52 protein-coding genes (1 of these 52 running past the window's edge) are annotated in these 57,176 nt (G+C 73.1%); 16 read left to right on the top strand and 36 right to left on the bottom strand.

Translation table 11 applies throughout. The features are described 5' to 3' along the window. From hpf to mtrA, 5 genes are all read right to left on the bottom strand, one after another. A protein-coding gene (gene hpf, locus BAW75_RS08395; protein WP_064447737.1) for a ribosome hibernation-promoting factor, HPF/YfiA family crosses the window boundary here: on the bottom strand, positions 1-150 show its start. Its footprint begins 495 nt before the window's first position; the window shows 150 of its 645 coding nt (coding positions 1-150); the start codon lies at positions 148-150; its stop codon lies off the left edge, out of view. A gap of 250 nt (positions 151-400) precedes the next feature. Further along, positions 401-1,105, bottom strand: coding sequence for a ComF family protein (locus BAW75_RS08390; RefSeq protein WP_043326388.1), 705 nt, complete (start codon positions 1,103-1,105; stop codon positions 401-403). Positions 1,106-1,111: 6 nt separating this feature from the next. Next, positions 1,112-2,911 (bottom strand): LpqB family beta-propeller domain-containing protein, encoded by a 1,800-nt coding sequence (locus BAW75_RS08385; protein WP_104113191.1) that lies wholly within the window; start codon positions 2,909-2,911, stop codon positions 1,112-1,114. After that, positions 2,908-4,659 carry an MtrAB system histidine kinase MtrB gene (gene mtrB, locus BAW75_RS08380; protein WP_420914993.1) on the bottom strand — a complete coding sequence of 584 codons (1,752 nt, stop codon included), beginning with the start codon at positions 4,657-4,659 and terminating at the stop codon, positions 2,908-2,910. The genes BAW75_RS08385 and mtrB overlap by 4 nt, the downstream gene beginning before the upstream one ends. Positions 4,660-4,675: 16 nt before the next feature. After that, on the bottom strand, positions 4,676-5,365 hold the full coding sequence (gene mtrA, locus BAW75_RS08375; RefSeq protein ID WP_030501405.1) for an MtrAB system response regulator MtrA: 690 nt from the start codon (positions 5,363-5,365) through the stop codon (positions 4,676-4,678). A 214-nt stretch (positions 5,366-5,579) separates the two neighbouring features. Between mtrA and BAW75_RS08370 the strand changes: the two genes are divergently transcribed. From BAW75_RS08370 to BAW75_RS08350, 5 genes are read left to right on the top strand one after another with little or no spacing between them, the layout of a single operon-like run. After that, a complete protein-coding gene (locus BAW75_RS08370; RefSeq protein ID WP_104113190.1) occupies positions 5,580-6,425 on the top strand; it encodes a hypothetical protein in 846 nt (281 codons plus the stop codon). Beyond that, a complete protein-coding gene (locus tag BAW75_RS08365; protein ID WP_104113189.1) occupies positions 6,422-7,021 on the top strand; it encodes a DUF4129 domain-containing protein in 600 nt (199 codons plus the stop codon). The genes BAW75_RS08370 and BAW75_RS08365 overlap by 4 nt, the downstream gene beginning before the upstream one ends. Beyond that, entirely contained in the window at positions 7,018-8,316 is a 1,299-nt protein-coding gene (locus tag BAW75_RS08360) for a DUF4350 domain-containing protein (protein ID WP_104113188.1), read from the top strand. The genes BAW75_RS08365 and BAW75_RS08360 overlap by 4 nt, the downstream gene beginning before the upstream one ends. Beyond that, entirely contained in the window at positions 8,313-9,290 is a 978-nt protein-coding gene (locus BAW75_RS08355; protein ID WP_064447732.1) for an AAA family ATPase, read from the top strand. Before BAW75_RS08360 ends, BAW75_RS08355 begins: the two co-directional genes overlap by 4 nt. After that, a complete protein-coding gene (locus BAW75_RS08350) occupies positions 9,287-10,597 on the top strand; it encodes a DUF58 domain-containing protein (RefSeq protein WP_104113187.1) in 1,311 nt (436 codons plus the stop codon). Before BAW75_RS08355 ends, BAW75_RS08350 begins: the two co-directional genes overlap by 4 nt. Here BAW75_RS08350 and BAW75_RS08345 read toward each other — a convergent pair. Then, positions 10,575-11,528, bottom strand: coding sequence for a stage II sporulation protein M (locus tag BAW75_RS08345; protein ID WP_104113186.1), 954 nt, complete (start codon positions 11,526-11,528; stop codon positions 10,575-10,577). The two genes, BAW75_RS08350 and BAW75_RS08345, sit on opposite strands and share 23 nt — an antisense overlap. A gap of 23 nt (positions 11,529-11,551) precedes the next feature. On the opposite strand from BAW75_RS08345, the gene BAW75_RS08340 reads away from it, so the two are divergent. Next, positions 11,552-12,544 carry an RDD family protein gene (locus BAW75_RS08340; protein ID WP_104113185.1) on the top strand — a complete coding sequence of 331 codons (993 nt, stop codon included), beginning with the start codon at positions 11,552-11,554 and terminating at the stop codon, positions 12,542-12,544. 26 nt (positions 12,545-12,570) lie between these two features. Here BAW75_RS08340 and efeB read toward each other — a convergent pair whose 3' ends face one another. From efeB to BAW75_RS08270, 14 genes are all read right to left on the bottom strand, one after another. Next, complete coding sequence (gene efeB, locus BAW75_RS08335) at positions 12,571-13,893, bottom strand: iron uptake transporter deferrochelatase/peroxidase subunit (RefSeq protein WP_104113184.1); 1,323 nt, start codon at positions 13,891-13,893, stop codon at positions 12,571-12,573. After that, on the bottom strand, positions 13,890-15,020 hold the full coding sequence (gene efeO / locus BAW75_RS08330) for an iron uptake system protein EfeO (RefSeq protein ID WP_104113183.1): 1,131 nt from the start codon (positions 15,018-15,020) through the stop codon (positions 13,890-13,892). Before efeO ends, efeB begins: the two co-directional genes overlap by 4 nt. 27 nt (positions 15,021-15,047) lie before the next feature. Further along, positions 15,048-15,935, bottom strand: coding sequence for an iron uptake transporter permease EfeU (efeU, locus tag BAW75_RS08325; protein WP_104113182.1), 888 nt, complete (start codon positions 15,933-15,935; stop codon positions 15,048-15,050). Positions 15,936-16,110: 175 nt separating this feature from the next. Further along, entirely contained in the window at positions 16,111-17,610 is a 1,500-nt protein-coding gene (ahcY, locus tag BAW75_RS08320) for an adenosylhomocysteinase (protein ID WP_043326405.1), read from the bottom strand. Between the two features lie 298 nt (positions 17,611-17,908). Continuing rightward, positions 17,909-19,069, bottom strand: coding sequence for a mannose-6-phosphate isomerase, class I (gene manA / locus BAW75_RS08315; RefSeq protein ID WP_104113181.1), 1,161 nt, complete (start codon positions 19,067-19,069; stop codon positions 17,909-17,911). 3 nt (positions 19,070-19,072) lie between these two features. Further along, a complete protein-coding gene (locus BAW75_RS08310; RefSeq protein WP_043326407.1) occupies positions 19,073-20,095 on the bottom strand; it encodes a cation diffusion facilitator family transporter in 1,023 nt (340 codons plus the stop codon). 28 nt (positions 20,096-20,123) lie between these two features. After that, a complete protein-coding gene (locus BAW75_RS08305) occupies positions 20,124-21,320 on the bottom strand; it encodes an SIS domain-containing protein (RefSeq protein WP_043326408.1) in 1,197 nt (398 codons plus the stop codon). After that, the gene (locus BAW75_RS08300; RefSeq protein WP_030501390.1) at positions 21,317-21,523 is read right to left on the bottom strand and encodes a Trm112 family protein; all 207 of its coding nucleotides are present in this window, start codon (positions 21,521-21,523) and stop codon (positions 21,317-21,319) included. Before BAW75_RS08300 ends, BAW75_RS08305 begins: the two co-directional genes overlap by 4 nt. A gap of 199 nt (positions 21,524-21,722) precedes the next feature. Beyond that, positions 21,723-22,694: a hypothetical protein gene (locus tag BAW75_RS08295; RefSeq protein WP_104113180.1), complete on the bottom strand. Its 972-nt coding sequence runs from the start codon at positions 22,692-22,694 to the stop codon at positions 21,723-21,725. Between the two features lie 105 nt (positions 22,695-22,799). Then, positions 22,800-23,519 carry a deoxyribonuclease V gene (nfi, locus tag BAW75_RS08290; protein WP_104113179.1) on the bottom strand — a complete coding sequence of 240 codons (720 nt, stop codon included), beginning with the start codon at positions 23,517-23,519 and terminating at the stop codon, positions 22,800-22,802. A 6-nt stretch (positions 23,520-23,525) separates the two neighbouring features. Next, entirely contained in the window at positions 23,526-23,969 is a 444-nt protein-coding gene (locus tag BAW75_RS08285) for a hypothetical protein (RefSeq protein WP_104113178.1), read from the bottom strand. Further along, positions 23,966-28,174, bottom strand: a complete 4,209-nt coding sequence (locus BAW75_RS08280; protein ID WP_244206044.1) for a toxin glutamine deamidase domain-containing protein — start codon at positions 28,172-28,174, stop codon at positions 23,966-23,968. Before BAW75_RS08280 ends, BAW75_RS08285 begins: the two co-directional genes overlap by 4 nt. 24 nt (positions 28,175-28,198) lie before the next feature. Beyond that, entirely contained in the window at positions 28,199-28,555 is a 357-nt protein-coding gene (locus BAW75_RS08275) for a hypothetical protein (protein ID WP_104113176.1), read from the bottom strand. Between the two features lie 3 nt (positions 28,556-28,558). Then, positions 28,559-28,972 carry a YbaB/EbfC family nucleoid-associated protein gene (locus BAW75_RS08270; RefSeq protein ID WP_043326418.1) on the bottom strand — a complete coding sequence of 138 codons (414 nt, stop codon included), beginning with the start codon at positions 28,970-28,972 and terminating at the stop codon, positions 28,559-28,561. Between the two features lie 78 nt (positions 28,973-29,050). Between BAW75_RS08270 and BAW75_RS08265 the strand changes: the two genes are divergently transcribed. Continuing rightward, a complete protein-coding gene (locus tag BAW75_RS08265; protein WP_104113175.1) occupies positions 29,051-30,286 on the top strand; it encodes an SUKH-3 domain-containing protein in 1,236 nt (411 codons plus the stop codon). A gap of 10 nt (positions 30,287-30,296) precedes the next feature. Here BAW75_RS08265 and BAW75_RS08260 read toward each other — a convergent pair whose 3' ends face one another. Further along, positions 30,297-31,736: an aldehyde dehydrogenase family protein gene (locus tag BAW75_RS08260; RefSeq protein ID WP_104113174.1), complete on the bottom strand. Its 1,440-nt coding sequence runs from the start codon at positions 31,734-31,736 to the stop codon at positions 30,297-30,299. A 142-nt stretch (positions 31,737-31,878) separates the two neighbouring features. On the opposite strand from BAW75_RS08260, the gene BAW75_RS08255 reads away from it, so the two are divergent. Further along, complete coding sequence (locus BAW75_RS08255; protein WP_104113173.1) at positions 31,879-33,315, top strand: gamma-aminobutyraldehyde dehydrogenase; 1,437 nt, start codon at positions 31,879-31,881, stop codon at positions 33,313-33,315. A gap of 5 nt (positions 33,316-33,320) precedes the next feature. Next, entirely contained in the window at positions 33,321-34,592 is a 1,272-nt protein-coding gene (gene gabT / locus BAW75_RS08250; RefSeq protein WP_064447722.1) for a 4-aminobutyrate--2-oxoglutarate transaminase, read from the top strand. Between the two features lie 67 nt (positions 34,593-34,659). Here gabT and BAW75_RS08245 read toward each other — a convergent pair whose 3' ends face one another. The 6 genes from BAW75_RS08245 to BAW75_RS08220 all read right to left on the bottom strand — a co-directional run bounded on the left by BAW75_RS08245 (position 34,660) and on the right by BAW75_RS08220 (position 41,090). Further along, on the bottom strand, positions 34,660-35,319 hold the full coding sequence (locus tag BAW75_RS08245; RefSeq protein WP_104113172.1) for an RlpA-like double-psi beta-barrel domain-containing protein: 660 nt from the start codon (positions 35,317-35,319) through the stop codon (positions 34,660-34,662). Between the two features lie 75 nt (positions 35,320-35,394). Continuing rightward, positions 35,395-36,030 (bottom strand): M15 family metallopeptidase, encoded by a 636-nt coding sequence (locus tag BAW75_RS08240; protein ID WP_104113171.1) that lies wholly within the window; start codon positions 36,028-36,030, stop codon positions 35,395-35,397. Continuing rightward, positions 36,027-37,160, bottom strand: a complete 1,134-nt coding sequence (locus BAW75_RS08235) for a D-alanine--D-alanine ligase family protein (protein ID WP_104113170.1) — start codon at positions 37,158-37,160, stop codon at positions 36,027-36,029. Before BAW75_RS08235 ends, BAW75_RS08240 begins: the two co-directional genes overlap by 4 nt. Then, positions 37,157-39,259 (bottom strand): pyridoxal-phosphate dependent enzyme, encoded by a 2,103-nt coding sequence (locus tag BAW75_RS08230; protein ID WP_104113169.1) that lies wholly within the window; start codon positions 39,257-39,259, stop codon positions 37,157-37,159. Before BAW75_RS08230 ends, BAW75_RS08235 begins: the two co-directional genes overlap by 4 nt. Positions 39,260-39,375: 116 nt before the next feature. After that, positions 39,376-40,428, bottom strand: a complete 1,053-nt coding sequence (locus tag BAW75_RS08225) for a sensor histidine kinase (protein WP_104113168.1) — start codon at positions 40,426-40,428, stop codon at positions 39,376-39,378. Continuing rightward, positions 40,425-41,090 (bottom strand): response regulator transcription factor, encoded by a 666-nt coding sequence (locus tag BAW75_RS08220; protein WP_104113167.1) that lies wholly within the window; start codon positions 41,088-41,090, stop codon positions 40,425-40,427. The genes BAW75_RS08225 and BAW75_RS08220 overlap by 4 nt, the downstream gene beginning before the upstream one ends. A gap of 235 nt (positions 41,091-41,325) precedes the next feature. On the opposite strand from BAW75_RS08220, the gene BAW75_RS08215 reads away from it, so the two are divergent. The 4 genes from BAW75_RS08215 to BAW75_RS08200 all read left to right on the top strand — a co-directional run bounded on the left by BAW75_RS08215 (position 41,326) and on the right by BAW75_RS08200 (position 45,049). Beyond that, the gene (locus tag BAW75_RS08215; RefSeq protein WP_104113209.1) at positions 41,326-42,609 is read left to right on the top strand and encodes a sigma-54-dependent transcriptional regulator family protein; all 1,284 of its coding nucleotides are present in this window, start codon (positions 41,326-41,328) and stop codon (positions 42,607-42,609) included. Positions 42,610-42,649: 40 nt separating this feature from the next. Then, entirely contained in the window at positions 42,650-44,155 is a 1,506-nt protein-coding gene (gene adh / locus BAW75_RS08210; RefSeq protein ID WP_104113166.1) for an aldehyde dehydrogenase, read from the top strand. Continuing rightward, complete coding sequence (locus tag BAW75_RS08205) at positions 44,155-44,502, top strand: DUF779 domain-containing protein (RefSeq protein WP_104113165.1); 348 nt, start codon at positions 44,155-44,157, stop codon at positions 44,500-44,502. Before adh ends, BAW75_RS08205 begins: the two co-directional genes overlap by 1 nt. A 97-nt stretch (positions 44,503-44,599) precedes the next feature. Further along, positions 44,600-45,049 (top strand): hypothetical protein, encoded by a 450-nt coding sequence (locus BAW75_RS08200; protein ID WP_104113164.1) that lies wholly within the window; start codon positions 44,600-44,602, stop codon positions 45,047-45,049. A 19-nt stretch (positions 45,050-45,068) separates the two neighbouring features. Here the strand turns inward: BAW75_RS08200 and BAW75_RS08195 are convergent, their stop codons facing one another. The 9 genes from BAW75_RS08195 to BAW75_RS08155 are packed head-to-tail and all read right to left on the bottom strand — an operon-like array spanning position 45,069 to position 53,539. Continuing rightward, positions 45,069-45,380: a helix-turn-helix domain-containing protein gene (locus BAW75_RS08195; protein ID WP_013284175.1), complete on the bottom strand. Its 312-nt coding sequence runs from the start codon at positions 45,378-45,380 to the stop codon at positions 45,069-45,071. Then, the gene (locus BAW75_RS08190; RefSeq protein WP_043326449.1) at positions 45,377-45,769 is read right to left on the bottom strand and encodes a type II toxin-antitoxin system RelE/ParE family toxin; all 393 of its coding nucleotides are present in this window, start codon (positions 45,767-45,769) and stop codon (positions 45,377-45,379) included. The genes BAW75_RS08195 and BAW75_RS08190 overlap by 4 nt, the downstream gene beginning before the upstream one ends. 40 nt (positions 45,770-45,809) lie before the next feature. Next, positions 45,810-46,823 carry an agmatinase gene (gene speB / locus BAW75_RS08185; RefSeq protein ID WP_104113163.1) on the bottom strand — a complete coding sequence of 338 codons (1,014 nt, stop codon included), beginning with the start codon at positions 46,821-46,823 and terminating at the stop codon, positions 45,810-45,812. Further along, on the bottom strand, positions 46,820-48,022 hold the full coding sequence (locus BAW75_RS08180; protein ID WP_104113162.1) for a saccharopine dehydrogenase family protein: 1,203 nt from the start codon (positions 48,020-48,022) through the stop codon (positions 46,820-46,822). The genes speB and BAW75_RS08180 overlap by 4 nt, the downstream gene beginning before the upstream one ends. Beyond that, entirely contained in the window at positions 48,022-49,443 is a 1,422-nt protein-coding gene (locus tag BAW75_RS08175; RefSeq protein WP_104113161.1) for an NAD(P)/FAD-dependent oxidoreductase, read from the bottom strand. Before BAW75_RS08175 ends, BAW75_RS08180 begins: the two co-directional genes overlap by 1 nt. After that, on the bottom strand, positions 49,440-50,273 hold the full coding sequence (locus BAW75_RS08170; protein WP_083296919.1) for an ABC transporter permease: 834 nt from the start codon (positions 50,271-50,273) through the stop codon (positions 49,440-49,442). The genes BAW75_RS08175 and BAW75_RS08170 overlap by 4 nt, the downstream gene beginning before the upstream one ends. Beyond that, positions 50,270-51,178: an ABC transporter permease gene (locus BAW75_RS08165; protein WP_104113160.1), complete on the bottom strand. Its 909-nt coding sequence runs from the start codon at positions 51,176-51,178 to the stop codon at positions 50,270-50,272. Before BAW75_RS08165 ends, BAW75_RS08170 begins: the two co-directional genes overlap by 4 nt. Before the next feature lie 22 nt (positions 51,179-51,200). Then, on the bottom strand, positions 51,201-52,358 hold the full coding sequence (locus tag BAW75_RS08160; protein WP_064447712.1) for an ABC transporter ATP-binding protein: 1,158 nt from the start codon (positions 52,356-52,358) through the stop codon (positions 51,201-51,203). Then, entirely contained in the window at positions 52,355-53,539 is a 1,185-nt protein-coding gene (locus BAW75_RS08155; protein WP_104113159.1) for a polyamine ABC transporter substrate-binding protein, read from the bottom strand. Before BAW75_RS08155 ends, BAW75_RS08160 begins: the two co-directional genes overlap by 4 nt. Positions 53,540-53,745: 206 nt before the next feature. Here BAW75_RS08155 and BAW75_RS08150 point away from each other — a divergent pair, with 206 nt between their 5' ends. The 3 genes from BAW75_RS08150 (at position 53,746) to BAW75_RS08140 (ending at position 57,138) form a co-directional block, all read left to right on the top strand. Continuing rightward, positions 53,746-54,258: an Lrp/AsnC family transcriptional regulator gene (locus BAW75_RS08150; protein WP_104113158.1), complete on the top strand. Its 513-nt coding sequence runs from the start codon at positions 53,746-53,748 to the stop codon at positions 54,256-54,258. Between the two features lie 148 nt (positions 54,259-54,406). Continuing rightward, positions 54,407-55,753 carry an aspartate aminotransferase family protein gene (locus BAW75_RS08145; protein WP_043326464.1) on the top strand — a complete coding sequence of 449 codons (1,347 nt, stop codon included), beginning with the start codon at positions 54,407-54,409 and terminating at the stop codon, positions 55,751-55,753. A 5-nt stretch (positions 55,754-55,758) separates the two neighbouring features. Further along, on the top strand, positions 55,759-57,138 hold the full coding sequence (locus BAW75_RS08140; protein WP_104113208.1) for an NAD(P)/FAD-dependent oxidoreductase: 1,380 nt from the start codon (positions 55,759-55,761) through the stop codon (positions 57,136-57,138). Positions 57,139-57,176 lie beyond the last annotated feature (38 nt).

Raw genomic sequence — 57,176 nt, 5'->3', positions numbered from 1 at the left:
CGCCTGGCGTGGATTGCGCTCGTGGAACAACTCGACGTCCACGCGAATGAGCTTCTGGTCGTAGCGTTCGATCTTCGCGAGCTTCTCGGCTACGTGCACCCGGTAATGGTCCGGCACTTCGACGTTACGGCCCTTGACCACGATGTCCACGTGACCTCCCTTGTTCGGACGGTCGTTCGGTCCGGAGAATCCGGTCGACCCGCCCGGGAGGGCCCCGCTCGGCGTCGACCGGTGGTGTTCGGCTACGCCTCCTTCCAGCGCCGGGGGAAGGTTGGCATCCTCTCTACCCCCGACACCGAAACGCTAACTCCTGTACCGCCAACCGTCACCCCTGGTTGCCGAAAGGGGTTGCGGAATTTAACACCTCATACACCATGGGGTGAAACGGATACACGAAGCGTCACCGAACGTGCCGCTTTTGCGTTGCGGCGAGCACGGCCGCGGCCTTTGGCGTCATTCCCGCGCGGTGCAACATCCGGCTCACCGCCGCGAGCGTCGCGCCGGTGGTGACGATGTCGTCCAGCAGCACCACGGTCCCGGCCGGGCGGTGTCCGGTCACGGGGCGGCGCAACCGGAACGCCGCCTCGGCCGCGGTGGCCCGTCCGGCGCTGTCCAGCGTCACCGAGTCGGGCCGGGACAGTGCCCGCAGCGGTCGCAGCACGCGTACCGGCCAGCCGGCCGCGCGCAGCCGGGACGCCGCCGGGCGGACCAGCCGGTCCAGGTGGTCGCCGTAGCGGGCCCGGGCGGCGCGGGCCGTGTCCGGCACCGCCACCAGCGTCACCGGGCCGGGCGGCCCCACCGCCTCGGCGACCACCTCCGCCAACAGCGCGCCGAGCGGCCGGGCCAGCCCGTGCCGGCCCCGTTCCTTGTACGCGAGCAGCGCCTCGCGCAGCGCCCCGCCGTACGGGCCGAGCGCGACACAGGGCGGCAGGCCGGGCGGGGCCGGATCGGGCCGGGTGGGCGCGGGGCGCAGCGACTCCAGTTCGCGTACGCAGCCGGGGCAGAAGCCCTGCCGCAGCCGCGCCGCGCCCCCGCCGCAGCCGGCGCACCCGGCGGGCAGCACCAGGTCGGTCAGGTCCGACCAGAGCCCGCCCAGGTCACGCACGGCGGCTCAGTAGAGGAAGAACGGGGCGGTCGGGTTGGTCGCCCGGCTGCTGGCCGGCACGTCGAGCACCTGCTCCCGCTTGACGAAGTCGAACGGGTTGTTCCGCCAGGCCGCCCCGTCCGTCTCGAACATGAACGAGAACGCGGCCAGGCCCCGGTCGCTGCCGCCCGGATACCCGGCGAGCTGGGTGACCGGGGCGCCGATCTCCACCGCCAGCGGGGTCTCCCACACGCCGTCGACGCTGAGCTGGTGGATCGCCGAACGCCGGTCCGCCTCGTTGCCGGCCAGCACGAGTTCGTTCTCCGCCACCCAGTCCACCACCGTCACGCCGGTGAGCAGGGTGGCCACCCGGCGCGGCTGTCCCAGGTTGACCACGCCGCCGTCGACGCTGACCGCGGCGACGTAGAGCGCGCCGCCGCTGACCAGTGCGACCCGGTGGCCTTCGAGGGAACCGGCGACCGCCGTCACCGGGCCGGACACGGACAGCGCGATCTCGCTCATCCGGCCCGACCCGTCGAACCGGTAGAGCTTGCCGTCTGCCGCCACCAGGCCACCCGGCCGGGCCTTGGTCAGCGACCGCAGCCAGGTCGGGCGGCTCATCGCGCGGAACGTGCGGTCGCTCGCGTTGAGCGTGGCCACCGGCTCCGCGCCGGAGCCCACCTTGAGCCGCTTGCGGTTGTCGGCGCCGGCGCCGCCGCGCGCGGCCAGCACCTGTTCCTCGGCACGGGCGAGCGCGGCGGAGACCACGTTGCGGTTCTCCTCCGGCGGCAGCGGCACGGCGGCCCGCGGCTCGTTGCCGAACGCCAGTGGGCGTACGGCACCGTCGTAGACGCCCAACCGCATCGGGTTCGCCCCGCGCGGGTACGCGACGACCGAGACGCGCTCCCGCCGGAGGTCGACGGTCAGCCGCTTCTGGTTCTGAATCTTGAGGTCGACCACGCCGTCCAGGTCCGACAGGGACCAGGCCAACTGGGTACCGAGCCGGTTCAGCCGCTGCTCGTTGGCCCCCGGCATGTTCAGGTTGATCTCCCAGTGCCCGTCCGTCCCGGTCGCGTTGTTGATCAGCTGGGTGCCGTCGGGCAACCCGGTCACGCCGGCGGCCAGCCAGTCCGAGGGGCGGTCCGCCAGCCACTTCACCACCTCGGTGATCCGCCGCTCGGTCGGCGCCGAGGAGAGCAGGTAGCGCTGGTCCGGCACCAGGCGGGTCTGGTCCGAGTTCCAGAAGTAGACGGTGCGGGGGCGGTAGTACTCACGCATCGCCGAGTCGCTGGCCAGCAGCACGTTCGGCGCCTCGGTGATCAGCAGCCCGGTCCCGGCCGGCTCGGCGCGGCGCAGCTCGAAGACGTACTGCGTGTCGCTGGCCACCGGCGGCCCGAGCGTGCCGTCCGCCCGCAGCACGCCGACCTGCTGCACCTTGAGCGTCACCGTGCTGGTGCCCTGGTTGTTCGGCGGCGTGCTCTCCGGCTTCTCCCGCAGCCGCACCACGGTCAGCTCGACCTCGCTGGTCTGCGGCTTGCCCGGGAGCAGGTCGCGGGACTCCTCGGCGAGGAACTTCCGGGCCCGGGCGTACGCCTGGTCGCGTTCCCCGGCCGCCGCCGCCCGCAGGTAGTTCTCGATGAACGGCACCGGCTCGCTGCTGTCGGCCGGTTCGGGCGGCCGGGCCGGACTGCCGTTGAGCGCCCCGCCCTGCGCGGCCGGCACCGAGCCGTCGATCTGGACGTCTGTCTCACCCGGGATGCCGCAGCCGACGAGCGCGGCCGGAAGCAGGGCGCCGGCCAGCAGCAGGGCCAGGGCGCGGCGGCTCACGGCCGGGCCTCCGCCCGGTCGCCGTCGGCGGCGGGCTCCACGGTCAGCGTTCCGGCGTCGGTGCCCGGGCCGATGGCGAGCAGGCCGCCGTCGCGGGGACCGCCGAACGGCACCGTGGCGTCGGCCGGCACCAGCCGCAGCGGGGAGGTGGTGAGCCGGTCCCCGGCCCGGGCCGGCAGCGTGAGCCGGAACTGGGCGCCCTGGCCGGGCGCGCCCCACGCCTCCAGCCAGCCGCCGTGCAGGCGGGCGTCCTCCAGGCTGATCGACAGGCCGAGCCCGGTGCCGCCGGTCTGCCGGGCCCGCGACGGGTCGGCCCGCCAGAAGCGGTTGAACACCAGCTTCTCCTCCCCCGGCTTGAGGCCGACGCCGTGGTCCCGCACGGTGATCGCCACCGCGCTGCGGTCCTGGCCCAGGGTGATCCGTACCGGTTTGGCCTCGCCGTGCTCGACCGCGTTGCCGACCAGGTTGCGCAGCACCCGCTCGACGCGGCGCGGGTCGACCTCGGCGATCACCGGAGTGTCCGGCAGGTCCAGCTCGATCGTGACCCCGACCCGCTCGGCCAGCCCGGCCAGCCGCTCGGTGACCCGGTGCACCACCGGCACCAGGTCGGTCGGCTCGCTGTCCAGCACCGCGAAGCCGGCGTCGAACCGGCTGATCTCCAGCAGGTCGGTGAGCAGCTCCTCGAACCGGTCCAGCTCGGCCTGGAGCAGCTCGGCGCTGCGGGCCACCGCCGGGTCGAACTCGTCCCGCTCGGCGAAGATCAGGTCGGCGGCCATCCGGACCGTGGTCAACGGCGTCCGCAGCTCGTGCGAGACGTCCGAGGTGAACCGGCGTTGCAGCCGGGACATCTCCTCCAGCCGGAGGATCTGCCGTTGCAGGTTCGTCGCCATCTGGTTGAACGAGGCGGCCAGCAGGGCGAGGTCGTCCTCGCCGTTCACCACCATGCGCTGGTCGAGCAGGCCGGCGGAGAGCCGCTGCGCGGTGCGCGCGGCCACCCGTACCGGCGTCACCACCAGGCGGGTGACCAGGGCGGCCAGCAGGCCGAGCAGGAGGACGAGCGCGACGCCGGTGGCGACCACCGTGGCCCGGGCGTCGGCCGCCGTCGCGTCCTGCCGGGCCAGGGGTACGAGGTAGTAGAGCTCGACCTGCCCGAACTTGGTGGGCACCGGGGAGCCGTAGACCAGGTATTTGGTGCGTTCGCCGCCGAGCGACCCGGTGCGGATCTGGTGGGCGACCTTGCCGGAGGCCACGGCGGCCCGCAGCTCGTCGCCGATCACCGTGCCCACCGGCACCTCGGGCGTGGTGCGCGGCTCGATGAACTCGGCGAAGTTGTCGGCGGTGATCGCCACCACGACGCCGCTGGTCTGCGTCGGGTCACCGCCGGCCAGGTAGTTCACCGTGCCGTCGATGGTGTTCTGGAGCTGCGCCTCCTGCGGCTGGCTGTAGAGGTTGAACTGCTTCGCCGCGTACTCGCTGCCGTTGCTCAGCCGCAGCCGCACGTCGGTCTCGGCGTTCTCCAGCAGGATGCTGGTGATCTTGTCGGCGATCAGGTAGGCGAAACCGCCCACCAGCAGACTCGACGCCACCAGCGTGATGGTGACCACACGCACCTGGAGCGACCGCCGCCAGGCCTGGTGCACCGCGGCGACCAGCCGGGCGACCCGGCCACTCAGGGCGAGCCAGAGCGCCCGCACGGCGTGGAGCCGGCGGGGCTCGGCGGTCGGCGTGTCCGGCAGCGGGGTGGTCACCACAGTGCTGACCAGGCTATCCGGTACCCGCCTTGTAACCCACGCCCCGCACGGTCAGGATGATTTCGGGTCGCTCCGGATCCGGCTCGATCTTGGCGCGCAGCCGCTGCACGTGCACGTTCACCAGGCGGGTGTCGGCGGCGTGGCGGTAGCCCCAGACCTGTTCCAGCAGCACCTCGCGGGTGAAGACCTGGCGCGGCTTGCGGGCGAGCGCGACCAGCAGGTCGAACTCCAGCGGGGTCAGCTTCACCTCGTCGCCGTCGCGGCTGACCGTGTGCGCCGGCACGTCGATGGTGATCTGGTTGCCGGGCGGCCCGATCGTCAGCATCTCCGGGGCCACGTCCTCGCCCCGGCGCAGCCGGGCCCGCATCCGGGCCACCAGCTCCTTGGGCTTGAACGGCTTCACCACGTAGTCGTCGGCGCCGGACTCCAGGCCGAGCACCACGTCCACGGTGTCGCTCTTGGCGGTCAGCATCACGATCGGCACGCCGGACTCGCCCCGGATGGCGCGGGCCACGTCGATGCCGCTCATGCCGGGGAGCATCAGGTCGAGCAGGACGATGTCGGGTCGGTTGTCGCGGAAGGCGGCCAGCGCCCGTTCGCCGTCCGCGACGAAGGACGGCACGAAGCCCTCGCTGCGCAGCACGATGCCGAGCATCTCGGCGAGGGCGGGGTCGTCGTCGACCACGAGTACCCGGGCTCTCATGGGGTTTATCGTTCCATCCCCGTTCGTCTGGAGGGGTTCGGCGTCTCCACGGCACGGTAGCGCCGAGCGGGCCCGCGCACCACAGCAAGCGGCGTGGCCGCACAGCGTGGCGCGTCAGGGCGGACGGGTCCACCGGATGCGGACCCGCCGTGCAACCATGATCCCTCGGGCGCCGCGCCGCCCGCCACCTCCGCCCTGCCCGCCAGGAGTACGCGTGCCCGACGCCGGCCCGACCGCGGTGCTGCCGCGCCGTCCGCTGACCGTCGGCGAACTGCTCGACGCGGCAGTGCTGCTGCTGCGCGACCACGCCCGGGTGCTCGTCCCGCTCGCCCTCGTGCTGGCCCTCGCCGAGCAGGCGGTGCTCCACCCGCTGCGGCTGCTGGTCGAGGCCGACCCGCCGCAGTGGTGGCCGGCGGACCTCGGTGACTCGCTGCCCTGGTACTGGCTGCTGCTGGCGACCGGCGCCGGCACCGAGGCGGCGATCATCGCGCTGCTGGGCGGCCCGGCCGCGCGCGGCGCCGGCGCGGCCCTGCTGGGGCGCCGTCCCGGGCCGGCCGAGCTGCTGCGCGGCTCCCGCCCTGGCGCCGCGCTGCTGGCCGCCGTCGCGATCGGCCCCGTCGTCGCGCTCGCCGCACTGACCGGGCCGGGCTGGTTCCTGGCGTACGGGCTGCTCGGCCTGGTGGTGCCGGTGCTGGTGCTGGACGGGGTGCCCGGACACCGGGCCCCGTGGCGGGCGATCCGCCTGGCGGGCCGGGTGAGCGCGCGGGCCGCCGCCGTCCGGCTGCTGGGCTACCTGGGCTGGTGGCTGATCCGGCTCGGCATCGGGCTGGGCGTCTATCACGGTCTCGGCATGCTGGGCCTGTTCGACGTGTCCGCCTGGGCGCTGCCGGTGACCGTCGCCGCCTTCGCCGCGGTGAACGCGCTGGCGTACCCGGCGCTGGCTTGCCTGGACGCGGTGCTGCACCTGGAGACCCGGATCCGCACCGAAGGGCTGGACATCCGGCTCTCCCGCGCGCCGGCGGGCGTACCGGAACCGGTCCTGCTGGCGGCGCAGCGGTGAGCCGCTGGTGGACCGAGACGGTCGCGGCCCTCGGTGACCTGCTGCCGCTGCCGCTGGCCGCGCTGATCCTGCTGGCGGTCGCGCTGCTGGCCGCCCTGGGCTGGTACTTCTTCCCGGCCTGGGTGCCCCGCCGGCTGCCCCGGTTCTCACTGCCCCGGCTGCGCCTGCCGCGCCTGCCCCGGCTGCGGCTGCCCCGCCTGCGCCGGCCCGCGCGCCGCCGCCGCTCCGATCCGCCGCCGGTACGCGTGCCCGAGCCCCGGACCCCGGAGGCCGTGCCGGCCGGCGCGCCCGGGCTGGCCGACCGGCTCGCGGCCGAGGGCCGGTACGCCGAGGCGGTCCGGGAACGGCTGCGCGAGATTGTCCGGCTCCTGGTCACGCGGCACGTCGTGGAGCCCCGCCCCGGGCTCACGGTGGTCGAGCTGACCGAGGCGGCGGCCCGTGCCCGGCCCCAGGTGCGGCCGACGCTGCACACCGCCGGGGCGATCTTCTCCGACCTCTGGTACGCCCAGCGTCCCGCCACCGCCGCGCACGACCACCGGATGCGTGAACTCGCCGCCGACCTGCGTCGCGAGCTGACCGGGGAGGAGCCGCGATGACCGCCACCGTGACGCCGGCGGAAACGGCCACCGCCGCGACGCCGCGCCGTCGGCGGCACCGGCTGCTCGTCCCGCTCGGGCTGGCCGTGCTGCTGATCGTGACCACGCTCGTGCTGCACGCCGTCGACCGGCCCGACACCGACGAGCCCGGCTTCCTCTCCCCGGTCGCCACCGACGACGACGGGGGCAGCCGGCTCGCCGAGGCGCTGCGCGCGCAGGGTGTGCCGGTGCGCCGGGAGACGGCGTTCGACGGGGTGCTGCAGACCGCCGGCATCGCGCCGAGCACCGTCTTCGTGCCCGCGCCCGGACTGGTGCACCCGGACCTGCTCGACCGCCTGACCGCCCTGCCCCCGGGCACCCGCGTGGTGTTCGTCGAGCCCTCCCCGCGGGTGCTCGCCGAACTGGACACGCCGGTCGAGGCGGCCGCCCGGCGCTGGGCCGCGCGGGCCGTGCCGCCGGACGCGGACGGCACGCCGTGCCCGCTGCCCGAGGCGGTCCGGGCCGGCACCGCCGCGATCGACCTGCAGCGCTACGCCGGGCCGGCCGAGGTCGGCCACTGCTACGGCGGCGCGCTGCTGCGCGTCCCCGGCCGGGTCGAGGTGGTGCTGGCCGGCGCCAGCGACCCGTTCCGCAACGACCGGATCGGCGAGTGGGGCAACGAGGCCCTCGCCACCGGTCTGCTCGGCGGGAATCGCCCGCTCGTCTGGCTCGACCTGCCCGAGCCGGTACCGGCCCCGACCCGCCCGAGCTGGTCCCCGGAGCCCTTCACCGAGGAGCCCGCCCAGGGCGGCGACGGCGGACGGTCGGAACGGCCCGACCCGCCCGACCGCGCCGACCCGCCGTGGGAGAACCCGCTCTGGGGCGCCTTCCCGCAGTGGTTCTGGGCGCTGCTGGCGCAGCTCGCCCTAGCCGGGCTGCTCGTCGTGCTCTGGCGGGCCCGCCGGCTCGGGCCGCCGGTGTCGGAGCCGCTGCCGGTGACCGTGCGGTCCGCCGAGACGGTACGCGGCCGGGCGCGGCTCTACCGCCGGGCGGGCGCCCGGGACACGGTCGCCGAGACGCTGCGCGCCGCCGCGCTGGACCGGCTCCTGCCCCGGCTCAACCTGCCTCCGGACACGCCCGACGACGAGGTGGCCGCCCGGATCGCCGAGCGCGGCGGCGCCGACCCGGAACGGGTGGCCGAACTGTTCTACGGCCCCGCCCCGGAGAAGGACCGCGAGCTGCTGGAGCTGGCCCGCGAACTGGACGCCCTGACCCGTACCCTGGCCCCGCATCCGAGCGAAGGAGACACCCGGTGACCGGACCCGTCACGACCACCGCCCCGTCCGGCGCCCGCGCCGCCCTGCACCGGCTGCGCGCCGAGGTGGCCAAGGCCGTCGTCGGGCAGGACGCCGTGGTCACCGGGCTGGTGATCGCGCTGCTCTGCCGGGGGCACGTGCTGCTGGAGGGCGTACCGGGGGTGGCCAAGACGCTGCTGGTGCGGACGCTTGCCGCCGCGCTCGACCTGGACGCCAAGCGGGTGCAGTTCACCCCCGACCTGATGCCCGGCGACGTCACCGGCTCGCTGATCTTCGACCAGCGCACCGCCGCGTTCACGTTCCGGGAGGGGCCGGTCTTCACCAACCTGCTCCTCGCCGACGAGATCAACCGGACCCCGCCGAAGACGCAGTCGGCGCTGCTGGAGGTGATGGAGGAGCGGCAGGTCTCGGTCGAGGGCGAGCGCCGTCCGCTGCCCGACCCGTTCATCGTCGCGGCCACCCAGAACCCGGTCGAGTACGAGGGCACCTACCCGCTGCCCGAGGCGCAGCTCGACCGCTTCCTGCTCAAGCTGACGGTGCCGCTGCCGGAGCGGGAGGAGGAGCTGGGTGTGCTCCGCGCGCACCACGCCGGTTTCGACCCGCGTGACCTGCGTGCCGCCGGCGTACGCCCGGTGGCCGGTGCGGCGGACCTGGCCGCGGCCCGGGCCGAGGTGCAGCGGGTGCACGTGGCCGAGCCGGTGCTCGGCTACATCGTGGACGTGTGCCGGGGCACCCGTTCCGCCCCGGCGCTGGAGCTGGGCGCGTCGCCCCGGGGCGCCACCGCGCTGCTGAACACCGCCAAGGCGTGGTCCTGGCTGGCCGGCCGGGACCATGTCACGCCGGACGACGTGAAGGCGGTGGCCCGGCCCACGCTGCGGCACCGGCTGCGGCCGCGCCCGGAGGCGGAGCTGGAGGGCGTGACCGTGGACGCGGTGCTGGACTCGGTGCTGGCCACCGTGCCGACGCCGCGATGACCTGGCGGGCGGGTCTGCTGCTCGGCGTGGGCGCGCTGACGCTGCCGTTCTGGCCGGCGCCGTTCGTCGGGGTGGCCGTGCTGACCGTCGTGGTGCTGCTGCTGGTGGCGCTCGACCGGGCGATGGCCGCCCCGCCGCACGCGCTCACGGTGACCCGCTCCGGCGACCGTACGGTGCGGCTCGGCGGCACCGCCACCGTCACGCTGCACCTGACCAACCCGACCCACCACACGCTGTACGCCCAGGTGCGCGACGCCTGGGTGCCGTCGGCCGGGGCCCGCCCGGACGTGCCGCCGCAGCGCCTGCTCACCGTGCCGCCCGGTGGCGTCGCCACGCTGCCGGTCCGGCTCACCCCGACCCGGCGCGGCGACCGGCCCGCGGTGGCGCTGACCGTACGCTCGCTCGGGCCGATGCGCCTGGGCCCGGGGCAGCGCGCCGGGCAGCCCGCCACCCCGCCGTGGACGCTGCGGGTGCTGCCCCGGTTCGACTCCCGCCGGCACCTGCCGGAGAAACTGGCCCGGCTGCGGGTCATCGACGGTGTGCAGGTGACCCGGGGGCGCGGCCACGGCACCGAGTTCGACACGCTGCGCGAGTACGCGGTGGGCGACGACGTCCGTTCGATCGACTGGCGGGGCAGCGCCCGGCGCGCCGACATCCTGGTCCGCACCTGGCGCCCGGAACGGGACCGGCGCCTGGTCTGCGTTCTGGACACCGGCCGCACCTCGGCGGTCCGGCTGGGCGACGAGCCCCGGCTGGACACCGCCATCGACGCGGCGCTGCTGCTCACCGCGCTCGCGGCCCGCGCCGGTGACCGGGTGGACCTGCTGGCGGCGGACACCGAGATCCGGGCGCGGGTGACCGGCAGCGGCCGTCCGGCCCTGCTCGCCCGGCTGGTCGAGGCGGTGGCGCCGCTGGAGCCGACGCTCGCCGAGACCGACTTCGAGCTGATCGCCGGCGAGGTGCTGCGCCGGGAGCGGCAGCGCAGCCTGGTGGTGCTGTTCACCGCGCTGGAGGCGGGCGCGATCGGCGAAGGGCTGCTGCCGGTGCTGCCCCGGCTGGCGACCCGGCACCGGGTGGTGCTGGCCGCCGGCAGCGACCCGGTGCTGAGCAGGCTCGCCACTGCCACCCCGACCGGCCCGGACGACCCGTACGCGGCCGCGTCGGCGTGGCGGGCGCTGGCCGAGCGGGACCGGGTACGCGCCGCGCTGTCCCGCTACGGGGTGACGGTGGTGGACGTGCCGGCGCACCGGCTCGCCCCGGCCGTCGCGGACACCTACCTGCGGCTCAAGTCCCTCGGTCAGCTCTGACCGCGCGCCGGCCGAGCACCAGCGCGTACGCGAGGAAGGCCAGCCACACCGCGGCGCCGGCGGCCACCCGGAGCGCGACCGGCAGCGGCGCCGGGGTGACGAACGCCTCGACCAGCGCGGAGACCGCGAACAGGCCGACCAGCCCGGCCGCGACCACGACGGCGAGCCGGCCCGCCTCGGCGACCGCCCGGCCGCGCCCGAGGTCCGCGGGCGGGGCGATCCAGGCCCAGGCGGTACGCAGTCCGACCCCGGCGGCGACGTAGATGCCGGTCAGTTCCAGCAGGCCGTGCGGTGTGATCAGGCCGAAGAAGACGTCCCCCCGGCCGTAGGCGACCATCACGCCGCCGACCACGCCGATGTTCAGCGCGTTCTGCCACAGCAGCCAGAGCACCGGCACCACGAGCACGCCGGCGGCCAGGCACTGGGCGGCCAGCCAGGCGTTGTGCGTCCACAGGTGGAACGCGAAGGTGGGCGCGGCGAACTCGGTGTAGTAGCCGGCGAAACCGGAGTCGACGAGTTCCCGGGCGGCTTCGTCGCCGACGAACGCGGCGGCGGTGTCCGGGTTGCCGGCGACGAACCAGATCAGGAACGCGGTGAGCAGGCTGAACCCGGTGGCCACGCCGCACCACCACGGCCAGGCCCGGTAGAGGGCGGCGGGCAGGTCGGCGGCCAGGAACCGGCCCACCGCCGCCCAGGAGAACCGCTGACGGCCGGTGATCCGGGCGCGGGCCGCGAGGACCAGGTGGGACAGGCGGTTGACCAGCGCCGGCTCGGGCGCCCGGGCGCGCAGGGCGGACAGGTGCGTGGCGCTGCGCTGGTAGAGCGCCACCAGCTCGTCGACCTCTGCCGCGTCGAGGCGACGCCGCCCGGTCAGGTACTCCAGCCGCCGCCATTCGGCGTTGTGTTCGGCCACGTACGCATCGAGATCCACTCGCCCTCCCCCGTTCGGCGTCCATGGTGTTCACTGTCGGGGTGCGCGCGCAACCTCCCCCACCGCCCCGGTGGGCCGACGCCGGTCTGGTCAGCGGCGAGGCGGTGGAGCTGGACGTCCGGGCGGCCCGGCTGGGCTCCCGGGTGCTGGCCCTGCTGATCGACGCGGTGATCCAGCTCGCGCTGGCGCTCGTGCTCGGCGCGGTGCTGGGGATGGTGGCGCTCGCCCTGCTCGGGGACTACCTCGACGCCGCCCTGGCGGGGGCGCTGCAGATCGTGCTGCTGGTGCTGGTGCTGATCGGCTATCCGGTGGTGATGGAACGTTTCGCCGGTGGCCGGACGGTGGGCAAGCTGGCCGTCGGGCTGCGGGTGGTCCGGGCCGACGGCGGCCCGGTGGGGGTGGGCCAGCCGCTGACGCGGGCGCTCGTCGGCGTCGCGGTGGAGTGGCCCGGGCTGGTGCTGCCGCTGCTGAGCTGGGCGGCGAGCGTCACGGTGATGCTCACCGACCCGCGCGGACGCCGGCTGGGTGACCTGGTCGCCGGCACGCTCGTGGTGCACACCCGGGGGGCGACGCTGTGGCGGCCGCTGCCGCCGGCCGCGCCGCCGCTGCTGGCCTGGGCCGGCACGCTCGACCTGACCCGCCTCGACGACGGGCTGGCGCTGGCCGTGCGGCAGTACCTGGACCGGCTGCCCCAGCTCGCCGAACCGGACCGGTTCCGGCTGGGCCGGGGGCTGTGGACGGAGGTCGCGGCGGTCACCTCGCCGCCTCCGCCGTGGGCCGCGCCGGACTGGGCGTACCTGTCGGCGGTGCTCGCCGAGCGGGGGCGGCGGGCGGCGCACCGGCTGGGCCGCAGCCGGGCGGTCGCCGCCACGCTCTGGCCGGAGCTGGTCCCGGCGCCCGCCGTGGTGCCGGGCTCCACCGGGCCGGGCGCCGTCCTGCCAGGCCCCGCCGGGCCGGGCGCGGGCCGGTTGCGGCCCGCCGCGCCGCAGGTCGATCCCGATCCGGTACGCCGCTGAGCCGCCTCGGGTGAGCTGAGCCGGCTTCAGGAGAACAGCACGCGCCCCCACCAGTCGGCTGCGTCGCGCAGGCCGGGCGGGCAGGCGAACAGGCCGCTGGAGACATGCCGCAGGTATTCGTTCATCGCGTCGTTGCGGGCCAGCCGGGTCTGGATCGGCACGAACTGCCGGCGCGGGTCGCGCTGGTAGGCGATGAAGAACAGCCCGGCGTCGAGCCGGCCCAGCCCGTCCGAGCCGTCCACGAAGTTGTAGCCGCGGCGCAGCAGGCGGGCGCCGTCGTTGGTGTCCGGGTGGGCCAGCCGTACGTGCGCGGTGTCGGCGATGAGCGGCTCGCCGTCGTCGCCCCTGGCGGCGAAGTCCGGCTCGTCGAACTCGTCCCGGCGGCCGATCGGCGCGCCGCTGCCCTTGGTCCGGCCGACGATCATCTCCTGCTCGGCCAGCGGGCTGCGGTCCCACGTCTCGATCAGCATCCGGATCTTCCGGGTGACCAGGTAGGAGCCGCCGGTCATCCAGTCCGGGCCGTCACCGGGCTGCACCCAGAGCTGGTCGCGGAGCAGGGCGGCGTCCTCGGCCTTGAGGTTGGCGGTGCCGTCCTTGAAGCCGAACAGGTTGCGCGGCGTGGCCTGGTCCCGCGACGTCGACGAGGTACGCCCGAAGCCGAGCTGCGACCAGCGGACGCTCACCACGCCCATGCCGATCCGGGCGAGGTTGCGGATGGCGTGCACCGCGACCTGCGGGTCGTTGGCGCACGCCTGGACGCAGATGTCGCCGCCGGACAGTTCCGGCCGCAGCGCGTCCCCGGCGAAGTGCGGCAGGTCGGCCAGGGCGGCCGGACGCCGGGCGGCGATGCCGAAGCGGTCCCGGCCCTGCGCGTCGCGGAACAGCGTCGGTCCGAAGCCCACGGTGAGGGTGAGCTGCGACGGGGGCAGCCCGAGCGCCTCGCCGGTGTCGTCCGGCGGGGCCTCGGGCATGCCGCCGACCGCGCCGATCACCCCGGCGTCCTTCCCGGCGGTCATCCGGGCCGCGGCGGCGGTCCACTCCTGGAGCATGGCGACGAGCCGGTCCCGGTCCTTGGTGACCACGTCGAACGCGACGAAGTGCAGCCGGTCCTGGGCCGGGGTGGTGATGCCGGCCTGGTGCTCGCCGAGGAACGGCACGGAACCGGCGGCCGATCCGGTCGCTGATGCCTCGTTGCCGCCGGCGAGCAGCGCGCCCGCGCCACCCGCCACCCCGGCGACACCGGCCACGCCGACGCCGGCCAGGGTCATCGCCCGGCGCCGGGACAGGCCACGGCCGGTCCGCTCGCGGTTCGGCTCGCTCGTCGCGTCGCCGCCGGCCGGGCCGGTCATCGCGCTACTGCCGCCGCGACCTTGCTGACCGGCTCGGCCAGCGCGTTGACCGCGTCCGACAGCTCCTTCAGCTCGTCCTTGCCGAGCTGGGTGTGCAGCTTCCAGCCGTCGCCGGCGCGGTGCTTGCCGAGCGTGGTCTCCACGTTCGCGAACTCGCTGTCGAGCTGCTTGACGAGGTCGGGCGCGCGCTGCTCCAGCGCCGGACGCAGCGCGGCGATGGCCGCCTTGGAGCCCTCCAGGTTGGCGTTGAAGTCCCAGAGGTCGGTGTGCGAGTAGCGCTCCTCCTCGCCGGTGATCTTCCCGCTGGCGACCTCGTCGAGCAGCGCCTTGGCGCCGTTGGCGAGCTGGAGCGGGGTGAGCTTCTCGGCGTCCGCCTTGGCCACGATCGCCTTGACGTCGGCCAGGAGCCGGTCGGCGATCGGGCCGTCGGAGCTGACGTCGCCGGTGGTCCAGAGGTCCTTCTCGATCCGGTGGAAGCCGGTGAACTCCATGCCCTCCTCGACCACCTCCTCGCGGCCGTCGATCTTCGGGTCGAGATCGCCGAAGCTCTCCGCGACCGGCTCGATCCGCTCCCAGTAGGTGCGGGCCACCGGGTACAGCGCCTTGGCCTTCGCCACGTCGTTCGCCTTGACCGCGGCCACGAACTCCTCGGTCTTCGTCAGCAGCGCGGCGGTCTGGCTGCGCACGTACCGCTGGTAGCTGGCGGTGGCCTGGGTCAGCGCGGCGTCGGGGGCGACAGTCGCGGCGGTGCCGCTCACCTTCAGCGCGCCCCGGATGCCCCGGCCGCTCATTCCCGGCTTGCAGGCCGTCTCGTACGTGCCGGCGGTCAGCTCGACGCGCAGCTCCCGGCTGAGCCCGGGGGCGATGTTCTCCACCTCGCCCATCACCCGGTCACCCGCGGCGTAGACGTAGAACTCGTTGACCTTGGAACCGTTGTTCGTCACCTTGAACGTGACCTGACCAGCGTCGATCTCGGTGTCGGCGACCTCGCAGACGGTGTCGGTGGCCTTGACGGCGATCGGCCCGCCGTTCTTGGCGTCGGCGTCGTCACCGCCCCCGCAGCCGGTCAGTCCGGCGACGGCGAGCAGCCCGGCGGCGGCGGGCGCGACGAGTCGGGTGGTACGCATCGTGCGGTCTCCTCGGGAACGGGTGGTTCAGGCGCGGGGGGACGGAACAGCGGCGACGTCGGCCGGCGCGGTGGGTGTGGCGGCGGCCGGAACCGGCTTGGCGGACCGGGCGGGCTTGCGCAGGAAGAGCACGAGCACCGGGACCGCGTACGCGACCCAGGCGACCAGCTCCAGCACCGTCGGCGCGGCGGTGACGTTGAACATGCCGGCGAGCAGCGCGCCGTACCAGGCGTTCGGGTCGAGCGTGGTGGAGATGTCGAAGGCCAGGTCGTTCAGGCCGGGCAGCACGCCCGCCTCCTGGAAGTCGTGCACGCCGTACTTGAGGATGCCGGCGGCCACCAGGATGAGCAGCGCCCCGGTCCAGGTGAAGAACCGGCTGAGGTTGATCCGGACGGCGCTGCGGTAGAGCAGGAAGCCGATCACCACGGCGGTGGCGATGCCGCCGGCCAGGGCGAGCAGCGAGCCGGGCCCGGTGCCGCCGGCCGCGCTCTCGGCGGCGGCGTAGAAGATCAGCGCGGTCTCCAGGCCCTCCCGGATGACCGCGAGGAACGCCATGCCGGCGACCGCCAGGGAGCCGACCGCGAGCGCGTCGGTGAGCTTGCCGCGCAGCTCACCCGCGATGGTGCGGGCGGCCCGGCGCATCCAGAAGATCATCCAGGTCACGAACACCACGGCGGCGACCGAGGTGACCGCCTCGAACAGCTCGCGCGACTCCGACGTGCGCAGCAGCGAGGTCGAGGTGTACTGGATGAGCGAGCCGAAGCCGACGGAGAGCGCCACGGCCAGGCCGACGCCGGTCCACACCTGCGGCAGCCGGTCCCGGCGCTGCGACTTCACCAGGAACGCGACGAGGATGCTGACCACAAGTGTCGCTTCCAGGCCCTCGCGCAGGCCGATCAGGTACGTGGCGAACATCAGCTGCTCCGTGGTCGCTAACTTAGGGCAGGCATACCTTCCTCCTGTTCACAGGAAACGTCAAGCTGATCGCGGTAACGTCACCCGGTTCGGCACCCGCCGGCCCACCCCGTACGCGAAAAGGGACCGGGACAGCCGCGCGGCGGCCGACCCCGGTCCCTTCCGGAGTGTGAACTCAGTAGCGGTAGTGGTCGGGCTTGAACGGGCCCTCCGTGGAGACGCCCAGGTAGGCGGCCTGCTCCTTGGTGAGCGTGGTCAGCTTCGCGCCGAGCGCGTCCAGGTGCAGCCGGGCGACCTTCTCGTCCAGGTGCTTGGGCAGCACGTAGACGCCGATCGGGTATTCCTCGGTCTTGGTGAACAGCTCGATCTGCGCGATCGTCTGGTTGGCGAACGAGTTCGACATCACGAAGCTCGGGTGGCCGGTGGCGTTGCCCAGGTTCAGCAGGCGGCCCTCGGAGAGCACGATGATCGCGTGGCCGTCGTCGAAGCGCCACACGTCGACCTGCGGCTTGATGTTCTCCCGGGTCACGTCGCTGCGCTTGGCCAGGCCGGCCATGTCGATCTCGTTGTCGAAGTGGCCGATGTTGCCCACGATGGCCTGGTGCTTCATCCGGGCCATGTGCTCGTTGGTGATGACGTCGAAGCAGCCGGTCGCGGTGATGAAGATGTCCGCCTGCTCGACCACGTCGTCCAGCGTGGCGACCTGGTAGCCGTCCATCGCCGCCTGGAGCGCGCAGATCGGGTCGACCTCGGTCACCACGACCCGGGCGCCCTGGCCGCGCAGCGACTCGGCGCAGCCCTTGCCCACGTCGCCGTAGCCCATGACCACTGCCATCTTGCCGCCGATCAGCACGTCGGTGGCCCGGTTGATGCCGTCGATGAGCGAGTGGCGGCAGCCGTACTTGTTGTCGAACTTGCTCTTGGTCACCGAGTCGTTGACGTTGATGGCCGGGAAGAGCAGCGTGCCGGCGCGGTGCATCTCGTAGAGGCGGTGCACGCCGGTGGTGGTCTCCTCGGTGACGCCCTTGATGCCGGCGGCGATCCGGGTCCAGCGCTGGTTGTCCTCGGCCAGCGAGCGGTGCAGCAGTTCGAGGATGACCGCGTACTCCTCGGAGTCGGCGGACTCGACCGGCGGTACGGCGCCCGCCTTCTCGAACTCGGCGCCCTTGTGGACGAGCAGGGTGGCGTCGCCGCCGTCGTCCAGGATCATGTTCGGGCCCTGCCCGTCCGGCCAGGCGAGCACCTGCTCGGTGCACCACCAGTACTCCGGCAGCGTCTCGCCCTTCCAGGCGTAGACCGGCACGCCGGCCGGGGCCTCCGGGGTGCCCTCGGGGCCGACCACGATCGCCGCGGCGGCGTGGTCCTGGGTGGAGAAGATGTTGCAGGACGCCCAGCGGACCTGCGCGCCGAGCGCGACAAGGGTCTCGATCAGGACGGCGGTCTGGACGGTCATGTGCAGCGAGCCGGTGATGCGGGCGCCGGCCAGCGGCTGGGCCTCGGCGAACTCACGCCGGATCGCCATCAGGCCGGGCATCTCGTGCTCGGCGAGCCGGATCTCCTTGCGACCGAACGCGGCGAGCGACAGATCCGCCACCTTGTAGTCGCCCTCGGCGAGGGTGCTCGGCCGAGCCTGCGACGACGCGCCGCTGGAGGCCGCGGGGAGGGTGCTGGTCATGGAAGCTCCTGTCGAACGATGTGGTGCGCAGCCTTCCACCTTACGCGCGCGACCCACCCGGCCGGTGCCCGGTTGACCGAGCACACAATCGGCCGGTCGGCGGACAGCGCACGGGGCGGTCGGTCGTGGACGGACTTTCCGTCCACGGCCCGGCCGCCCCGTGCATCCCCCCGGTTTGGTTCCCCCGCACGTCATCGGACCTTCGTCGCGACAACGCTGCGTACCCATAGGGTCACACCACGCCAGTGGACCGTCAAGCCATTTCGGGAAAGTCGGACTTGCGGCTTTTGCTGAGCGCTCAGCGCAGGCCACAGGTGGCGACGAACGCCTCGCCGTCCCCGCTCAGCGTCAGCGGGCCTCCCGCCGCCGTGCCCACAGCGGCCTGTCCCGCGCCCAGCGTGACCACGCCCACCCCGTCGTCCACGGTGAGCTTCCCGGTCCGGCAGAGCACCACCCGCGGCCTGGGCAGCGTCAACCGCGCCCCCGGCGACCCGGTGGCGACCTCGACCCGGTGCAGCGCGAAGTCCTCCACCGGCACCGGCCACGTCAGCACCCCGGGCGCCACCGTCTCCGGCCGCAGCACCGGCTCGGTCAGCACCTCGAACCGGAGCACCCGCAGCAGCTCGTCCACGTCCACCCGCTTCGGGGTCAGCCCGCCACGCAGCACGTTGTCGCTGGCCGCCATGATCTCCACGCCGGTGCCGCGCAGGTAGGCGTGCAGGTTCCCGGCCGGCATCCAGATGCCCTCGCCGGGCGCCAGCCGGACGTGGTGCAACAGCAACGCCACCACCACGCCCGGATCCTCCGGATAGCCGGCCGCCAGCGTGCGTACCAGCTCGGCGTCCGCCGACCCGGGACCGGCGTCCGCCGCCGCCAGCACGGCCGCCACCAGCCCGGCGCGCTCCGCCCGCGGCCAGCTCAACAGCAGGCGTACCGCCTCCCGCAGGCCCGCCGGCCCGGCGCGCAACGCCGCCACCACAGGTTCCAGCGCGGGTACGCCGAACGCGGCGATCGCCGCCGCCGACTCCCCCGGATCGCGGAAGCCGCACAGCGCGTCGAACTCCGAGAGCGCCACCAGCAGCTCCGGCTTGTGGTACGGGTCGACGTAGTTGATCCGCTCCACGTCGGCGGCGTGCCCGGCGCGGGCCTGCTCGGCGTCCGGATGGGCCTGGAGGCTCAGCGGGGAGTCGGCGGCCAGCACCTTCAGCAGGAACGGCAGCCGGGTGCCGAACCGGCCGACCAGCCGCTCACCCAGCCAGTGGCCCGGCTCGGCCACCAGCAGCTCGGTGAGGCTGACCGGACGGCCGTCCCGCTGAACGGTGCCCGGGGCGCCCGGGTGGGCGCCCAGCCACAGCTCCGCCTCCGGCCCGTTGCTCGGCACCGGCCGCCCCTGCAACTCGGCGATCGCGGTGCGCGAGCCCCAGGCGTAGTCGCGGATCCGGCCCTGCAACAGCTCCATCGGTCAGCTCCCGGGCCGCCCGGCCACCTCGTCGGCCGCGTGCGCCTCGCCGGTGGTCGCGGCCTCCGGGACGGCGGTCGCCGCCGCCTGCCCGGTGCCCGCCCGCTCCGCCTCCGGCGAGTAGATGTCCGGCTCCAGGTAGATCACCCGGGCGGTCGGCACCTCACGCCGGATCCGGGCCTCGACCGCGTTGATGTCGCGGGCCAGGTCCTCGGCGGTCTCCCAGGCCGGCACCGCGATCTTCGCCGCCACCATCAGCTCCTCCGGGCCCAGGTAGAGCGTCTTCATGTGGATGATCCGCTCGACCTCGGGACCGTTCGTGACGGCCTGCTCGATCTTGGCCAGCTCGCCCTGCTCCGCGCCCTCGCCGAGCAGCAGGCTCTTGGTCTCGATCGCCAGCGTGACCGCGATGACCACGAGCAGCACACCGATCATCGCGGTGCCCGCCGCGTCCCACATGCCGTTTCCGGTGATCAGCGTCATGCCGACGCCGAACAGCGCGAAGACCAGGCCGACGAGCGCGCCGAAGTCCTCCAGCAGCACCACCGGCAGCTCCGGGGCCTTGGCCCGGCGGATGAACCGCACCCAGGTCTGGTTGCCCCGGACCAGGTTGGACTCCTTGATCGCGGTACGGAAGGAGAAGCCCTCCATCACGATCGCGGCCACCAGCACCGCCACCGGCACCCACTGCCAGCTCTCGATCGGGTGCGGATCGGACGCCTTGTGGTACGCCTCGTAGAGCGCGAACAGGCCACCGAGGCTGAACAGCACGATCGCCACGATGAACGCGTAGATGTAGCGCTCCCGGCCGTACCCGAACGGGTGCTGCGGCGTGGCCTGCCGCTTGGCCCGCCGGCCACCGAGCAGCAGCAGGCCCTGGTTGCCCGAGTCGGCCACCGAGTGGATCGACTCGGCCAGCATCGACGACGAGCCGGTGAGGGCGAACGCGACGAACTTGGTGACGGCGATACCGAGGTTCGCCGCCAGGGCGGCGACGATCGCCTTCGTGCCCCCGTTCGCGCTCATTCCCCGCCTCGCTCGATGCCCCGTGTGCTCACTGGTTCGCCAGCTCCTTCATCTCCGTGATGGCCGGTACCGCCATCGGGTCCAGCCCGTGTGCCAGGGCGAGGTAGATCGAGGCGAAGTCGGGGACCGCCACCAGCGACGCGAGCCGCTCCAGCGCGGAGCCGCCCTCGGCGGTCACCACGTCGCAGCGCACCCCACGGCGCTCGGCGAGCGTCTGCACCGCGTCCGCGCGGCGCTCCTCGACCGCCAGCGGCTCGTCGGTGTCGTCGTCGGCGTTGAGCCCGCCGTCGCGCAGCAGCACCAGCCGCAGCCGGGTGCCGTCGGACTCGTCGTCGCCCGGGTCGGCGAAGATGTCCCGCTCGCCCTCGGCCAGGCCGCCGAACACGCCGTCGAGCAGGCCGACACGACCCCGCCCCGCCTCGCCCAGCGCGCCGGCGACCACCGGGTAGCGGGCGTTGGCGGACAACGTGTCGCCGAACCGCCGGGCCGCGACGGTCGCCAGCGGAGACGAGCCCCAGACGATCGGGATCGAGCCGGACAGCCCCAGCGCCAGCGACTTCGCCGGGTTGACGAAGGACTCCGCGGTCGGCCGGCATCGATCGGCGTCCGCGTCGAGCCGGGCCGCCGTCTCCGCCAGGTCGGCCTCGTTGACCTTCACCAGCCCGAGGGTACGGGCGGCGAGCAGAACCGGCACGGTGAGCGCCCAGAGGCTGGCCCTCGCCGGCGCGCGCCGGGGCACCGGGATGAACGGCGCCCGGGCCCGCTCCGCCACCGACTGGAGTTGCGAGTCGGGCGCGCCCACCGCCACCAGCCGGGCGCCACGGCGGTGCGCCGCCTCGGCCGCGCCCAGCGCCTCGGGGCTGCGCCCGGACGCGCTCACCGCGATGACCACGTCCGCCGCACCCACCCAGCCCGGCACGCCGGCGCTGCGGTGCGGGATGACCGGCACCGGGCAGCGCGGCCCGGCGACAGTGGCCAGCACGTCACCGGTACGCCCGGCGGTGCCGATGCCGGCGATGACCACCGCGCGCGGCCGGCCGTCGTCGGCGAGCACTGACAGGTTGGCCTCGGCGGCCAGCGCCGCCGACTCACGCACCTGCGCGCCGGCGGACGCGGTGTGCCGGAGCATGCCGCCCGGGTCCCGCTCGGCCAGCAGCGCCGCGTCGTCGAGCAGGGCCTCATCGGCGTGCCGGTGCCCGCTGACCCCGGCCGTACCCTCCATCACCGCGACGACCCGCCCCGCGCCTCGTCGGCCGCGGGTCCACCGCGCGCCTCGTCCAGCAGGAGCACCGGTACGTCGTCGCGGACCTCGAAGATGCGACCGCACTCGGTGCAGGTGAGCGTCTGCGCCTGCGCGTCGTAGTCGAGCGGGGCGTGATGCGTGTCCGGGCAGGCGAGGATCTCGAGCAACTGCGGGTCCAGGGCCACGGCGCGGCTCCTTCCACGTATGCGGTCTCACCGGTCGGCGGTGCCGATCGGCGCACGCGATCTTATCGGCCAACCGGCCCCGGCACCGGGCCCCGTTCGGCCCCGGTGTCCGGTCCTCCGGCCGGGCAGGTGGCGGCCACCGGGTCACGGCGTGACCACCCACCGTCACGGTAACCCCGGGAGCCGGTCGGGTTCGGCCTCAGTCCGGCAAGCGGGGCAGGAGGCTCGTCGCGTCCCCGCCCGCGGGCGCGGGCGGCGTCGACCCGGAGACGGGCGGGGTCGGCACGGACGAAGGCGCGCCGTACACGCTGCCCGCCGGACGGGGCGCCGGCGTGCCGCCGTACACCGTGGGGGCCGGCCCGGTGGCGCCGGAGCGGTAGGTGGTGGTGCTGCGTGGCAGCGGGACCGGCGGCTGGTCGGCGACCGGCCCGCCGCCGCTGCGGTCGGCGCGACTGCGGCGCAGCAGCAGGACGATGAGCGCGGCGCCGACGAGCACCAGCCCGATACCGAACCACATGATCATGGAACCTCCGAACGACGAGTCGTCGGCCGCGGCGGTGGCCGGGGCGACGGCAGCGGCGACCGGCGACGTGTCAGTCGCCTCGGCCGGTGTGGTCTCGCTCGCGCTGGGCGTCGGCGAGGGCTTACGGGACGGACTCGGGCTCGGCGTACGCGGCGCGCCCACCAGCCGGGCCGACCCACCGGCCCGGCCGAGCACGTCACCGTTCGCGGCGCTCGCCTCGCCCGCCAGTTCCAACCGCCCGCCGACGACGCCGGCCAGGAAGGACACCCGGTAGCGCACGGTGGCGCCCTTGCCCTTGCACAGCGGCCGGTCGACCGGCGCGACCTGGGCGGTGGCGACCGCGCCGTCACCACCGGAGACCGGCACCGGCGTCCAGCCGTCCCCGGCGGCCACCTGCACCCGCACCTGGTCCGCCCGAAGGCCCTCCAACCGGAGCCCGATCGCGGTACGCAGCTGCACGCAGCCGTCGGTGCGCTTGCGCACCTCGACAGTCACGCCACCCGGCGAACCCCCGGCGGTGAAGCTGCCCGCCGAGCGCAGCCCGACCCGGTCGTCCCGGGCCGACGCCGGCGACGCCGGGACGGCGATCAGGCCACCCAGCAGCGCGCCGACAATGGCCCACCGCGCCGCGTGCCTCCCCACCGACATCCCCACCTCACCGTTGCGTCCGGACCGGATCCGCCGGTCAGGTTACTACCGGGCCCGGAGGGCACCTCCGCATCGACCACGCCACATGTGTGCCGCGCCACGCGATCACCGCCGGTCCAGGTCACAGCCGGAGACGACGGCCGAGGCGAGCGCCCGGCGGCACAGTTGGTCGGCCGTCCGGGTCGTCTCCGGCAGCCGGTACCGGGGCGTCAGTGCCAATACCCGTTCGACCGCGTTGTCCAACCCCATCCGGTGCCCGACGCTGACGAAGACCGGCCGGACGCCCTCCCGGGTACGCAGCACCCGCCCGACCACGTCGCCCTCGTCACACAGGTCGGCGCTGTCACCACGCTCGGGGCCCGGCCCGGTCCACGAGCCGACGAGCGGCGTCTTCCCCACGCCGATCGCGGGCAGCCCGGTCACCAGACCCAGATGGCAGGCCAGCCCGAACCGGCGCGGGTGCGCCAGCCCGTGCCCGTCGCACACCAGCAGCTCCGGGCGGACGGTCAGCCGGCCCAACGCGGCCAGCAGCGCCGGCATCTCCCGGAAGGCGAACAGCCCCGGCACGTACGGAAAGGCGGGCCGCCCCACGCACACCGCCTCGTCCACCACGGCGAGGCTGACTGCGTCCAGCACCGTGACAGCGGCGGCGAGCAAATCACCGTCCTGCGCGTACGCCACGTCCAGGCCGGCCACCGTCGCGGGCGCGGCGGGACCGGGCCCCACCAGGTCCACCCGCGACCGCAGCTCCTCCTGTACGCGCCTCGCCTCCGTCGCGTCGGCGGACGGCACGTACGGCACGGCCGGATCTTCGTCGACGGACATGGCGTGTCAGGAGGGGGTGGCGGCGATGGTGGGGTCGGCGGCGGGGTCACCGGCCTGCTGGAGCTGCTCCTCGAACATCACGAAGGTCCGCCGCCTGACTCCCCTGATCAACGCCTGCTCCTGGGGCGTCGGATACCGACGCTCCTCCCGTAGCGTGTCCTGGATTGCCCGAACGGTCTCGTAGAGAGCGAAGATCGGACCGTCACCACTCAGATAACGGCCCCGTTCATGCTCAGTGAGCTGAATGAACTCATCTCGCGATATCTCATTGATCTCGTCGCCGCCGACGAAAAGCACCTTGTCGATGAGATTGTTGGCCTCGCGCCAGCCTCCGGTGTCCTTGAACAGGATCCAGCCCGCTACGCCGCCGTCGGGGGTGGCTACAAGCTTCAGGGGAGAGTGGTAGTAGTCGAAGAACTTCGGCAGCTGCAAGCCCTCCACCTGCCTCATCGCGGTGATTCCTCCCCAAGACTTTCCTGCACCTTGCCCCAGTAGGCACTCTGCGCTCTCCGGAGAAGTCCATCACGTATAGCGCGTTCACCCTGCGTCAACGACCTGCCCTCGATCTCAGCCACCGCTTCCAGATCGCGTCGGATCTCGTACAGCGCATGCTCCCACTCTGCGACGTCGTCGAGCGACACCAGGTGCAGCCGAAGCTCTGCCACATGACCGTTCGGCATTCCGAGATTCAGCAGTATGTCTCGGTAACCGCTGGCCTGCGGCTTAAGGAAGCGGTCCTTTATGTGCAGGATCACGATCTCTGGATCGGCTTCAAGGCGTCCAAGCGCCTGGTAGACCGCGTCGAGGGTATGGAACTGCACTTTGGCCGCAGCCAAGTCCTTGAGCTGCGACGCGTCATACCCGTACTCAGCCTCCAGCTTGTCGAGAACCCGCTCCCGGCTCTTGGGCTCGCTTCTCCAGTCGGGCCTGCCCTCGTCCGCAGCGAGCTTGACGGCGAGTGTGTTCAACTGTTCCTGGGCGACCGCCGCATCTGCATAGAGCCGGTCGATGTATGCGAGGCGATACACCTCATCATGGCGTCGCGTCTCATCGAATCCGAGCTGCAGTGTCGACTGACTGCGCGCTGCTACCGAACTGGTGAGTTGACGCTGGGCTTGGCTGACAGGCGTCGAGTGGGGTTTCAGTGGCTCGGGCGCGATCACCGCCTCGGCCCCGCGGACGGCTATGTCGTTGATGACCTCGCCGAGCACGTCGATGGCCTGCTGGTGGCTGGCCAGGTGATGCAGGGTCAGCGGTCGCGCGGTCAGCGAGTTCGCGAGTTCCGGTGTCGCCAGGATCATCCGGACCAGGTCGGGCCGCTCGGCGAGCTGCCGTACCAGCGTCTCGGCCAGCAACTCCTCCCGTCGCGGCGGCGCCTCCCAGCTCTGGTCGAGCATCCGTTGCACGCGCGGGTCGGCGAACAACCGGCTGAGGTCGGCCGCTGCGGCATCGTCCAGCCCGGGTGCGAGCCGCCGCAGCGTCGGCGCGTCGGCGGCCTGCGCCAGCTCCACGGGTGTCACCCCGGCGGCGAAGGCCGCGTCGAGGCTTCCGCTCTCGGCGAGCACGTCGCGTACGTAGAGCCCGCCGGCGATCCGGTCGGCGTGCGCCTGCCGGTGTTCCTCGCGTACCCGGTCGGGTTGCGGCTCGACGGGCGGCGCGTTGCCCGGCGGGGGTGCGTCCGCTCGGGTGTGGAAAGTGGTGGACTCGCCGAGCAGGTGGACGTGATTGAAGTCCGGCGCGTTCCCGTCGTCGGCCGGCGGCGGCTCGGGCAGGCGTGGCGGCGCCGGGCGGGGCAAGGGCTCGGGCAGGACGTTGAACGTGCCGGGCGGGCGGCCGGTGAGCGGCATCGGCCGTCCGTCAGGGCCGAGCACCAGCGCGTCGACACCGACCACGTTGCCCTCGAACGGGCGACCGCTGTGGTGGTAGAGCGGCCGGTCGGCGACGGCGCCCGACTGCGGGTCGAGGAAGAGGATCGTGCCGTTCTGGTTCAACGCCACCCAGGCGTGCGATCCGCCACCCTCGAAGCTGGTGATGAGGAAGGCATAGCTGCCGTGGCCGCCCGACGCCAACTGCGCGTACAGGTCGCGGTAGCCGCGATCCACCAGCCACTGGCGCTGCGGGCCGGTGATGCCGGGCCGGTCGACCGGGCACAGGTTCTGGAACCGGCCGCCAGTGGTCTGCTCGACCCGCAGCGGTCCGTCCGCCTCGCCGCCCACTGGGCGGAGCACGTCACCGCCGAGGTAGCCGTCGAACGTACGCGGAGCGGCGACCCGCGGCCGTCCGTGGACCCATGTCTCGAACAGCGACAGGGTGCAGTCGAGGCAGTTGATGCCCCGGGTCGCGTCCGCCGCCGGTCCGCCGTCGTTCGCCAGGCGGAACCATCCGCCACGCCGGGGATCGGCGGTACGCGCGACGCTGCCGTCCGGGTTGCGGGGCATCTGCCGTTCCAGGTCGGTCTGATGCAGCGCGAGCGGTGGCCGGAGCCCTCCACGGCGGCCGTAGGGCCGGGACCTGTCGATCGGTTCGGGGTGGCCGTGGCCGGTGAGCGCGGAATGGTCGGCCGTCTCGACCGCGCCGACGGCCAGGTCCGCCACGTCGTCGTTGATCCGGTAGAAGTCGAGGTCGTCCTCGACCATCACCTGCTCCGGCACGAGTCGCCCGGCGAGGACCTGCCGAGCCTCCTCGCGCAGGTCGGCCGCCTCGAGATCCGCCTCGTGCGCTTCGCGGTGCCATCGTTGCGCCGCCAGCGTCCGCCCGGTGCGACGCAGTTCCATCGCCTGCGCGGCCCAGTCGCTGGCCCGTTCCTCGTGATAGGCGGCACGCTCGTGCAGCCAGTCGGCCCTGGTCTGACGTCGGCGATCCTCGAACCACGTCCGCTGGGCCTGCAGGTAACCGTGGTAGCGGCGCCGGTCGAACGACTCCCGGTCGGCCGCGAGGCGCGCGGCGCGCTCCTGGATGGTCCGTAGGTCGGGAGGCGGCGGGTCGACCGGGCCGGGGTTGGATGGCGGCGGATCGATGGCGGGCCGAGGCGGCGCCAGGGACTCCAGCAGCGGAAAGCGCGGGTTCGGCGTCGGGCGGGGGTCCGGCCCGAGCGGCCCCTGGGGTGAGGCGGACTGCGGCTGTGGCGGCGGGGCGCTCAACGGTGCGGGGTGCCCGACGTCGGGGGCAGTCCGGTCCGACAGTGGTGGCGCCGCCGACTGCGGGTGCTCCCCGATCGATGGGGACAGCGTGGCCGGTCCCGCTGCCGCCTGGACCGGAGTCGATGGCGGCGGGGAGTTGCTGCCGGGCACCAGGGGCGGGTAACCCGTGCCGGTTCGCGGGTCGACCTGCTCGGCAGGGGACGCGACGGGCACATCCGTGATCACCGAGGACAACGTGGGGCTGGAAGCGACCGATAGCCGCGTCAGGTCCGGTGGGGTGGCAGCGGCCACCGGCGGCGTCGCCGTCTCCGGCGCCGGACGTGGCGGGTCAACCGCCAGCGGGTGAGCGGCGGCAGCGTGCGGTGGGACGGGTGCGGGTGTCGGGGAGACCTGGCCCGCCACCGCTTCGCCGCCCTGGACCCGCGGCTCGGCGACCCGCTGGGCCGGGATGAGCCCGACGGGGTCGCCGACGGGTGGCACGTCCAGCCCGACCGGCGGAACGGTCAGCCCGCTCAACTGCCCGTCGAGGCGGCGTTGCAGCGCGGAGTCGGTCTGGCCGGTGGCGGAGCCGGTCGCGCCGGACGCCGCGGCGCGCGCGAGATCCTCCAGCGACGGGCCGTGACCGGTGGCCAATCCGGCCGCGGTCTCGGCCAGAGTCTCCCCGGCCATCTCCCGGCCGAACCGCTCGCCGATCTCGGCGAACCGCCCGCTCGCATGACGGCCCAGACCCGCGAGCGGCGCGACCGCCCCACCGGCGAAGCCGCCGAGAGCCGACGTGCTCACGTCGGTCAGGTCCAGGCCGTCACGTCGGCCGGTGGTGTTCTGATACGCCTGCGTCGCGAGGTTGGTACCCGCTTCCTGACCGGCCTCCACCAGGCCGCCGAGCGCCGCCCGTCGGGCCAGTCCACGGGCACCGGCCTTCGCCGCCTCCTTCGCGGCCCGCTCACCCGCCTCCTTGAGCCCCTGCTTGACCGCCTTGCGGGCGAGCTGGGCCACCAGGCGCTTGAAGATCTGCTGGACGACGACCCTCGTCGCGGTGATCGCGGCGGCGGCCGCCGGGGAGGCGGCGCCCAGAGTGAGCACGGCGGCCACCGCCAGGGCCAGCAGTTCCACCACCAGGATGCCCAGCTCGATCCAGGCTTCGAGCTTCGCGCCCTCGATGTCGCAGCCGCAGGAGTCGACCAGCCGGCCCAACTCGTCGGTGGCCGCCACGAGGACGTGCAGCGGCGCATCCTCACCTTCGGCGAGCTTGTGCCAGGCCCTGTCGAACGCGCCGGCGACCAGGCCGACGCCGCCGTATCCGCTCTTCACCTCACCGGCGGCGGCGGTGGCGTCGTCGCGCGGACCGGTCAGGACGCCCGCGACGCCGTACCACTGGTCGGCCAGGTCCCAGACGGAGCGCTCGTTGCCCTCCGGCCACTCGACGCCCACGACCCAGTCGAGCGCTTCGTAGACCCAGCCGGGCACGTCCCACGGGCAGAAGTCGAGCGGGTGCGGGATCGGGCTGGGCAGCATGCTCACGCGCGGATCCTCCGGTGGTCAGCGCCAGGGCCGACGCGGGTTGTGGCCCTGCTGGGGGATCTTTCCGAGGTCACGGGCGTTGCTCAGGTCCGTCTCCACGGTGGCCGCGACCGAGCGGACGACGTCCGACCCGAGGACCTCCAGCGACCGGCCGAGTTGTTCCCACGCCCGCAGCAGCGTCTCGGCGTAGCCCTGGTAGTGCTTGTCGAAGGCGGCGCCGATGTCGTCGCGGCCCCAGGGTCGCTGGTCGCTCGCGGCCACGATCGGGTCGCCAGTCTCCCGCCGGGCCGCGCTCATCGCCTTACCGGACAGGGTCAGGTCGGCGCCGCCGCGCCGGGCCCGGTCCGGGTCCAGCCAGATCTCTCCCCCGGCCACCTGTCACTCGCCGCGTGCCAGCACGGCGTCGGCCCGGCCGAGCAGCGCGCCGAAGTCATTGGTACGCAGGAACTCGACCGACGGTGAACCCGGGGGCAGATAGCCGGAGACCAGCTCACGGGTGGCGGTGACAGCGGCCGTGGAGGCGCGCAGCACGGTCTCGGTGATCTTCCGGCTCAGCCCTCCGGCATCCCGGTCCCGGAAGACGGCAGGGCTCACCTCGACGCTGATCAGCTCGCCTCGCGCGCCGACCACAGCGGTCACCTGACCGTCGTCGGAGCGTTCGGTGACCCGCAGCTCGGCCAGTTTGACCTGAAGTTCGTCCAGACCGGACCGCAACCGCTGGTACTGGCCGTACACCTCGTCGAATCGCGCGCGTAGTGCACGGTTCGCATCCCGGTCCGCACTCTCGGCCACCGCCACACCCCTTCCGTCACCGTGGGTAGGCCCGACCATACCGGGTGCCACGAAATCCGTGGGGTCCGGTAATTTCAAGTGGTGATCGAGCGACAGCAGGCCGAGCAGATCGCCTCGGTATGGGCCCGGCGGGACTCCGACCGCCTCGGTTTTCCCTGCACGCCGGTGGTCGAGGAGTTCGACCTGGGCTACGTGGTGTTGTCCACTGTGTCCGCCGATGCCCGGGCGCTGCCCGGCGACCTGCCGACCACAGTCATCGACAAGGAGACCGGCGAGGTCTCCACCTGGCCGCGGATTCCGGCGCCGGCGGTCGAGGCGTTGTACCGGCAGCAGCGGCCCGATGAACCCCGTGCGCCGCGCGCCGTCGACCCGGCCGCCCAACTGCTGCGCGAGTTGACCCGGCTGCCCACGCCGGGCGCGACGGCGCACCTCACGCTCGACGGCCGCCGGCACGTCGCGCAGGGTGCCAAAGGAGATGTCGAGGTCCGGCACCATCCGCTGGTGCAGTCCTACCTGGACGACCTGACCCCGGGCCATCTGGTGCGGGGCGGCGAGCGGCACGCCGAGATGATCGTGGTCTCCGACGCGCTGTACGAGCACGACCACCGCCGGGCCGCCGAGGGTCTGCCGCCACTGACCATCGAGGACGCCCGCGACCTGCTCGGCACCAGCCGGATCGAGAGCTTCCGGGTGCGCGAGCCCGGTGACCCGGCGGGTGGTCCGGCCGACCTCCGCTGCGAGTCGTGCATCAGATTCCTCGTGCACGTCAACGTGCTTCCCTGGCCGGAACTGGCCTACGCCGAGGAATGGCAGTCCGAGCCACAGACACCCCCCGAGCCCGGCCGGTTTCCCACCGAGGTCGCGAACGCGCTGGTGATCGCCGGTTGGCGCCCGCACTTCGGCGACGAGGTCTCCGCCACCACCTCGGTCCGTAAGGTCACCGAGGTCAGCGGCACCAAGCACACCCATGCCCCCTTCCCCGCCGCGCTGGCGACACTCACCGCCTTTCCCGGCCTGGTGACCGCGCGCCAGGGTCCGGGCGAAGCGGTGTGGATCTCGCGCTTCGAGATACGACCGCGAAAGGTGGCGCACAGCGCCGACTCTCTCGCCGACTTCGGCGCGGTCATCGGCGCGCGCCTCTTCCCGCTCGGCAGCGAACGTCAGGAGAGCATCCTCGCCGTCGACGAGCACGGCCGGATCTTCGCCCTCGACCAGGCCGGCGAGTGGTTCCTCGGCGCCGACATCGACGCCGCCCTCACCACCCTGCTGCTCGGCCGCGCCCCCGCCCGGGTCCGCGACGACGGCACCTGGTGAGGCCGAGCGATCAGAGAGGCACGCCCGTCAGCACCATCACCCGCGGCTCGGTGTAGTCGTCCATCGCGCTGCGCAGCCCTTCCCGCCCGACGCCGGAGCCCTTCATCCCGCCGTACGGCATCTGGTCGGCCCGGTACGACGGCACGTCCCCGACGATCACACCGCCCACTTCGAGCGTGCGGGCGGCGTCGAACGCCACGTCGAGCCGGTGGGTGAAGACGCCGGCCTGCAGGCCGTACGCGGAGTCGTTGACGGCGGCGAACGCGGCCCGGTCGTCCGCGACCGGGGCGACCACCAGCACCGGTCCGAACACCTCCTCGGCGCACACCTTCGCGTCGGCGGGTACGCCGCTGAGCACTGTGGGCGGGTAGGTCGCGCCGTCGCGCCGCCCGCCGGTCTCGACAACGGCGCCGGCGGTGACCGCCTCGTCCACCCAGGTCTCGACGCGCTGCGCCGCCTCGACCGACACCAGCGGGCCGACGTCGGTCAGCTCGGCGCGCGGGTCGCCGGTACGCAGCGCCTGTACCGCCGCGACGAGCCGGGGCAGGAAGCCGTCGTATAGCCGTTCGTGCACGTAGACGCGCTGCACCGCGATGCAGGACTGCCCGGCCTGGTAGTTGGAGAACGTGGCGATGCGCTGTGCGGCGAACGTCAGGTCGTCGTCCGCCGACCAGTCCGCGCAGATGACCGCCGCGGCGTTGCCACCGAGTTCCAGCGTGACGTGCTTGTCCGGGGCGGCCCGGCGGATGGCCGCGCCGACCGGCCCGGAGCCGGTGAACGACACGACCGGCAGGCGCGGGTCGGCGACCAGTTCGGCGGCGCGCTCGTTCGGTAGCGGCAGCACCGAGAACATGCCCTCGGGCAGGTCCGTCTCGGCCACGATCTCGCCGAGCAGCAGCGCGGTGAGCGGGGTGGCCGGGGCCGGCTTGACCACGATCGGCGTGCCGACGGCGAGCGCCGGGGCGACCTTGTGGGCGACCAGGTTGAGCGGGAAGTTGAACGGCGTGATGCCGAGCACCGGCCCGCGCGGCACCCGCCGGACCAGGGCGATCCGGCCGGTGGCGGCGGGGTCGGTGTCGAGCCGTTGCAGGTCGCCGGAGAAGCGGCGGGCCTCCTCGGCGGCCCAGCGGAACGTGGAGACCGCGCGCCCCACCTCGGCCTTGGCCCATTTGACCGGCTTGCCGTTCTCGGCGGTGATCAGCGCGGCGACCTCGTCGGCCCGCTCGGCGAGCCGGCGGGAGACGTGGTCGAGGGCGGCCGCGCGGGCGTGCGCGGGCAGGGCCGCGGCCTCCGCTGCTACCCGGGCGGCCCCCGCGACTGCGGCTTCGACCTGGTCGGCCGTGGCGAGCGTGGTACGCCCCACCGGCTGCCCGTCGTACGGGTGGGTGACTGTCAGCTCGTCCTCGCCGTGGGCGGGGCGACCGGCGACGTAGAAGGCTCTCGGCTCCACGACCGGCAGCCTAGACCACAGGCGCTCACGCGGAAACAGTTGCCCAAACCCTTGTCTGCCTCGGATTTAGTAGCCAAGATGGCAGTCAGATTGCGATAACCTCCGCTGACCCTCTCCCCGGCCACCTTCACGGAGACTTCTGATGAGCGACCAGCAGCAGCTGCGCAACTTCGTCAACGGCGAGTACGTCGACCCGGTGGACGGCGGCTACGCCGACCTGATCGACCCGTGCACCGGCGAGGCCTTCGCCCAGGCCCCGGTCTCCGGCGCGGCGGCCGTGGACGCGGCGATGAAGGCCGCCTCCGCCGCGTTCGAGACCTGGCGCGACACCACCCCGGCCGAGCGGCAGCGGGCGCTGCTGAAGTTCGCCGACGCGGTGGAGGCGCGGGCCGCCGAGCTGGTCGACGCCGAGGTCCGCAACACCGGCAAGCCCCGGCAGCTCACCACCGAGGAGGAGTTGCCGCCGGCAGTGGACGAGCTGCGCTTCTTCGCCGGCGCCGCGCGTCTGCTGGAGGGCCGCTCGGCCGGTGAGTACATGGCCGGGCACACCTCGTACGTGCGGCGCGAGCCGATCGGCGTATGCGCCCAGGTGACGCCGTGGAACTACCCGCTGATGATGGCGGTCTGGAAGATCGCCCCGGCCCTCGCCGCCGGGAACGCGGTGGTGCTGAAGCCGTCGGACACCACGCCGGTGTCGACGCTGCTGCTGGCCGAGATCGCCGCCGAGCACCTGCCCCCGGGTGTCTTCAACGTGGTCTGCGGCGACCGCGACACCGGCCGTACGCTGGTCTCCCACCCGACCCCGCAGCTCGTGTCGATCACCGGCTCGACCCGCGCGGGCATGGAGGTCGCCGCCGCGGCGGCGCCGGACCTGAAGCGGACGCACCTGGAGCTGGGCGGCAAGGCCCCGGTGGTGATCTTCGACGACGCCGACGTGGCGGCGGCGGCCGAGGCGATCGCGATGGGCGGCTACTTCAACGCCGGTCAGGACTGCACGGCGGCCACCCGGGTGCTGACCGGGCCGGGCATCCACGAGGACTTCGTGGCCGCGCTGACCGAGCAGGCCCGCAACACCCGTACCGGCGGGCCGGACGACGCCGACGTGCTCTACGGCCCGCTGAACAACGCCAACCAGCTCGCCCGGGTGAGCGGTTTCGTGGACCGCCTGCCGGACCACGCGAACGTCACCACCGGCGGCGCCCGGGTCGGCGAGCGCGGCTTCTTCTACGCCCCGACCGTGGTCTCCGGCGTACGCCAGGCCGACGAGATCATCCAGGACGAGGTGTTCGGGCCGGTCATCACCGTGCAGCGTTTCTCCGACGAGGACGAGGCGGTGCGCTGGGCCAACGGCGTGGACTACGGCCTGTCCGCCTCGGTGTGGACGCGCGACCACGGCCGGGCCATGCGGATGACGCGGCGGCTGGACTTCGGCTGCGTCTGGGTGAACACGCACATCCCGTTCGTCTCGGAGATGCCGCACGGCGGCTTCAAGCACTCCGGCCACGGCAAGGACCTGTCGGTCTACAGCCTGGAGGACTACACCCGGGTCAAGCACGTCATGCACAACATCGAGGGCTGATCGCGATGGCCACCAGCGAGGAGCTGCACAAGCGCCGGGTCGAGGCGGTGGCGCGGGGCGTCGGCAGCACCATTCCCGCGTACGTGGACCGGGCGGGCGGCGGCACGATCACCGACGTGGACGGGCGGGAGTGGATCGACTTCGCCGCCGGCATCGCCGTCACCAACGTGGGCAACTCCGCGCCGCGTGTGGTCGAGGCGGTACGCGCGCAGGTCGAGCGGTTCACCCACACCTGCTTCATGGTCGCGCCGTACGAGTCGTACGTGGCGGTCTGCGAGCAGCTCAACGCGCTGACCCCGGGTGGTTTCGGGAAGCGCTCGGCGTTGTTCAACTCCGGCGCCGAGGCGGTGGAGAACGCGGTGAAGATCGCCCGGCACGCGACCGGGCGGCCGGCGGTGGTGGTGTTCGACCACGCGTACCACGGCCGGACCAACCTGACCATGGCGCTGACCGCGAAGAACATGCCGTACAAGCACCGGTTCGGGCCGTTCGCCGGTGAGGTCTACCGGGTGCCGATGTCGTACCCGCTGCGCGACGGCGGGCTGGACGGCGCCACCGCTGCGGCCCGGTCGATCGAGATGATCGAGAAGCAGGTGGGCGCGGAGAACGTGGCGGCGCTGCTGATCGAGCCGATCCAGGGCGAGGGCGGTTTCGTCGTACCCGCTGAGGGTTTCCTGCCGGCGCTGCGCGAGTGGGCGACGGCGGCCGGGGTGGTGTTCGTCGCCGACGAGATCCAGACCGGTTTCTGCCGCACCGGCGACTGGTTCGCCTGCGAGCACGAGGGCGTCGAGCCGGACCTGATCACGCTGGCCAAGGGCATCGCGGGCGGGCTGCCGCTGGCGGCGGTGACCGGCCGGGCGGAGCTGATGGACGCGGTGCACGTCGGCGGTCTGGGCGGCACGTACGGCGGCAACCCGATCGCCTGCGCCGCCGCGCTCGCGTCGATCGAGACGATGCGGGAGCTGGACCTGGCCGCCGCCGCGCGCCGGATCGGCGCGGTGATGGGTGAGCGGCTGCGCGCGATCGCCGCCGGTGACCCGCGCGTGGCCGAGGTACGCGGCCGGGGCGCGATGCTCGCCGTGGAGATCGTCGTACCGGGCACGTCGACCCCGGACCCGGCCGCCACGGCGGCGATCTCGGCGGCCTGCCACGCGGCCGGGCTGCTCACGCTGACCTGCGGCACCTACGGCAACGTGCTGCGGTTCCTGCCGCCGCTGGTCATCTCCGACGACGAGCTGGGCCGAGGGCTGGACATCCTGGCGGCCGCCTTCGGCTGACCCCGGACGTGGAACACCATGAGCCCGATCTTCCCCAGGACCGGCTCATGGTGTTCCACCCGGGAATTCAGCGGATCAGCTCGACGGTGTTGCGCCGGACCAGGTTCTTGCCCGGTTCCCGGATGGCGTCCATGGCGGCGGTGTTGAGCAGCACGCAGCTACCGGACGGCCCGGTGACAGTCACGGTCACCGCCTTGTTGTTGTCGAGGTTCGTCACCCGCAGCCGGGTGCCGAGCGGGAACTGGCCGCTGGTGGCGGCCGGCGCCCCACCTTCGGCGAAGAACGTGAGCGCGCCGGAGCAGACGCTGCCGCCGATCGGCTGCGCGGCGCCGGGCCGGGTCTCGCCCGGCTGCGCGCCCGGGGCCGGAGCGGCGGCGCCGTCGAGGCGTTCCACCACGTTGCGGCGGATGACGTTCTTGCCCGGCTCGCGTACCAGGTCCATGGCGGCGGCGTTGAGCAGTACGCAGCTACCGGACGGCCCGGTGACCGTCACCGTGGCCACCTTGCGGTTGTCGAGGTTCGTCACCCGCAGGCGTGTGCCCACCGGGAACCTGTCGCTCGTCGCGGCCGGCGGGCCGCTCTCGGCCGAGAAGGTCACCGACCCGGCGCAGGCCGACCGCCCGACCGGCGCGGTGTCCGCGAATCCCAGTCCGGTTCCCACCGAGACCGCCACCGTGGCGGTCACCGCCACGATTGCCGCCATCGCGTGCTTACGCTGCACCCTCACGTTCTCTCCCGTCGTCGCTGTCGTTCCCCGCGTGGTACGGACGGGAGGGCCGGAACGTTCACCTGAACCGACGGGCTACAACGGACCGTAACGGGTGTGCGGCGCCCCGGTCATCAGCGCCCAGTACCTGTCGCCGTAGGACCAGTGCCACCACTCCGTCGGGTAGTTCACCATCCCCGCGCCGCTCAACGCCGCCACCAGCACGTTCCGGTTGCGCCACGCGCTCACCGGGATGTGCCGGGCGGCGGTGAAGCAGGCGTCGGCGCTCTCCTCGGGGGTGGCGTCGAGCGCCGTGCCCATGTCCAACTCCACCCCGTCGGCGTCACACAGCGTGAGGTCGACTGCTCCGCCGGTGCTGTGCGGGGCCACCTCGACCGGCGACACGAACTTGGTGGTCTCCCGGTGCAGCCGGTCCGCCGGCCAGTCCGGGTGCCGCCGCCGCAGCTCGTCCCGGTAGCCGGTGAAGATGTCGAGCTGCGCCCGGTACGGCCGGTAGCCCTCGACCACGAGCAGGCGCAGCCCGGCCGGCAGCGCGCGCTGCGCGGCCAGCAGGCGGTCCGCGACACCGCGCCGCACCCGCGCGTACGCCCCGGCGGGGTCGGCGGCCCGCGCGTCCACCAGCAGCCCGGGCACCTCGCGCAGGTCAACCAGGGGTTCGCCGTCGTCCCGGCTGGACACGGCGGCGACGCGGGGGTCGGAGAGGAGGATCACGGCGTACCCCCGGGGTGTGCGGTGGACGGCCGGGCCGCGTGCCGGGTGAAGGCGAGCGCGACCAGCCGGTCCACCACCTCGGGGTACGCGACGCCGGACTCGGCCCACACCTTCGGGTACATCGAGTGCGCGGTGAAGCCGGGCAGCGTGTTCAGCTCGTTGACGTAAAGGTCGCCGGCGGTCTCGTCGTAGAGGAAGTCGACCCGGGCCAGGCCCCAGCCGCCGATCGCGGTGAATGCCCGTACCGACAGCTCGCGGATCCGCTCGGTGACCTCGTCCGGCAGCGGGGCCGGGACGATCATCGGGTCGGCGTCGCCGAAGTACTTCTGCCGGTAGTCGAACCAGCCGCCCGCGACCCGGACCTCGCCGACCGCAGACGCCTCGGGCTGCCAGCCGCCGAGCACGCCGCACTCCAGTTCCCGGCCGGTCACGCCCTGCTCGACCAGCACCACGTGGTCGTGCCGGAACGCCTCCTCCACGGCCGCGACCAGGTCGTCGCCGCCTGCGACCCGGGAGATGCCGATCGAGGAGCCCATCCGGGCCGGCTTGACGAACAGCGGCCCGCGCAGCCCGACGACCAGCTTCTCCGGGTCCGCCGCGGCCCGCCAGGTCGGCTCGTCGAACCAGACGTACGGCGTCGTCGGCACGTCCTCGGCGCGCAGCGCCCGCTTCATCGCCACCTTGTCCATGCCGACGGCGGAGGCGAGGATGCCGCACCCGACGTACGGCACGCCGAGTGATTCCAGCAGCCCCTGCACCACGCCGTCCTCGCCGTACGGGCCGTGCAGCACCGGGAACACCACGTCCAGTTCGGCGTGCACAGTGGCCGGGGAGTCGGCGGCGGTGACCGCGACCGTGCCGGCGGCTGCCCCGCGTCGCAGCTCCACCGCCTCGCCGGTGACGGGCAGCCGGTCGTCGATCGCCCGTCCGGCCGCCACCGTTCCGAGGTGCTGCGCGAGCACCGGCTCGGGCAGCAGCCGGAGCCCGCCGGTACGGGTGAGGCCGAGCGCCACCACCCGGTGCCCCTGCCCGGCCAGGGCGCGGGCCACGCCCAGCGCCGAGGCGCAGGAGACCTCGTGTTCCGCCGACGGGCCTCCGAACAGGACACCGATCCGCACTGTCGACCTCATGCCGCGACTCCCGCCGTCATCGGGTCGCCCGCCAGCCGGGCCACCAGGTCCGCTTCCACGTTTCCGCCGGTCAGCACCACGCCGACCGTCCGCCGCGTCCCGGCGCCCGAGCTGCCGGGACCGCTCACCTCGTCCAGCCGCAGCGCGCCGGCCAGCGCGGCCGCGCCGGACGGCTCGACCAGCACCTTCAGGTCCAGCAGGAGCAGCCGGAACGCCTCGACGATCGCGTCGTCGTCGACCCGGACCACGCCCCGCACACCGGTGCGGGCCACCGCGAACGGCAGGTCGCCGACGCACCCGGGGCGCAGCCCGTCGGCGAGGCTCGGCGCCGGGGCGACGGGTGTGGGCCGTCCGGCGGCCAGGCTGCGGGCCAGCGAGTCGCACCCGACCGGCTCCACGCCGTACACCTGGATCGGCGTTCCGGCCACGGCCAGGCAGGCCCCGGCGATGCCGCCGCCCCCGCCCACCGGCACCACCAGCGCGTCCAGCGGTGTGCCGCGCCGCGCCGCCTCCTCGATCAGCTCCAGGCTGGCGCTGCCCTGCCCGGCCACCACGTCCGGGTGGTCGTACGCGTCGACCAGCGGGTGGCCCTCCACCTCGGCGATCCGCCGGGCGACGGCGAGGCGCTCCTCGACCGTGGTGCCGGCCCGGACCACCCGGGCCCCGGCGGCCCGCGCCCGGTCCACCTTGACCGGCGCGGCGTCCACCGGCAGCACGACAGTGGCGGCCAGCCCGTGCCGGCGCGCGGCCAGCGCCACCGCGACGGCGTGGTTGCCGGTGCTCTGCGTGACCACGCCGGTGTGCCCGGCGGCGGCGAGCCGGCCCACCGCCAGCATCGCGCCGCGCATCTTGTACGAGCCCCCGTCCTGGAGGTTCTCCGCCTTGAGCAGGATCCGGGTGCCGGCCAGGCGGTCGATCACCGGGCTGTGCAGCACCGGGGTACGCACCACCCGGCCGGACAGCGCGCGGGCGGCCTCCTCGACGTGTGTGCGGTCCGGCAGCGCCGGCCCGTCGATTCGGGGCATGGTCTCTCCTTCGGGATTCGAGTGGACGCGGCGGCGCGGCAGGTCGAACAGCCAGTGCGCGCCGAGCGCGGTGAGGCCGCGGTGCGCGGCGAGGCTGAGCGCCAGCACGAGCGCGGTGAGCAGGACCGGGTAGACGGTCACCAGCAGCGCCCGGGCGGGTCCGCCCAGACCGGCCACCGGCGCGGCGAGGAGCCGGTCGAGCAGCGCCAGCACCGGCATGTGGATCACGTAGACACCAAGCGTGCGGCGGCCCAGCCGGGCCAGCGCCGGACCGGCCAGGCGGTGCCGGGCCAGCCGGGCGGCGGCGGTCAGCCCGAACGCCACAGCGAGCACGGAGACGAACAGGTACGCGCCGGGCCAGCTCTGCGCGCCGGCCAGGCCCATGGCGGCCAGCCCGATCGCGTACGCCGCGCCGGTGCCGGCGAGCCGCCGGGTGCTCGCGCCGTCCGCCCATCGCGTGAGGTACGGCTTCAGGCGCACCCCGGCCAGGAAGAACACCAGGTTCTGGTAGACCTGCCCCCGGTTGCCGGGGCTGTCCAGCAGCCCGGTGGCCGCCACGGCGGACAGCGCGCCCGCGGCGGTCAGCAGTACCGCCGGGCGGACCCGGCGCAGCGCCTTGGCGAGCACGAAGTAGAGCGCCAGCGCGTACAGGTACCACAGGTTCGAGGGCGTCACGGTGAGCTGGGCCAGCAACTCACCCGGGTCGGTGGCCCGGTCGGTCGGGAAGCCGGGCGCCAGCGCCAGCAGCGCGGTGTGGATCAGCAGCCAGATCGCGTACAGGTAGAGGTTCCGCGCGATCCGGGGCCGTCCGGACACCCGCCACGGGCGGGCCACCGCGTTCGCCGCGAAGATGCCGGAGATCGCGAAGAACAACGGCATCCGCAGCGGCAGCAGCTGCTCGCCGAGCAGCCCCCACGCGCCCGGCACCGGCAGGCCGGCCCGCCAGTCGATGCGCAGGTAGTCCTTGACGACGACGTGCCAGAGCACCACGAGCACGATGCAGGCGCCCTTCGCCACGTCGGCCCAGGCCACCCGGTCACCGGGTGGTGCGCTCCCCTCGGTACGCGTCGGCACTGCGGTCTCCTCTCCGGCCCTCTCCAAGGCAGGCGGCGGTGCCGCCGGTCCGGTCCTCGGGCAGGTGTCATCGCGGGATGCCGCGACGGCGGCTCCCGGAGTCGTATGTGGGGTGGTCAGCCCACGTGGGGCAGGTGGACGTCGACCCGCAGGCCGCCGTCGTCACCTGGGCGGGCAGCGATGATGCCGCCGTGCGCCTGGGTGATGGAGCGGGCGATGGCCAGGCCGAGCCCGGCGCCGCCGCCCTGGTTGGTCCGGTCCCGGGCGAGGCGCCGGAACGGTTCGAACAGCCCGTCGACCGCTTCGGCGGGCACGGCCTGCCCGCTGTTGGTGACGGTCAGCGCGGGGTCCTCGCCGTCGGTGACGACGAGCCGGCCGCCCGGGCGGTTGTACTTGATGCCGTTCTCCACCAGGTTGGTGACCAGGCGTTCCAGCAACACCCGTTCGCCGGTCACGATCCGGGGCGACAGCCGGGTCTCGACCGTCACGCCGGCCTCGGCGGCCCGGTCGGCGTACGCGACCAGCACGCCGCTGACGATCTGTTCGAGGCGTTGCGGGGTGGAGGACCGCAGGCCCTGGTCGCTCTCGCTGAGCGCCAGCAGCCCTTCGATGAGCCGCTCGTTGCGTTCGTTCGTGGCGAGCAGTTGCGCGGTCAGCAGCTCCAGTTGCTCACCGGTGAGCGACTGCGCCATGCCGACCTCGATCAGCGTGCGTTGCACCGCGAGCGGCGTACGCAGCTCGTGGGAGGCGTTCGCGGCGAACCGCCGCTGCCCCTCGTACCCGGCGGTGACCCGGTCCAGCATCGCGTCGATCGCGCGGGCGAGCCCGGCCAGCTCGTCCCGGCCGCGATGCCGGATGCGGTAACCGAGGTTCTGCGGGCCCAGGTTCGCCATCGGGGCGGCCAGGTCGCGCACCGGGCGCAGGCACCAGCGGGCCGCTCCCCACACCGCGAATCCGGCGGCCACCAGCACCAGCAGTTGGACCAGCAGCGGCAACAGCGGGACGAACGGGCGGCCCGGTTCGCACACCGCGCCGATGGTGGCCAGGCCGCAGAACCACTGGGCCTGCCCCCACACCAGTTCGAGCAGCGACTTGACCATGTTGGGCACGAAGAACCCGGCGAGCAGGGCGAGCAGCCCGACCAGCAGGATGCGGCGACGGGGGCTCATTCCGGCTCGCCGATCCGGTAGCCGGCCTTCGGCACGGTGTGGACGACCGACGGCTGGCCGAGCTTCTTGCGCAGGGTCATCACCGTCACCCGGACCGCGTTGGTGAACGGGTCGGCGAACTCGTCCCACGCCTGTTCCAGCAGCTCCTCGGCGCTGACCACCCGGCCGCCGGCCCGCATCAGCACGTGCAGGACGGCGAACTCCTTCGGGCTCAGCCCGAGCGGGCGGCCGTCCCGGGTAGCGGTGTGCCGGGCCACGTCGAGCACCACGCCGTGCCGTTCCAGCACCGGCGGCAGCGCCGGCGTGGACCGGCGGCCGATCGCCTGGACCCGCGCCACCAGCTCGGCGAACGCGAACGGCTTGGTCAGGTAGTCGTCGGCGCCCAGCCCGAGGCCGGCGACCCGGTCCCGGATGCCGGCGGCTGCGGTCAGCAGCAGCACCCGGGTGCCGGCGTCGGACCCGGCCAGGCTCCGGCACACCTCGTCGCCGGTGGCGCCGGGCATGTCCCGGTCCAGCACCGCCACGTCGTACCGGTTGACCCCGATCCGTTCCAGCGCGCCGTCGCCGTCGTAGCAGACGTCGACAGCCATGGAGAACCGTCGCAGCCCCTCGGCGACCGTGTCCGCCAAGAGCCGCTCGTCGTCCGCCACCAGCACCCGCACCTTGCGCTCCCCGTGTCTTCCCTCGTCGTCCGGCACACCTTCGCAGGCCGGAGTTAAGGGTTCTGTAAGCGTCCGCAGCAGCCATCCTCCACGCGGGCCACGCTGCGACAACCGGCGTACGGCCGTCTGGGCCGTTCGTCCGGTCCGCGGGCGGCGCGAGCACCGCGGAAGTGACCCGGATCACGCATTGGCGCTCGGGCGTGAGGTGGGTCACGATGGGTGGAAGGAGGCGCTGGTGGCTGACCCGTGGCTCGCCCTGGAGTTCGGCGCGGATCCGGCGGAGCGGATCGCGCAGGTCGGTGCCGCCCACGAGGCGTTCCTCACCGCCGGCACCACATCAGGCCGGGTCCGGGAGGTGGTGGCCCGTTCCTGGGAGCGGTCCGCGCTGCTCGACCCGGAGGCCACCGCGCCGGTCGACCTCACCGACGACGCGCTGGAGACGTACCGCGCCGCGCACCCGCTCGCCCGGGTGATGCCGCTCTTCCGCGACCTGCTCGGCGGCATCGCGCAGGACGGCGCGCACCTGATGGCGGTCTGCGACGCCGCCGGGCGGCTGCTCTGGGTGGAGGGCCACCCCGGGGTGCTGCGGCACGCCGAGCGGATGAACTTCGTACCGGGCGCACGCTGGGACGAGGCGCACGCCGGCACGAACGCGCCCGGCACCGCCCTCGCCGTCGACCACGGCGTGCAGATCTTCGCCACCGAGCACTTCGTGCGGCCGGTGCAGCGCTGGACCTGCGCCGCCGCGCCGATCCACGACCCGGTCAGCGGCGCGCTGCTCGGCGCCGTCGACATCACCGGCGGGGACCACCTGGCCAACCCGCAGAGCCTGGCTCTGGTCCGGGCCACCGCCCGGGCCGCCGAGGCGTTCCTGGCCGGCGTCGCGCCCGCCGCGCCGGACGTCGCGTACGTGTCGGCGCTCGGCCGCGACGAGGCGGAGCTGCGCGTCGGCGGCCGGCGCATCCGGCTCGGTCGCCGGCACAGCGAGCTGCTGGTGCTGCTCGTCGACCATCCCGAGGGGCGCACCGGGGAACAGCTCGGCCTCGACCTCTACGGCGACGCCAGGCGGCACCCGGTCACGCTGCGCGCCGAGCTGTCCCGGCTGCGCCGCGTGCTCGGCGAGGAGCTGCTCGACTCCCGCCCGTACCGGCTGCGCCCGACCGTGCGCGCCGACTTCCGTACCGTCACCGAACTGCTGGAACGTGGCGATCCGGCGGCGGCGCTGCGCGCGTACCGTGGGCCCCTGCTGCCCCTGTCGGACGCACCGGGAGTCGCGCGACTGCGCCGCCTGGTCGACGGCCAGTTGCGCGCCGCCGTGCTGGCCGGCGGCGACCCGGGGCTGCTCGCGGCCTGGACCGCGACGGCGGCCGGCGCCGACGATCTGGCCGCTTGGCAGGCCCTGGCGCGGGCGCTGCCGCCGGGCGCGCCCCGCCGGCCGCTCGCGCTCGCGCGGGCCCGCCAGCTCGCCGAGGAGTACGCGCTGCCGCGCGCAACGTTCCTGCAACGTCCTGGAAACTAGCCTGCCCGCCATCCACCCCAGACGGACGGCGGAGGTACCCATGACGCGCTACGACGCCCCCACCCACTGGCAGTCCCGCTACGACCACTACATCGGCGGCGAGTACGTGAAGCCGCACGGTGGCAAGTACTTCGAGAACCCGACCCCGGTGACCGGGCAGACCTTCTGCGAGGTGGCCCGGGGCACCGCCGAGGACGTGGAGAAGGCGCTGGACGCGGCACACGGCGCGGCCGACGCGTGGGGCCGCACGTCGGTCGCCGAACGCTCGCTGATCCTCAACCGGATCGCCGACCGCATGCAGGACAACCTGGAGTCCCTGGCGATCGCCGAGACGTGGGAGAACGGCAAGCCGGTACGCGAGACGCTCGCCGCCGACATCCCGCTCGCGATCGACCACTTCCGCTATTTCGCCGGGGCGATCCGGGCGCAGGAGGGCTCGCTCGGCGAACTCGACGACGACACCGTCGCCTACCACTTCCACGAGCCGCTCGGCGTGGTCGGGCAGATCATCCCGTGGAACTTCCCGATCCTCATGGCGGTGTGGAAGCTCGCCCCGGCGCTGGCCGCCGGCAACGCGGTGGTGCTCAAGCCGGCCGAGCAGACGCCCGCCTCGATCCACTACCTGCTCTCGCTGATCGGCGACCTGCTGCCGCCGGGCGTGATCAACGTGGTGAACGGCTTCGGCGTCGAGGCGGGCAAGCCGCTGGCGTCCTCGCCGCGGGTGGCGAAGGTGGCGTTCACCGGCGAGACCACCACCGGGCGGCTGATCATGCAGTACGCCAGCGAGAACATCAAGCCGGTCACGCTGGAACTCGGTGGCAAGAGCCCGAACATCTTCTTCGACGACGTCAGCGCCGCCTCCGACGACTTCCTGGACAAGGCTCTCGAAGGCTTCACCATGTTCGCCCTCAACCAGGGCGAGGTGTGCACCTGCCCGTCCCGGGCGCTCATCCAGCAGGGCCACTACTCCGACTTCCTCGCCGCCGCCGTCGAGCGGACGAAGGCGGTCAAGCAGGGGCACCCGCTGGACACCGACACGATGGTCGGCGCGCAGGCCTCCAACGACCAGCTGGAGAAGATCCTGTCCTACCTGGACATCGGGCGGCAGGAGGGCGCTCGCGTCCTGGCCGGCGGCGAGCGGGCCGACCTCGGCGGCGGGCTTTCCGGCGGCTACTACGTCCAGCCGACGATCTTCGAGGGCGACAACTCGATGCGGATCTTCCAGGAGGAGATCTTCGGCCCGGTGGTGTCGGTGACCTCCTTCGCCGACCTGGACGACGCCGTGAAGATCGCCAACGACACGCTGTACGGGCTCGGCGCGGGCGTGTGGACCCGGGACCTCAACACCGCGTACCGGGCCGGACGCGCCATCCAGGCCGGCCGGGTCTGGACGAACTGCTACCACGCCTACCCGGCGCACGCGGCGTTCGGCGGCTACAAGCAGTCAGGCATCGGCCGGGAGAACCACAAGATGATGCTGGAGCACTACCAGCAGACCAAGAACCTGCTGGTCAGCTACTCGCCGAAGAAGCTCGGCTTCTTCTGATGGGCGACACCGTGACAGTGACCCCCGCGGCGGCCGACCTGATCCGGTCGCTGCGGGGGCAGCACGGCCCGCTGATGTTCCACCAGTCCGGCGGCTGCTGCGACGGCAGCGCCCCGATGTGCTACCCGGCCGGTGAGTTCCGCACCGGCGGCTCGGACGTGCTGCTCGCCTCGCTGACTGTCGACGGCGTGCCCGAGCCGGTGGAGTTCTGGATGTCGAAGGCCCAGTGGGACCTGTGGAAGCACACCCGGCTCACCGTCGACGTGGTGCCTGGCCGGGGCAGCGGCTTCTCCCTGGAGGCACCGGAGGGCGTCCGGTTCCTCATCCGGTCCCACCTGAACCGCTGATCTGTCCGAGATCTTGCAGCTCGCGGGCATCGCGGCGGTGGGATGCTGACGCCGTCCACTTCGGAGTCGCATCCCACCGCCCGACAGGAGACCGCCCATGCACCCGGTCCGACAGCCAGTGCTCGCCGCCGGCCTCACCGCCCTGGCCACCGCCGCCACGCTCGGGCTCTCACCCGGCGCCGCCGTCGCCGCCCCGGCGGCCTCTCCGAGCATCTCCGTCAACTGGTTCGGCACGGCCGACGTACGGGCGCACACCGCCACCGTCGGCGGCCGGTTCGACTGCGGCGCCGAGCGCGGCCTCGCCTACATCGAGGTGCACCTGGAGCAGCGGGTACGGCGCGGCTCGGTCACCGGCTTCGGGTTCGGCGTGATCGGCGCGTGCACCGACGAGCGCACCGCCGGCACCTGGACCGCGACCATCCCCGCCGACCAGGGCAGGTTCCGCCCCGGCCCGGCCACCACGATCGCCCGCCTGGTGATCGAGCCCAACTCGATCACCGAAACCACCGAGCCCGTACGCCTGCGCCCCCGCTGCGCCCGCCCCTGACCGTGTCGGCGGCCTCCGGTCAGGCGATCTGCCGGAGGTCGTCGCCGTAGTCGAAGATGATCCGCAGCCGGGCTCCGAGGGCATTGGCGTACCGGCTCAGCGTTGCCACCTCGTTGACGTCGAGGTCGCCGTTCTCGATCTGGCTCACCCGGCCGGGCGTGACCCCCATGATCTCGGCGACCTGCCGCTGGGTCAGGCCCAGCCGCTTGCGCTCCTCGGCCAGGTGGAACGCGCTCACCCAGGCGTCGGTCCGGGCGCGCTCCGCCTCGTACGCCTCGTCGTCGCCGCCGAGTTCGGCACGGACCTCGTCCCAGTGATAGAACTCCGTCACGACTCCCCCCTTCGCTCGCGCTCGCTGTCGAGCCAAGCCTTGTAGGCAACCTCCGCCGCCGGGATGTGCTGCCGGTACCAGCGACTCCAGTCGCCCGCCTTGTTGCCGGCGACCAGCAGGACCGCCTGCGACCACGGATCGAAGACGAACAGCACCCGGATAGCCACGTCCCGACCGGAGCGGGGCCGCAACTCCTTGAGATTACGGAGACTGCTTCCGCGCAGCGTGTCCACGAGCGGGCGGCCCAGCCCCGGCCCGACCTCGGCCAACTTGTCCACCGCCACCCGGACGCTCTCGTACGACGCCGGGTCGTGGTCCCGCAGGTCGCGCAGCCAGTGCCGGACCTCTCCGGTGACCCGGACCGACCAGCGCTTCCCGTCCGCACCCATGCCCTGACTATAGCCCGGGCTAAACATCCCGGCCTACCAGTCAGCGGTCATCCAGGAGCGGCTGGGTGGGGTTCCACGGGGTTCCGGTTTCGGCGTCGTGGCGGCGGCGGGCTATCGCTGAGAGCGCCTCCAGCACCACCCGGTTGCCCAGGTACGCGGTGATGTCGGCGTGGTCGTACGGCGGGGCGACCTCGACCACGTCCAACCCGACCACCGGCAGCTCGTAACAGACCCGGCGGACCGCGTCGAGCAGCTGCCGGGAGGTGAACCCGCCCGGCTCGGGCGTGCCGGTGCCGGGGGCCATGCCGGGGTCGACCACGTCCACGTCGACGGAGAGGAACACGCCCTCGCACTCGTCGGTCGCGATCCCGAACGCCTCGGTCAGACAGGTGTCCAGGCCGCGCGCCACGATCTCGGTCATCTCGTACGAGCGCATCCGCTGCTCGGCCATCCACGCCAGCGTGTCCGGGCCGGGCCAGTAGCCGCGCAGCCCGATCTGGAGGAAGCGGTCGCCGCGTACCGCACCGGACTCGATCAGCCGGCGCATCGGCTGGCCGTGGCCGTGCAGCGAACCGAACTCGACGTCCCCGGTGTCGGCGTGCGCGTCGAAGTGCACCAGCGACACCCGGCCGAGGCCGTGGTGCCGGGCCACGCCTGTGGCGTCGGACAGCGCGATGGAGTGGTCGCCGCCGAGGACCACCGGGATCGCCCCGGCGGCGGCGACCGCGTGCACGGCGGTCTCCAGCGCGGCGAGCGAACGCTCGATGTCGCCGCCGAACATCTCCACGTCGCCGGCGTCGTAGACGCACAGGTCCTTCAGCCCGTCCACGCGCAGCGCCAGCGACGGGCGGGAGCCGTCGTGCGGCAGGTAGCAGGCCTGCCGGATGGCGGACGGCCCGAACCGGGTGCCGGGCCGGTGCGAGGTGCCACCGTCGAACGGCGCCCCGATGATCACCACGTCCGCGTCGGCGTACGTGACCGGCTCCTCGACCGCGCACGGCGGCACGCCGAGGAACGTGATGTCGGGGCCGTACATCGGGCCGTACCGGGTCATCGTTCCTCCATCCCCCACGGCGAACCGTAGCCGGTGAGCAGGTCCAGGAAGGGGGTCGGCGGGAACGCCTCGGGACCGAGCACGCCCGTGCCGGACCAGGCGCCGGTGGCGAGCAGCTCCAGCGCGACGACCGGGTTGACGGCGGTCTGCCAGACCACCGCCTGGTGGCCGTACTCGGCCATCGACCACTCGTTGTCGACCACGTGGTACAGGTAGACCCGGCGCGGCTGCCCGTCCGGGCCGGTGCCGGTGACGTACGTGCCGGCGCAGGTCTTGCCGCTCATCCGGTCGCCGAGCGTGGCCGGGTCGGGCAGCGCGGCGGCCACCAGGTCGCGCGGCGACACGTCGACGCCGCGTACGCGCACCGGCTCGGTCGAGTCGAGCCCGAGCTTGTGCAGCGTGCGCAGCACCTCGATGAACTCGGCGCCGAGGCCGTACTTGAAGGTGACCCGCTTCGCCTGGACCCAGCGCGGGATGAGCAGCACCTCCTCGTGCTCGACGTTGACGCACTCGACCGGGCCGATCCCGGCCGGGAAGTCGAAGACCTCCGGCTCGCTGAACGGTTCGGTGGTGAACCAGCCGCGCCCGGCCTCCCAGATCACCGGCGGGTTGAGGCACTCCTCGATGGTGGTCCAGATGGAGAACGACGGCGCGAAGTCGTAGCCGGCGACCGTCAGGTTCGCGCCGTCGCGTACCCCGATCTCGTCGATCTCGGCGAAGAGTTCGTCGGCGGCGTAGCGGGCGAAGACGTCGGACAGGCCCGGTTCGACGCCGATGCCGCAGAGCGCGAGCCGCCCCGCGGCGGCCCATTGCTCCGCGACGGCGAACTGCTCGTCGCCGAGCTTGACCCCGGTCTGGGCGTAGGGACGCTCGGGGTGCGGCCGGGACAGCGACATCGCCATGTCCAGGTAGTCGGCCCCGGCGGCGAACGCGCCGTCGAAGATCGGCATGACGAAACGCGGGTCGACCGCGTTCAGGACGTGCGTGATCCGGTGTTCCCGGCACAGCGCGGCCACCGCGTCGGCGGAGGACGCGTCCACAGTGGCGGCGACGAACCGGTCGCCGTGCCCGGCGACGGCCCGCGCCGCCCGCGCCGGGTCGTGGTCGGCGACCACCATGAGCTCGAAGAAGGTACGGCGGGCGGCGATGGATACGGCTGCGGAGCCGACGCCACCGGCGCCGACGAGGAGGATACGCATCAGGAGTCGAACCCCAGTCCAAGACGGTCGAGAGTACGGAGCCAGAGGTTGCGCCGTCCGTCGCGCGCGTCGGCGCGGGCGAGCGACCAGCGGGTGAGGTTGATGCCCACGGACCGGACCGGTTCCGGCGGGAACGGCAGCGGCTTGCGGCGCACCAGGTCGAGCCGGGTCAGCGGGGTGTCGGTGCCGGAGAGCAGGTCGAGCGTCACGCGGGCGCCGAATCGCGTCGCGCCCACGCCGAGCCCGGTGAACCCGGCCGCGTACGCCAGGCGTCCGGAGTACGCGGTGCCGAAGAACGCGCAGAACCGGGTGCAGGTGTCGATGACGCCACCCCAGCGGTGACTGAAGCGCACATCGGCGAGCTGCGGGAACGTCGTGAAGAAGTGCGAGGCGAGCGTGGTGAAGGTGGCCTCGCGCTGCTCCAGCGCGGGCGCCACCCGGTTGCCGTAGTGGTAGATCGCGTCGTAGCCGCCGAACAGGATCCGGTTGTCGGCGGTGAGCCGGTAGTAGTGGAACTGGTTGCCGGTGTCGGCGAGCCCCTGCCGGTGCCGCCAGCCGATCGCGTCGCGCTGCGCCCTGGTCAGCGGCTCGGTCATCAGCGCGTAGTCGTAGACCGGCACGATCCAGGAGCGCAGCCGGCGCAGCAGCGGCGGGAACGCGTTCGTGGCCAGCACGACCTGCCGCGCCCGTACCGTGCCGGGCGCCGCTTCCGCGCCGCCCGCAGTGGTGGCCCGCAGCGCGGCGCCGCCGTTGGCCAGGCCGGTGACGCGGGTGTGCTCGTGCACGCGTACGCCCAGGTCGAGCGCGGCGCGGCGCAGTCCCCAGGCGAGCTTCGCCGGGTCGAGCAGCGCCACCCGGTCGCGATCCCACATCCCGCCCAGGTACGTCGGCGACGCCACCTCGGCGCGTACCTCGTCGCGGTCGAGCAGCCGCACGTCGTGGCCGTACCGGCGGGCCAGCTCGGCGTCCGCGGCGAGCCCGTCGAGCTGGTACGGCTCGACCGCCACCGCCAGCTCACCGGTGCGTTCGAAGTCGCAGTCGATGTCGTACTTCGCCACGGTGGCGGCGATGGCGTCCAGGTTCTCCCGGCCCAGCCGTTCCAGCTCGCCGATCTCGCCGGGGAACCGCTCGACGCCGTTGACGAGCCCGTGGGTCAGCGAGGCGGCGCAGAACCCGCCGTTGCGCCCGGACGCCGCCCAGCCGCACGTGCCCGCGTCGACCAGCAGCACGTCCCGGTCCGGGTCGGCTTCCTTTGCGAGCAGCGCGGTCCACAGTCCGGCGTACCCGCCGCCGATCACGAGCAGGTCGGCGGTGTGCGAGCCGGACAGCGGCGGCAGCGGGTCGGGCCGCTCCGGGCGGTCCAGCCAGTACGGCACGGGCGCGGCGTCGGCCAGCGCCCGGCCGGTATGCGGGAGTGTCATGGCTTGCCCGCCGGTGTGGCGACCACCGCGAGGGCGGCCCGTCGCGCCCGCCGCCCGCGCAGCGAGGTGGCCCCGACCAGCAGCAACGCGATCACGAACATGGCCGTGCCGATCACGTTCACCTGCGGCGGGATGCCCCGCTGGGAGGCGCCCCAGACGTACATGGGGAACGTGACTGTGGTGCCGGCGTTGAAGTTCGTGATGATGAAGTCGTCGAAGCTGAGCGAGAAGGCCAGCAGCGCGGCGGCCACGATGCCCGGCAGCACCAGCGGCAGCGTGATCCGCCGGAACGTCTGCCACTCGCTGGCGTACAGGTCCATCGCGGCCTCCTCCAGCCGCCGGTCCATGCCGGAGAGCCGGGCCTTCACGGTGACCACGACGAACGACACGCAGAACATGACGTGCGCGATGACGATGGTCCAGAAGCCCTGCGGCACCCCGGCGGCGACGAAGAGGGCGAGCAGCGAGGTGCCCATCACGAGTTCCGGGGTGGCCATCGGCAGGAAGATCAGCCCGTTGAGCCCGGACCGGCCGCGGAAGCTGTGCCGGACCAGCGCGAACGCCATCAGCGTGCCGAGGAGCGTGGAGACGACTGTGGCGATGAGCCCGATCTGCATGCTGCGCACCACTGCGTCGCACATGTCCGAGGTGGCGCAGGGCTGCTTCCAGTTGTCGAGCGTGAACTCGTTGAAGTCGTAGGAGAGCCGGCTGGAGGGCCGGTTGAAGGACAGACCGGCGACCACCATGATCGGCAGCGTCAGGTAGCCGAGGACGAGCAGGGCCACGCCCATCACCCACCGGTCGGCGAGCCAGCGCTTCAGTCTGCTCACAGGACCTCCTCCGTTCCCGCCCGGCGCAGGTAGACGAAGACGATCGCCAGGATCGCGGCCATCAGCAGGAACGACAGCGCCGCGCCCTGCGGATAGTCCAGCCGGACCAGGAACGCCGAGTCGATGACGTTGCCGATCATGTACTCGTTCGGCGTACCGAGCAGCTCGGCGTTGATGTAGTCACCGGTGGCCGGGATGAAGAACAGCAGCGTGCCGGCGATCAGGCCGGGCATCGACAGCGGCAGCGTGACCTTGGCGAACGCGCGCAGCGGGCTCGCGTACAGGTCGCTCGCCGCCTCCAGCAGCCGGGGATCGAGCCGCTCCAGGCTCGCGTACAGCGGCAGCACCAGGAACGGCAGGAAGTTGTACGTCAGGCCGAGCACCACGGCGATCGGGGTGGCCAGCAGCCGGCCGTCCGGTCCGAGCAGGTGCACGTCGCGCAGCAGCCCGACCAGCGCGCCGTTGTCCGACAGGATGGTCTTCCAGGCCAGCGTGCGCACCAGGAAGCTGGTGAACATCGGTGCGACCACGGCCACCAGCAGCAGGTTCTTCCACCGGCCGGCCTTCTGCGCGATCGCGTACGCCAGCGGGTAGCCCATCAGCAGCGCGAGCACCAGCGCGATGGCCGAGTAGAGGAACGACCGGGAGAACTGCGGCCAGTACGCCTGGAGCGCGTCCGGGTAGTTGCCGAACGCCCAGGTCATCGCGTACCCGGTGGAGAGCGAGCCGGCCGGGTCGTAGAGGCTGGCCGAGGCGAGCTGCACCAGCGGCACCGCGAAGAAGACGAGCAGCCAGACCGCGCCGGGCAGCAGCAACAGGTACGGCAGGAGCCGGCTGCGCCCGCGCCGCACCGGCGGCGGCGCCGGTTTCCCGGCGGAGGTCGGTACGTGGGCCAGCGCGCTCATGCCGCCACTCCGCTTCGCTCGCTCATGCCGACGCACCCACCGGCGGCTCGTCGAGCAGCGGCGCGGTCTGGTCGTCCTCACCGGCGGCCCGGGGCAGCAGGAACGCGTGCCGCGGATCCCAGTGCGCGGTCACCGCCGTGCCGACCGCCAACTGACCGCCCAGCCCGCTGTTCGCGGCGAACGCGGTCAGCTCGCTGCCCCACGCGGTGCGCACCAGGTACTGGGTGCTCACCCCGACGTAGGAGGCGTCGCTGACCACGCCACCGACGTGCTGGTGTCCGGCCGGCACCCGGTCCGGGTCGTCGACCAGGTGCAGCTTCTCCGGACGTACGCCGAGGAAGGCCGGCCCGTCGGTGAGCCGGGCCCGGCCGGCGGGCACCGAGAAGCGCGAGCCGTGCGCCGTGACCAGCACGTCGTCGGCGGCGCGCCCGCCGGCTTCGGCGGCGAGCAGGTTGGACTGGCCGAGGAAGTTCGCCACGAACGCGGTGGCCGGGTACTCGTAGATGTCGGCGGGCGCGCCGAGCTGCTCGATCCGGCCGGCGTTCATCACCGCGACCGTGTCGGCCATCGTCATGGCCTCCTCCTGGTCGTGGGTGACGTGCACGAACGTGATGCCGACCTCGGTCTGGATCCGTTTCAGCTCGATCTGCATCTGCCGGCGCAGCTTGAGGTCGAGCGCGCCGAGCGGCTCGTCGAGCAGCAGCACCTGCGGGTGGTTGATGAGCGCCCGCGCCAGCGCGACGCGCTGCTGCTGGCCGCCGGAGAGCTGGGCCGGGCGGCGTCGGCCGTACCCTTCGAGCTGCACCAGCGCGAGCATCTGCTCCACCTGGTCGCTCACCTTGCGGATGCCGCGGCGGCGCAGCCCGAACGCCACGTTCTCGTGGATGTCCAGGTGCGGGAAGAGGGCGTAGCTCTGGAACACCGTGTTGACCGGCCGCTTGTACGGCCGCAGCCCGGCGATGTCCTGCTCGCCGAGCAGCACCTGCCCGCTGGTCGGCTGCTCCAGCCCGGCGATCATCCGCAGTGTGGTGGTCTTGCCGCAGCCGGACGCGCCGAGCAGGGCGAAGAACGAGCCCTGCGGGATGGTGAGGGTGAGGTCGTCGACGGCGGTGAAGACGCCGAACCGCTTGGTCAGGTCGACCAGGCGCAGGTCGCCGGCCGGGGTCTGCTGCCCCTTCACGCGCCGATCACCTGCTGGAACTTGGTCTCGTACTCCTTCTCCTGCGCCTCGTCGAGCGCCATGAAGACCTTGGCTTTGGACAGCATCGTGTCGTCCGGGAAGATCAGCGGGTTGCTCGCCAGGTCCGGGTCGATCTTCTCCATCTCGGCCTGCGCGCCCTGCACCGGGCAGATGTAGTTGACGTACGCGGCCAGCTTCGCCGCCACCGCCGGGTCGTAGTAGTGGTTCATCAACGCCTCGGCGTTGGCCTTGTGGGTGGCCTTGTTCGGCACCAGCATGTTGTCCGACCAGAGCATCACGCCGGACTCGGGCACCACGAACTTGATCTTCTCGTCGTCGAAGCCGAGCTGGACCACGTCGCCGGACCAGCCGATGCACGCGGCGATGTCGCCCTTGGCCAGATCGGGCGCGTAGTCGTTGCCGGTGAACCGCCGGATCTGCTTGCTGTCCACGGCCTTCTTCAGCTTGTTCAGCGCGTCGTCGAACTGGGCCGAGGTGAACTTGGCCGGGTCGTGGCCGAGCGACTGGAGCAGCAGGCCGATGGTGTCGCGCATCTCCGACAGCACAGTCACCTTGCCCTTGAGATCGGGGCGGGTGAGCAGCTCGTCGACGGTGCGGATCTCCTTGGTGACGTTCGCGTTGTACGCGAGCCCGGCGAGACCGGACTGCCACGGGACGGCGAGCTGGGTCTCGGCGTCGAAGGAGCGACCGCGCAGCGACTGCAGCAGGTTCGCCTCGACGTTCGGCATCTTCGACTTGTCCAGCTTCTGGACCCAGCCGAGGCGGATCACCCGGGCAGCCATCCAGTCGGTGAGCACCATGATGTCCCGGCCGGTGCTCTGACACCCGGCGAGCTGGTTGCGCACCTTGCCGAAGAACTCGTTGTTGTCGTTGACGTCCTCGGTGTACGTCACCTGGATGCCGGTGGCGGCGACGAACGCGTCGAGCGTGGGGCGCTTGGACTCGTCCTTCTCGTCGGTGTCCATGTACTGCGGCCAGTTCGAGAAGGCGACCTCCTTCTCGGTGGCGGACAGATCCTCGCTCTTGCAACCGGCTTCGGTCTGCTGGGCGCCCTTGGTCCCGCAGCCGGCCAGGGCGCCCGCGGTGGCGAGCAGTGCGGCCGAGCCGACGGTCCCGGTGAGCAGACCACGCCGGGTGAGGGTCCGAAGGGGACTACGCATGTGACGACTCCTTGGGGGGCATCGTCGGCGGCGGGACGGGGGGCGGCACGCCGGCGGGAGGGTCAGTGGCGATGGACGACTGATCCTGACATGAGAAAACCTCTCTCACAAGGGATTCCGTTGCTGGAATAGCCAGTCGCCACGAAATACGCCAGACTGCGCGGGGCACTACGCTCGATACGAAGAATCGGACACAAGGAGCGTCGATGGTCAACCGGCACCAGGAGAACGGCAACGGCGGCCGTCGGGTCACCGTGCGTGAAGGCGCCAATCACGTTCTGCTCGACGACGTGGCGAAGCAGATCATCGAGCAGCTCCAGGAGGACGGGCGCCGCCCGTACGCGAGCATCGGCAAGGCGGTGGGCCTCTCCGAGGCGGCGGTACGCCAGCGGGTGCAGCGGCTGCTCGACGCGGGCGTCATGCAGATCGTCGCGGTCACCGATCCGCTCCAGCTCGGCTTCCCCCGCCAGGCCATGATCGGGCTGCGCACCGACGGTGACCTGGAGTCGGTGGCCGACCGGCTGGCCGAGTTCGAGGAGATCGACTACGTGGTGATCACCGCCGGCTCGTTCGACCTGCTGGCCGAGGTGGTCTGCCGCAACGACGCGCACCTGCTGGAGATCCTGCAGAAGCTGCGCGGTGTGCCCGGAGTGCTCTCCACCGAGGCGTTCGTCTACCTGAAGCTGCGCAAGCAGACCTACAGCTGGGGCACCGCCTGATGCGGATTCCGTTGACAGCGCAGTGATATGGCGCTGAATCCGTCGCGGTGAAGCTTCTTCGCTTGCCTTATCGGCATCGGCTGTGGGATAACCGTGGGCAGAGCGGCCGGTGTCACCCCTGACCGGCCCGAGACCCGATGGGGCTGACATGGCCAACGCCACCGACCACCTGTGGATGCACTTCACCCGCATGGCGAGCTACCCCGCCGGCGAGGTTCCGACAATCGTCCGGGGCGAGGGCGCGTACGTCTGGGACGCGCAGGGCCGCCGCTACCTGGACGGGCTGGCCGGGCTGTTCGTCGTCAACGCCGGCCACGGCCGCGCCGAGCTGGCCGAGGCCGCCGCCAAGCAGGCCGGCGAGCTGGCCTACTTCCCGCTCTGGTCGTACGCCCACCCGAAGGCCGTCGAGTTGGCCGAGAAGATCGCCACGCTCACGCCCGGCGACCTGAACCGGGTCTTCTTCACCACCGGCGGCTCCGAGGCCGTCGAGGCGGCGTGGAAGCTGGCCCGGGCCTACTTCAAGCGCACCGGCAAGCCCACCAAGCACAAGGTGGTCAGCCGCTACATCGCCTACCACGGCACCTCGATGGGCGCGCTGTCGATCACCGGCCTGCCCGGCATCAAGACCGACTTCGAGCCGCTGGTGCCCGGGGGCATCAAGGTGCCGAACACCAACTTCTACCGCGCCCCCGAACACGGCGACGACCCCGAGGCGTTCGGCCGCTGGGCCGCCGAGGAGATCGGCCGCGCGATCGAGCGGGAAGGGCCGGAGACGGTCGCCGCCGTCTTCCTGGAGCCGGTGCAGAACTCCGGCGGCTGCTTCCCGCCGCCGCCCGGCTACTTCGAGCGGGTACGCGAGATCTGCGACGCGTACGACGTGCTGCTGGTCAGCGACGAGGTGATCTGCTCCTGGGGCCGGCTCGGCGAGTACTTCGGCGCGGTGCGGTACGGCTACCAGCCGGACATCATCACCACCGCCAAGGGCATCACCTCCGGCTACGCCCCGCTCGGCGCGATGATCGCCAGCGAGCGGCTGATGGAGCCGTTCCTCACCGAAACCGGCATGTTCGCGCACGGCGTGACGTTCGGCGGCCACCCGGTCTCCTGCGCGGTCGCGCTGGCCAACCTGGAGGTGTTCGCCCGGGAGGACCTGATCGGGCACGTCCGGGCCAACGAGGGCGCGTTCCGGTCCACCCTGGAGAAGCTGCACGACCTGCCGATCGTCGGCGACGTCCGCGGTGACGGCTACTTCTACGGCATCGAGCTGGTCAAGGACAAGACCACGCGGGAGACGTTCGACGAGGCCGAGTCGGAGCGGCTGCTGCGCGGCTTCCTGTCCACCGCGCTGTTCGACGCCGGGCTCTACTGCCGGGCCGACGACCGTGGCGACCCGGTGGTGCAGCTCGCCCCGCCGCTGATCGCCGACCAGCAGCACTTCGACGAGATCGAGCAGATCCTGCGCGCGGTGCTGACCGAGGCGTGGTCCCGGCTCTGACGCCGATGACCGGCTACCGGCACCTCTCGTACTGGCTGTCCAGCCTGGACGAGCCGCTGACACCGCGACCCGGGTTGCCCGGCGACACGGACGCCGACGTGGCGATCGTGGGCGCCGGGTACACCGGGCTGTGGACGGCGTACTACCTGGCCGAGGCCGACCCCACGTTGCGCGTCGTCGTGCTGGAGCGGGAGATCGCCGGGTACGGCGCATCCGGGCGCAACGGCGGCTGGTGCTCGGCGCTGTTCCCCACCTCGCTGCCGGCGCTGGCCCGACGCCACGGCCGGGACCGCGCGCTCGCCCTGCAACGGGCCATGCACGACACGGTCGGCGAGGTGGGGCGGGTCACCGCCGCCGAGGGCATCGACTGCGACTGGCGGGCCGGCGGCACGGTGACGCTGGCGCGCAGCGAGGTCCAGCTCGACCGGGCCCGCGCCGAGGTCGACCAGGCCCACGCGCACGGGCTCACCGACGACGACCTGACGCTGCTGGACGCCGCCGAGGCCGCCGCGCGGTGCGACGCCGAGGGGGTACGCGGCGGCACGTACACCCCGCACTGCGCCGCCGTGCACCCGGCGAAGCTGGTCCGGGGCCTGGCGCGGGCGGTGGAGCGCCGGGGCGTACGCATCCACGAGCGCACCCCGGTGACCGCGCTGCGGCCGGGCGCGGCGGTGACACCGGCGGGCGTGGTCCGGGCGCCGGTGGTGGTCCGCGCGACCGAGGGCTACACGCCCGGGCTACCAGGCCAGCGGCGCACGGTGGCGCCCGTCTACTCGCTGATGGTGGCCACCCCGCCGCTGCCCGAGGAGACGTGGGCGCGGATCGGGCTGGCGGAGCGGGAGACGTTCTCCGACTACCGGCACGTCATCGTGTACGGCCAGCGCACCGCCGACGGCCGGCTCGCGTTCGGCGGGCGGGGCGCGCCCTACCACTACGCCTCCCGGGTGCGGCCGGGCTTCGACCGGGAGCCGCGGGTGTTCGCGGCGCTGCGCCGGACGCTCGGGGAGCTGTTCCCGGTGCTCGGGCCGGACGTGCCGGTGACGCACGCCTGGGGCGGGCCGCTCGGCGTGGCCCGGGACTGGGCCGCGTCGGTGGGGCTGGACCGCCGCACCGGGCTCGCCTGGGCCGGCGGGTACGTCGGTGACGGAGTGGGCACCAGCAACCTCGCCGGTCGTACGCTGGCCGACCTGATCCGCGGCGTGGAGACCGACCTCACGGCACTTCCCTGGGTGGGCCACCGCTCCCCGCGCTGGGAACCGGAGCCGCTGCGCTGGCTGGCGATGAACGCCGGCCTGAGGATCATGTCCTCAGCCGACCACACCGAGCACCGTACGTCCCGCCCGTCTCGCCGAGCCGACCTCTTCAACCGCTTCCTGGGCCACTGACCCCGGGTTCCCAATCCGTTGATCAAGGAGTTTGTGTC

The organism is Micromonospora chalcea, assembly GCF_002926165.1.
Classification (GTDB): domain Bacteria; phylum Actinomycetota; class Actinomycetes; order Mycobacteriales; family Micromonosporaceae; genus Micromonospora; species Micromonospora chalcea.
The sequence above is the reverse complement of the archived record's forward strand: the minus strand, read 5'-3'. Positions and strand labels throughout refer to the sequence as shown.

What these genes read in the sequence shown, in the direction of transcription:
- mtrA (WP_030501405.1), bottom strand. Translation starts at nt 5,365, where the DNA reads ATGAGAGCCCGGGTACTCGTGGTCGACGACGACCCCGCCCTCGCCGAG.
- BAW75_RS08360 (WP_104113188.1), top strand. Translation starts at nt 7,018, where the DNA reads ATGACCGCCACCGTGACGCCGGCGGAAACGGCCACCGCCGCGACGCCG.
- BAW75_RS08350 (WP_104113187.1), top strand. Translation starts at nt 9,287, where the DNA reads ATGACCTGGCGGGCGGGTCTGCTGCTCGGCGTGGGCGCGCTGACGCTG.
- BAW75_RS08340 (WP_104113185.1), top strand. Translation starts at nt 11,552, where the DNA reads ATGGTGTTCACTGTCGGGGTGCGCGCGCAACCTCCCCCACCGCCCCGG.
- efeB (WP_104113184.1), bottom strand. Translation starts at nt 13,893, where the DNA reads ATGACCGGCCCGGCCGGCGGCGACGCGACGAGCGAGCCGAACCGCGAG.
- efeO (WP_104113183.1), bottom strand. Translation starts at nt 15,020, where the DNA reads ATGCGTACCACCCGACTCGTCGCGCCCGCCGCCGCCGGGCTGCTCGCC.
- efeU (WP_104113182.1), bottom strand. Translation starts at nt 15,935, where the DNA reads ATGTTCGCCACGTACCTGATCGGCCTGCGCGAGGGCCTGGAAGCGACA.
- ahcY (WP_043326405.1), bottom strand. Translation starts at nt 17,610, where the DNA reads ATGACCAGCACCCTCCCCGCGGCCTCCAGCGGCGCGTCGTCGCAGGCT.
- manA (WP_104113181.1), bottom strand. Translation starts at nt 19,069, where the DNA reads ATGGAGCTGTTGCAGGGCCGGATCCGCGACTACGCCTGGGGCTCGCGC.
- BAW75_RS08310 (WP_043326407.1), bottom strand. Translation starts at nt 20,095, where the DNA reads ATGAGCGCGAACGGGGGCACGAAGGCGATCGTCGCCGCCCTGGCGGCG.
- BAW75_RS08295 (WP_104113180.1), bottom strand. Translation starts at nt 22,694, where the DNA reads ATGTCGGTGGGGAGGCACGCGGCGCGGTGGGCCATTGTCGGCGCGCTG.
- nfi (WP_104113179.1), bottom strand. Translation starts at nt 23,519, where the DNA reads ATGTCCGTCGACGAAGATCCGGCCGTGCCGTACGTGCCGTCCGCCGAC.
- BAW75_RS08285 (WP_104113178.1), bottom strand. Translation starts at nt 23,969, where the DNA reads ATGAGGCAGGTGGAGGGCTTGCAGCTGCCGAAGTTCTTCGACTACTAC.
- BAW75_RS08280 (WP_244206044.1), bottom strand. Translation starts at nt 28,174, where the DNA reads ATGCTGCCCAGCCCGATCCCGCACCCGCTCGACTTCTGCCCGTGGGAC.
- BAW75_RS08255 (WP_104113173.1), top strand. Translation starts at nt 31,879, where the DNA reads ATGAGCGACCAGCAGCAGCTGCGCAACTTCGTCAACGGCGAGTACGTC.
- gabT (WP_064447722.1), top strand. Translation starts at nt 33,321, where the DNA reads ATGGCCACCAGCGAGGAGCTGCACAAGCGCCGGGTCGAGGCGGTGGCG.
- BAW75_RS08235 (WP_104113170.1), bottom strand. Translation starts at nt 37,160, where the DNA reads ATGAGGTCGACAGTGCGGATCGGTGTCCTGTTCGGAGGCCCGTCGGCG.
- BAW75_RS08225 (WP_104113168.1), bottom strand. Translation starts at nt 40,428, where the DNA reads ATGAGCCCCCGTCGCCGCATCCTGCTGGTCGGGCTGCTCGCCCTGCTC.
- adh (WP_104113166.1), top strand. Translation starts at nt 42,650, where the DNA reads ATGACGCGCTACGACGCCCCCACCCACTGGCAGTCCCGCTACGACCAC.
- BAW75_RS08205 (WP_104113165.1), top strand. Translation starts at nt 44,155, where the DNA reads ATGGGCGACACCGTGACAGTGACCCCCGCGGCGGCCGACCTGATCCGG.
- BAW75_RS08200 (WP_104113164.1), top strand. Translation starts at nt 44,600, where the DNA reads ATGCACCCGGTCCGACAGCCAGTGCTCGCCGCCGGCCTCACCGCCCTG.
- BAW75_RS08190 (WP_043326449.1), bottom strand. Translation starts at nt 45,769, where the DNA reads ATGGGTGCGGACGGGAAGCGCTGGTCGGTCCGGGTCACCGGAGAGGTC.
- speB (WP_104113163.1), bottom strand. Translation starts at nt 46,823, where the DNA reads ATGACCCGGTACGGCCCGATGTACGGCCCCGACATCACGTTCCTCGGC.
- BAW75_RS08180 (WP_104113162.1), bottom strand. Translation starts at nt 48,022, where the DNA reads ATGCGTATCCTCCTCGTCGGCGCCGGTGGCGTCGGCTCCGCAGCCGTA.
- BAW75_RS08175 (WP_104113161.1), bottom strand. Translation starts at nt 49,443, where the DNA reads ATGACACTCCCGCATACCGGCCGGGCGCTGGCCGACGCCGCGCCCGTG.
- BAW75_RS08165 (WP_104113160.1), bottom strand. Translation starts at nt 51,178, where the DNA reads ATGAGCGCGCTGGCCCACGTACCGACCTCCGCCGGGAAACCGGCGCCG.
- BAW75_RS08155 (WP_104113159.1), bottom strand. Translation starts at nt 53,539, where the DNA reads ATGCGTAGTCCCCTTCGGACCCTCACCCGGCGTGGTCTGCTCACCGGG.
- BAW75_RS08150 (WP_104113158.1), top strand. Translation starts at nt 53,746, where the DNA reads ATGGTCAACCGGCACCAGGAGAACGGCAACGGCGGCCGTCGGGTCACC.
- BAW75_RS08145 (WP_043326464.1), top strand. Translation starts at nt 54,407, where the DNA reads ATGGCCAACGCCACCGACCACCTGTGGATGCACTTCACCCGCATGGCG.
- BAW75_RS08140 (WP_104113208.1), top strand. Translation starts at nt 55,759, where the DNA reads ATGACCGGCTACCGGCACCTCTCGTACTGGCTGTCCAGCCTGGACGAG.